Raw genomic sequence first — 55,673 nt, forward strand, 5'->3', positions numbered from 1 at the left:
GGCCGCTTGCGGGCGGCAGGTGAGCCTCCACCGCCCCCGAATTCTCAATCGCCGCGGCCACCACCCGGCGGAAGCGGGATCGTTGCTCTCCGGTTCGCCGGCCGGATCGATCGCCGTGACGTGCGAAGCCGATCGACGGCCTCGCGCCTGGTTGCGCTGGATTGCCGTGCACCGACGCGTGCGACGCCCGCCGACGCAAGCGGTGGCACGCCTACCGCATCCGATCTCCCCCGTCATGCACGCGCCTCAAGCAACATAGCGCTAGGTGAAGCGACGCGAATCAGCGTTACTTTGCAACTGATCACTTCGTGGGATTTGGCTGCATGACCCAGCCCGGCGTGGATCAGAAGGTTTTGGATCAGAACATTCGCGAGCTGCAGGAATGGCTCCGCAACGCCTGGCAGCAGCTTGCGGACCCCTCGCTCACCGCGTTCTCCCGCCGCGAACTGCGCAACCAGATGAAGCAATGCAACGCCGATCTGCGCGTGCAGCTGCAGGCCGCTTCCAAGCAAATGCTGAGTCAGCCCGCCGCATCAGGCAAGATATTCGCCAAGCCTGAGCTGCGGATCCTCGCCTAGAAGCGTTTCTCACGCGAAGTTGGCGCTTGCCGGCATTCGCGGCTGCACCCGTGTCACTACCGCCTGCGCGCCAAAATGCCGCGATCTCCTGCTGCATGCGCGCCATACGCACCCTCTGCTTGTGCCGCGACGCCCGACGAGGCACAGCAAAACCGCGCCGGTATGCCTATATTGGGCGTCGTCGAGCGGCCAACGCCGCCAAAGCTCAGGGACTCCCGTGTTATATCTGGAACTTGCGATCGTGGCGGTCTTGATCGTCGTCAACGGTCTGTTGTCGATGTCGGAGCTTGCGATCGTCTCCTCCCGTCCGGCGCGGCTCGCGGCGCTGGTCGAACGCGGCGTCAGCGGTTCGCGCCGCGCACTGGCGCTGGCCTCCGATCCCGGCAAATTCCTCTCCACCGTGCAGATCGGCATCACGCTGATCGGCGTGCTGTCGGGCGCGTTTTCGGGTGCCACGCTCGGCCAGCGGCTCTCGCAATGGCTGTTCGAGCTTGGGCTGTCGGCAAACGTCGCCGATGCGGCCGGTGTCGGCATCGTGGTCGGCGTGATCACCTATGCCTCGCTGATCGTCGGCGAGCTGGTGCCGAAGCAAATCGCTTTGCGCGACCCGGAGCAGGTCGCCGTGCGGGTCGCCCCTGCCATGACCATGATGGCGCGGCTGTCGCTGCCGCTGGTGTGGCTGCTCGACCGGTCCGGCAAGCTCTTGCTTTGGATCCTCGGTCATCGCGAGGATGCGCAGGACCGCGTCAGCGAGGACGAGATCAAGACCCTCGTGGTGGAAGCAGAGAACGCCGGCGTGCTCGAGCCCGGCGAAAAGGAGATGATCGCCGGCGTGATGCGGCTCGGCGATCTTCCGGTCGGGGCCGTGATGACGCCGCGCCACGAGGTCAGCCTGATCGACCTCGCTGCCCCCGCGCCCGAAATCCTGGCGGCGCTGCAAAAGAGCAATCACTCGCGCTGCGTGGTGTTCGACGGCAATCGCGATCATGCGCTCGGCATCGTGCAGGCCAAGGACGTGCTCGACGTCTACCTCGCCGGCCAGACGCCCGACATCCGCGCGCTGACGCGCGATGCGCCGATCATTCCCGAGACCGTCGACGCCCGCGACGTGGTCGCGATCCTGCGCGACTCCGCGGTGCATATCGGCCTCGTGCACGACGAGTACGGCACCTTCCAGGGCGTCGTCACCAGCGCCGACATCCTGGAAGCCATCGTCGGCGCCTTCCACACCGAGGAAGGCCCGGCCGAGCCCGCCTATGTCAGGCGCGACGATGACTCCTATCTGATCTCGGGCTGGATGCCGGCGCTAGAGTTCAGCGAACTGCTCGGCATCGTGCTGCCCTCGCCGCGGCCCTACCAGACCGCGGCCGGCTTCCTGCTGCATGCGTTCGGCGCGATCCCCGACACCGGCGCGAAGACCACCGCGCAGGGCTGGGACTTCGAGATCGTCGACCTCGACGGCCGCCGCATCGACAAGGTTTTGGCGAGCAAGCGGCCGGCGGTCTGACATTGCCAGTCGGCCGGCCTGTTGATAACGGGCAGGACAGCGAAACAGGCGGCCGCTGTGTGCTATCCGCATAACGGCCGCTGAAATTCCTCCGAGTAAACCCCACGGAATAGATCCCCATGCGCATTACCCTTGTCGGTTCCCGCCATTTCGGCGTGACGACCCTGAACATGCTGCGCGAGCACCACGTCACGCTGGTCAGGGTGGTCGTCCATGACGGCGAGGACCGGCTGGCGGCAGCGGCAAGGGCTGCCGGAATCGACGTCGTCGTCCAGGCCGATCCCAAGCTGGTGACCGCCGACGAGATCGCACCCGGCACCGACCTGATCGTGACCGCCCACAGCCATGCCCGCGTCAGCAAGGAGGCGCTGGCCGTGGCCAAGTTTGGCGGCATCGGCTACCACCCGTCGCTGCTGCCCCGCCATCGCGGCATCGCAGCGGTGGAATGGACCATCAAGGAAGGCGATCCGATCGCCGGCGGCAGCATCTACCACCTCGCCGACCGCATGGACGCCGGCGCCATCGCGGCGCAGGACTGGGTGTTCGTCAAGAAGGGCGAGACTGCACGCGAACTGTGGGAGCGTGCGCTCGCGCCGCTCGGCCTTCGCCTGCTCGGCGAGGTCATCGACTACGGCAAGGTCAACGGCGCGTTGCCGGCCAAGCCGCAGGACGAGCAGTTTGCGACCAAGGCGCCCAATCTGAGCCCGGGCAAACACTAATCCGGGCCTCGGTATCAAATTACCGGAACTCAACCGAGAGGGATCGGATTCTTCGTTCCCTACCCGGAACCGAATTCACCATGATGTGTTTGAGTTCACAGGAACATTTGGGGACTCTCGCGACGCAGCAAATTTTGAACACATTGTGACAGGATAAGCCGCGTCATCACACGAAATGACAGGGATTTGATTCATGCGTTCGATCCGCATTCGCGACCTGATTTTGGTCACTTCGGTCGCTTCGGCTGCCGCACTCACCGCAGCTCCCGCCTCCGCCCAGCAGCCTTATGACGGCCTTTGGAACGTCACTGTGGTCACCAAGACCGGCAGCTGCGAGCCGTCGCAGAGCTCGACCGTGACCGTTGCTGAAGGAAAGATCTCGGCGCAGGGCGCGGCGATCTCCGGCACCGTCGGCAGCGGGGGTCTTGTGCGAGTCTCGATCAATGGTGCATATGCGAACGGACAACTCAGTGGCAACTCCGGATCGGGGAAGTGGAATGGGGCATCAGCTGGCGTACCGTGCAGCGGCCGATGGGAAGCATCCCGTCAGTAAGATCACCAGCGTATCGCGTTTCTTCGCCATCGCGCGGCGGCCAGCGTTTGCAGCCGCCGCGTTTTTCGTGACCGCACTCGCGAGCACCGCGGGCCATGCCCAGTCCGGCCCATTCGCCGGCATGGCGGGCACCTGGTCGGGTGCCGGTTCGGTCACCCTGGACGACGGATCCAGCGAACGGATTCGCTGTCGTGCGACCTATCACGTCGGCGGGCCCAGGATGACCATGAACCTGACATGCGCCAGCGACGCCTACAAGTTCAACCTGGCGGCCGACGTGCAGGCTGAAGGCAGCACGGTCACCGGCAATTGGAGCGAGGCGAGCCGCAATGTCAGCGGCGACCTGCGAGGTCGCGGCGGCGGCGGCAACTTCCAGGTGGTTGCCAGCGCCCCCGGCTTCAACGCCGACATCGCGATGCGCACCGCCGGCAACAAGCAGTCCGTCACGATCAGGGCCGACAGCCAGTTCCGCGGCGCCAACATCACGCTGACGAGGTAACCGGCCTTCAGACAACAACGCCCTCGAGACCCAAATCTCGAGGGCGTTTTTTCGTTGGCCATGCGCTCGCTATGCCGTGCGTGGCTTGCCAAGATTCTCGGCGGTCTGCTGGATGGTGCGGGCGATCAACAGCGCCTGCTCCTTGGTGACCGCAAAGTCGTGCACGCCTTTGTCCGTCGTCATGGAGATCACCATGATATCCGGCTGTTGCTCCGGCCAGCCGGTCGCGAACCCCGTGAGGAGGTCAGGCGCCTTTCGCATGTTGCTCTTGTTCATCGCTGAAGGTCCTATGCTGCGGGAATGAACGCCGTGACCTCGATCTCGACCTTGGCGCGCTGATCGACCAGCCCGTCGATATAGAGCAGCGTGGACGGCGGGAAATTGCGCCCGAGCGTCTCCTTCCAGGCCGCGCCGATACCGGCGCCCGCGGCCTCGTATTCGCTGCGGCTGGTCAGGTACCAGGTCAGGCGGACGATATGCTCGGGACCGGCGCCGGCTTCGTTCAGGAGCTTGATGATGCGCTTCAGCGCGGTGCCGACCTGCGCGGCCATGTCGGGCGCATACTCGCCCTTCTCGTCGCCGCCGGTCTGCCCCGCCAGCATGATCCATTTGCCGGGAGCGTCGAACGCGACACCGTGCGAGAAGCCGCGGGGTTTCGACCATTCGGCCGGTTGCAAGACACGCATGAGCAGATCCTCCTGATGCTGATTGTCATTCCGGGGCGATGCTTAGCATCGATCGCATGTCCGGCGCATCACCGCGTCGGCAGAATTGCGCGTTGCAAATTCGTATCAGCTCGCTGATACCGGGCGTCCTTTCTCACCTTGTTCCCGTCATGGATCGCACGCCCTCAAAGACCCGCGCAGCGCTATGGATGTCCGGCTGGCTCGCGCTGATGCTGATCGTGGCGGTGGCCGGCCGCGAGGCGACGCGCGAGGTCAACGTCTTCCAGCTGATGGCCGTGCGCGGCGTGCTCGGCTTCGTGATGCTGTATCCGCTGATCCACATCAATGGCGGGCTTGCGATCGTGAAGACCGCGCGCGTCCACGTCCACATCGCGCGCAACCTGATCCATTTCTGCGCGCAGCTCGGCTGGTTCTATGCGCTGACCTTGATCCCGATCGGCCAGGTGGTCGCGATCGAATTCACGATGCCGATCTGGACCGCAATCCTTGCGGCGAGCTTCCTCGGCGAACGGATGACATCCTGGAAGATCGTCGCGATCGTGCTGGGCGTGATCGGCGTGGTCGTGATCGTCCGGCCGGCGACCGGTGCGATCAATCCGGGCCAGCTGATCGCGCTCGCCGCAGCGGTCGGCTTCGGCATCTCGGTCGCCGTGGTCAAGTCGCTGACGCGGACCGAGCAGACGCTGACGATCATGTTCTGGATGCTCGTGGTGCAGTCGCTCGCCAGCATCGGGCCGGCGCTCTATGTCTGGACCTGGCCGCCGCTTTCCACCTGGGGCTGGCTCGCCGTGATCGCATTCTGCGGCACGTTCTCGCATTACTGCATGGCGCGCGCTTTGCTCCACGCCGACGCGACCGTCGTGATCCCGATGGATTTCGTCCGCGTCCCGCTCACCGCGATCGCCGGGTGGCTGATTTATGCCGAGCGGCTCGACGCTTATACGGTCCTCGGCGCGGCCATGATCCTGGCCGGCAACCTGCTGAACCTGAAGCCGGGTGCTACAAGGCCAGCGCGCGCAAGATGACCGCCGCGTTTGCCACGTCCAACGCCGCCGCTCCACCGGAGCAAAAAGCCCAGGGATCATCCCGGGCTCCTTTGCCTGCGATGCGCGTTACTTGCCGGCGGCCTTGCGCAGCGCCGCGTTGATGCGGTCCTGCCAGCCGGGACCGCCTTGCTGGAAGTACTGCAGCACGTCCTGATCGATCCGCAGCGTGACCTGCTCCCGGACGCCGGGGACGGCCACGGTCTTTGGCACCGCGTCAGCGACCTTGGTGGTGGCGCGTTTGAACGCCGCCTCGGCTTCGCTACGGGCATCGTTGAGGGTTCGCGGGCGCCTCGGCTGATCGGCCATGTCTTGGATCCTGTGTCTCAGATTCCTTCAAACAACACTGTGGAGAGATAGCGCTCCGAGAATGACGGCACAATCGCCAGGATGGTTTTGCCCGCGGCTTCCGGCCGCTTGCCGATCTGCAAGGCGGCCGCGATGGCGGCGCCCGACGAAATACCGCCGGGGATTCCTTCGTTGCGCGCCAGCGCGCGCGCGGTCTCGATCGCAGTCGCGCTGTTGATCTTGACGATCTCGTCGATCACGGAGCGGTCGAGGATGTCGGGAATGAAGCCAGCTCCGATGCCCTGGATCTTGTGCGGCGTGTGCTGGCCGCCCGACAGCACCGGGCTCTCCTCCGGCTCCACGGCGACGATCCGCAACGAAGGCTTGCGCGGCTTCAGCACCTGCCCGACGCCGGTGATGGTGCCGCCGGTGCCGACGCCGGCGACGAAGTAATCGATGTTGCCGCCGGTGTCGTTCCAGATCTCCTCCGCGGTGGTGCGGCGATGAATTTCCGGATTGGCGAGGTTCTTGAACTGCTGCGGCATGACCGCGTTGGGTGTCGTGCGCACGAGTTCTTCGGCGGTCGCGATCGAGCCCTTCATGCCCTGCGCTGCCGGAGTCAGCACGATCTCCGCGCCGAGGAAGGCCAGCATTCGCCGCCGCTCGATCGACATCGACTCCGGCATCACGAGCTTCAGCCGATAGCCGCGCGATGCCGCGACATAGGCCAGCGCAATCCCGGTGTTGCCCGAGGTCGGCTCGATCAGCACGGTGTCGGCGTTGATGATGCCGGCCTTCTCCATCGCCACGATCATCGCCGCCCCGATGCGGTCCTTCACGCTGGCCGCCGGGTTGAAGTATTCCAGCTTGGCGAGGATCGTCGCATTGACACCGTTCGCCTGCGGCAGTCTCTGCAGCCGCACGATCGGCGTCGAGCCGATCGCATCGACGATTGAGTCAAAGACGCGGCCGCGTCCGGGTTGCACTGCACTCGTTGTCGACGGCGCGTCCATCAGGCGGCTCCTGTTGCGGGATGTACTGGAAATATGCGGTCTTCCCTCATTTGGAGCAGCGCGTCATGACGCGCAAGTGAGAAACCGCTGCGACGCACATTCGTTGCATCTTCGCTGCATCGCAAAAATCAGAACCCGCACAAATAACGTAAAAGCTACGCATTTGTGTTGCGACAAGGTCAAACAAATGGGTTTATATACTTTCGTCAGGTGCAGCTCAGAACGCAAAGGGAGGCGCACATGCCAGCACTTGCTGAAGCACTGTCGACCGTGGCGTCCAGGCCCGATCCGCGCGGCAGCGATCTGCCGACTTGTCCGGTGTGTGCTGACTCAATGGTCGCGGCCGAAGCGTCCGCGTACCTGTTCGACAATCTGATCAGCTATCTCTGGACCTGCGACAATTGCGGTTACGGATTCGTGACCAAACACTCGGTGAAACCGATCCCGATCGTCTGCAACTGATCACACACAGCTCATCTCGGAGCGATGTCACCGCGCGCCCACCCGGCGCGCGTTTTCGTTCTGAAGTCCTCGAACGTGCCGTTGGCCACCGCTGCGCGGATGCCCTGCATCAATTCCTGGTAATAGGCGACGTTGATTTCGGACAGCAGCATTGCCCCAAGGGTTTCGCCGGCTCGCACCAGATGGTGCAGGTAGGCGCGCGAATAGTCCCGTGCCGCCGGCCACGGACTCTCTTCATCGAGCGGACGCGGATCGTCGATGTGACGGGCGTTGCGCAAATTGATCTGCCCGAACCGGGTGAACGCCATGCCGTGGCGCCCGTTCCGTGTCGGCATCACACAATCGAACATGTCGACGCCACGCGCCACGGCCTCCAGAATGTCCTCCGGCGTGCCGACGCCCATCAGATAGCGCGGCCGATCGACTGGGAGCGCCGGCGCGGTCTCCTCGATCATCGACAGCATCACCGCCTGCGGCTCGCCGACGGCCAGCCCGCCGATCGCATATCCGTGAAAGCCGATGTCCGTCAGGGAGCGCGCGCTGGCGTGACGGAGATCGGGGAGATCGCCGCCCTGCACGATGCCGAACAGCATGTAGCCGCTCGGGGCGCTCTCGAAGGCGCGCTTGGAGCGTTCGGCCCAGCGCAGCGAGAGCTGCATCGCACGCTCGATGTCGGCGCGATCGGCCGGCAGCCGCACGCATTCATCCATCTGCATCGCGATGTCGGAGCCGAGCAGCCGCTGCACCTCGATCGAGCGTTCCGGCGAGAGTTCGACCTTGGCGCCGTCGATATGCGAGCGGAAAGTCACTGCCTTCTCGGTCACCTTGCGCAGCTCCGAGAGCGACATCACCTGGAAGCCGCCGGAATCCGTCAGCATCGGGCCGCCCCAGCCGGTGAAGCGCTGCAGGCCGCCAAGCCCTGCGATCCGCTCGGCGCCCGGCCGCAGCATCAGGTGATAGGTGTTGCCGAGCACGATGTCGGCGCCGGCATCGCGCACCTCGCGCCAATGCATGCCCTTCATCGCCCCGGCGGTGCCGACGGGCATGAATGCGGGCGTCCGGACGAGACCATGCGGCGTGGCCAGGCGTCCGGTGCGGGCGGCGCCGTCGGTTGCCAGCAGCTCGAAATGATTGGGAAGATTCATGCCGCTGCTTATTGCGTGTCACCGATGCCCGATCAACCCGTCCGATAACGGCCTCCGCGCGACTTCGTGAACGCCAACCGACCGACGGACGCTTGCCCCGCAACGGAACGTCCATTAAACAAAACGAAACCGTATCGTTTTTATGTCAACAATAAGGCGACGGACTTCCCCGCCGCGACTGTAATCCGCGCGAAACCCGACCGAGATGTTCTCCCTCTTCAGCGCCCGGCCTGACGGCGTCCGCCACCGGACGACAGTCGCCGATGCGATGCGGCAAGCAGCCCTGCTGTGCGGGCTCGCGTTCACACTTGCGGCCTGCAGCTCGCTGCCGCGGACGCCCTACACGGCTGCCGATGCGGTCAATTCGCGAGTGCTCGATCTGGACGGGCTGCGCCGCTATGCCGACGAGCCGGCGTCCAAATTCAAGCTCGAGAAGGACAACCTCGCCCCGATCAAGACCTATCTCGCCCTCTCCGGCGGCGGCGCCGACGGCGCCTATGGCGTGGGTGTGCTCAACGGCTGGACCGCGGCCGGCAACCGGCCGAGCTTCTCGGTCGTCTCCGGCGTCAGCACCCGCGGCCTGATTGCGCCGTTTGCGTTCCTCGGCCCGCGCTACGACGACACGCTGAAGGAGGTCTACACATCAGGCATTGCGGAGAGCCTGCTGCAGGACCCGAGCCTGATGCGGGTGCTGTTCGGCTCCGGCCTGTTCGGCAACAAGCGGCTGCGCGAGCTGGTGGCGCGTTACGTCGGCGAGGACATCCTGAGCGAGGTGGCGCGCGAGAACGCCAAGGGCCGAAAGCTCCTGATCGTCACCACCGATCTCGACACCCAGCGCACGGTGATCTGGGACATGGGACGGATCGCCGCCGTCGGCACGCCCGAGGCGCTGCAGCTGTTTCGCGACGTGATGGCCGCCTCGGCCAGCATCCCGCTGGTGTTTCCGCCGATCATGATCGACGCCGAAGGCCAGGGGCGGCGCTTCCAGGAGATGCATGTCGACGGCGGCGTGACCGCGCCCGTGCTGACGCTGCCGGACGCATTGATGTTCCGCGAGCGTGCCTGGCCCGCCAATGGCCGCATGAACATCTACATCCTCGTCAACAAGAAGCTCGAGGGCAATTTCGAGCTGGTGTCGAACTCGACGATCGACGTCGCCTCGCGCAGCATTTCCGCGATCACGCAGGCGCAAACCCGCTCCGTCATTCTCTCGACCTATGATTTCGCCCGGCGCAACCGCCTCGGCTTCCATCTGTCCTATATCGAGCGCGACTACCCGGCCCCGGAAACCCAGGGCTTCGACACCGGATACATGCGCGCGCTCTACCAGTACGGCTACGACAAGGCCGCCGCGGGGCAGGCCTGGACCGCGACGCCGCCCTGAGCGGCCCGCCCCGGGTACCGCCGAATGGACGAATCCGCACCGCGCGGGTTATAGACCGAACGAACCCGTCCGACGCACAACGAGATGAATGGGCAAATGGGATTGACGGCTACCAAGGCCAAGGCGGCCAACAAGGCAGCCAAGCGCGGCGTGATCAAGTCACGCGGCGGCCGGCCGACCCGGGATGCTGCGATCGAGCGCGACCAGCGGCTGATCGAGGTCGCCACCCGCCTGTTTCTCGAGCGCGGCTTCGATGCGACGTCGATCGACGCGGTGGCCGAGGCTGCCCGCGTCAGCAAGCCCACCGTGTACGGCCAGTACGGCGACAAGCGCGGCCTGTTCACGGCGGTGCTCCGGCGCGAAATTGCCCGCTGGCTCGCTCCGCTCGCCGCCGCCGCGGCCGAAGCGCAGGGCGACGGCAACTGCGACGGCTCGGCCGAGGAACGGCTGATCGAGCTCGGCCGCCAGCTATTGGTGCTGAATTGCAGCGCGGACTCCATCGCCTTCAGCCGGATCCTGACCGCGCAGGCGATCAACTTCCCCGAGGTCGCCAAGCTGGCCGTCGACGAGGGCTGGTCTAAGGCCGTGTCCACGACCGCTGATTTCTTCGACCATCTGGCCGACAAGGGCGTGCTCGATCTCGAGGACACCACGATCGCGGCCGAGACCTTCCTCAACATGGTGGTCGGCCACACCCACCGGATGGCGACATTCGGCATTCCGATCGACATGAAGGCGGCCGAGACGCGGATGGAGGTCTCGATCCGGCTGTTCCTGGCCGGCGCCGTCGGGCCGCGGGACCGCCTGCGCGATACGGCCAAGGAAGCCACCAAGGCGCGCCGCCGGCCGGCACGCTGACGATTCAGCAGGATCGTCCTATCGCCTCGCACGTTATCGTGAGCAATCTTTGACGGCAGGCGGCCTTGAATAAACAGAACGACACCGTATTGTTTAGTTGCAAAGAGACGCGGAACCAAGTTCAGCCCCCCAACGGTTTTGTGTCGCCTTGTAAACTTCGACCGTCACGACGGAGCAGCCGCCATCACTTCGTCTGAACGTTCGGCGGCCGACCTCTGACTAACGGAGGTCGGCCGCATCTTCTTCTCTACCGGGGCGGCGGTTCGACGCGACGGATGCGACCATGACGACGGGACGATTACACGCACTGCGGCGTTGGACATTCGCAACTGGGCTGCTTGCGACCGCACTGCTGGCCCTGCCCCTGAGCCTTCCCCTGGCGTCGCCGGCCCATGCGGTCACGGGCTCGGCGGCCGCAGCGCTCACCCCGCAGGACAGCGACAACGCGCTCGACGTGCATGCGGTTCGCCGCGAACTCGACAGCTTCCAGGCCGCCCAGATCTCGCTGCGCAAGGCGATGGCGATTGCGGAGGCGCTGCACTCCGGCGCGATCACGGCCGACGTCAGCTTCGACGGTGCGACGGAGCCCGCGATCTACCGGGTCAAGACCATGCAGCGGGACCGGATCTGGCAGCATTCGATTGACGCCTCGACCGGCCAAGTGATCGGTGGCGAGGCGCCATCGTCACTGGCATCCCTTGGTGCCGAAGACCGTGACAACCTCGCCGTGCTCAGGGCGCTCCGCCATCGCCTCGCCGATGCGGTGCGGGTTGCCGAGCGCACCACCTCGGGCAAGGCGATCAGCGGCGGCCTGATGCGCGAGCGCGGCAAGCTCAATTTCGTCATCGTGGTGCTCGCCGGCAGCGATCTGAAAGAGGTCATCCTCGAACCGCCGGGCGCGCGCCGGCGCTGACAGCCGTATGGGCGCTGCCAAGTTTTCGCCCAAAAGCCGTTGACGGACGCCGATCTGTCCCGCATAAGTCCGCACCATGATCACCGCGACCAAACGCACCACCAAAACCACCAAGCCCTCTGGGGCCTCGGGAGGCGTGCGCGCGTAGTCGGTCGTACCGCATCATCTCTACCCGAAGCCCCGCCTGATGAAGGTCCGGGGCTTTTTTGTTGCCTGCAGCACAACAGCATGATCCGGAAAAGTGGAAACCGGTTTTCCGATCAGATCATGCCCAACCGAGACTCGAACGGAGGACACAGTGAGTAACGATCCCGTCGTCGCGATTGTCGGCGTCACCGGCGCAGTCGGCGCCGAATTCATCGCCACCATGGACAAGCGCGGCTTCCGCGTCGGCAAGCTGAAGGCGCTGGCGAGCGCCCGCTCGGCCGGCAAGACCGTCAGCTTCCGCGGCCAGCCGGTCGTGATCGAGGAGCTGACCGAGCGCGCCTTCGAGGGCGTCGACATCGCACTATTCTCGGCCGGCAGCGGTATCTCCAAGAAGTTCGCGCCGGTGGCGGTGAAGTCCGGCGCCGTCGTGGTCGACAACTCCTCGGCGTTCCGGATGGATCCGAACGTGCCGCTGGTGATCCCCGAGATCAACGCCAACCGCATCCGCGACCACAAGGGCATCATCGCCAACCCGAACTGCGCCGCCATCACCGCGCTGGTGCCGCTGTGGCCGATCCACCAGAAGAACCGCATCAAGCGCGTGATCATCTCGACCTACCAGGCCGCGAGCGGCGCGGGCGCCGCCGCGATGGAGGAGCTCGTCGAATCAACCCGCGCCAATCTCAACGGACAGGTCTACACCCCGAAGGTGATGCCGCACCCCTACGCCTTCAACCTGTTCAACCACAACACGGCGGTCGATCCCGAGACCGGCTACAACGACGAAGAGACCAAGGTCATCAAGGAGACCCGCAAGATCTTCGAGGACGAGAAGATCGCGATCGGTGTCACCTGCGTGCGGGTGCCGGTGCTGCGCGCGCATTGCGAGGCGATCACCTTCGAATGCGAGAAGCCGATCACCGAGGACCAGGTCCGCGCCATCATGGCGCAGGCCCCAGGCGTCAAGATCGTCGACGATCGCGTCAAGAACTACTTCCCGATGCCGATCGACGCCTCCGGCCAGGACGACGTGCTGGTCGGCCGTATCCGCAAGGATCTCAGCGATCCCTCGGGGCACTCGATCTCGATGTTCGTCGCGGCTGATCAATTGCTCAAGGGCGCCGCGCTGAACGCGGTGCAGATCGCCGAGCTGCTGCCCGAACGCGCGATGGCGTGAATGCAAAACCCGTCATCCTGAGGAGCGCAAAGCGCGTCTCGAAGGATGCACGGCCCCAGTCGGGCCGTCGCCCTTCGAGACGGCCGCTGCGCGGCCTCCTCAGGGTGACGGTGAAATGTCTGTGCTTGCGGGCCTAACTCTTTTCGCGAAACAGCAGGCATGCATCACCATACGAATAGAACCGGTAGCCGTTGCTGATCGCATGCGCGTAGGCGCCTTGCATGGTCTCGAGGCCCGAGAAGGCCGAGACCAGCATGAACAGCGTCGAGCGCGGCAGGTGGAAATTGGTCAGCAGGATATCGACCGCACGGAAGCGGTAGCCCGGCGTGATGAAGATCGAGGTTTCCGCGGCGAACGGCTGGACCTCGCCGTCAGGTGTCGTGGCGCTTTCCAGCAGCCGCAGCGACGTGGTGCCGATCGCGATGATCCGGCCGCCCTTTGCACGCGCGGCATTCAAGGCCGCGGCGGTCTCGGCGGTGATGCAGCCCCATTCGGCGTGCATCTTGTGCTCCGAGGTCTCCTCGGTCTTGACCGGCAGGAACGTCCCTGCCCCGACATGCAGCGTCAGCCGATGCAGCGCGACGCCGCGGCTCTTCAGCGTGGCCTCCAGCGCCGGCGTGAAGTGCAGTCCCGCGGTGGGGGCTGCGACCGCGCCCTCATTGGCGGCGAACATGGTCTGATAGTCGCTGACGTCCTTATCGTCAGGCGTGCGCTTGGAAGCGATGTAGGGCGGCAGCGGCGTGGCGCCGACATCGGCGATGGCCTGGTCGAGCACCGGGCCGTGGAACGAGAATGACAGCGTCACCTCGCCTTCCTGCCCTTTGGCCTCGACCTCGGCATCGAGATTGCCGAGCAGGCAGACCTTGCCCTCATTGCCGAAGCGGATGGTGTCGCCGGGGCTAAGCTTCTTTGCCGGCTTGACCAGCGCCTGCCAACGCGAGCCGTCGAGCCGCTTGATCAAGGTCGCTCGATCTTCGGCTCGGTCTCGCGACCGATGCGGCGGCCCCTAAGCTGCGCCGCGATCACCTTGGTGTCGTTGACGACGACCTGATCGCCCGGATCCAGCCAATGCGGCAGGTCCGCAATGGAGGCGTCGCGCAGCACGCCGTCCGGATGCACCACCAGCATCCGCGCGGAATCGCGCGGGCTCGCTGGCCGGAGCGCGATGTTCTCGGGCGGCAATTCGAAGTCGAAAAGGTCGGTGCGCATGGCGCGATGATTGCTTCAACGTTGCCATTTCCGGGACACGCCAGGCGTGCCCCGGAATGACGAAGTGTTGGACCTTACGCCGCGTCGGCGGCCATGCGCGCCTTGACGATCTTGTCCGGGTTCTGCACCGGCTCGCCGCGCTTGATCTTGTCGACGTTTTCCATGCCCTCGGTGACCTTGCCCCAGACCGTGTACTGGCCGTTGAGGAAGGAGGCATCGTCGAAGCAGATGAAGAACTGGCTGTCGCCGGAATCCGGGTTGGCGGCGCGGGCCATCGAGGCGGTGCCGCGGACATGCGGCTCCTTGTTGAACTCGGCCTTCAGCTTCTTGCCGGAGCCGCCCATGCCGGTGCCCTGCGGGCAGCCGGTCTGCGCCATGAAGCCGTCGATCACACGGTGGAACACGATGCCGTCGTAGAAGCCTTCGCGCACCAGCTCCTTGATCCGTGCGACGTGGCCGGGCGCGAGATCCGGGCGCATCTCGATCGTGACCGGGCCCTGGGTGGTTTCGAGGATCAGAGTATTTTCGGTAGCAGCCATGCTCGCTTCTCCTGGCTTCGGGGTGGATATTTCTAATTCCTGAACGGGATCGCGAATGGGCGGCCAGCCACCGCGCCGCCCAGGCTCTCGGTAAATGGCATCGGCGTGCAGCGTTGCAACGCCTCCATCACCGCGACCCGGTATGCAATCCGGTCGTTGTCGGTCGCGTCCTGCGATTCATAGCTGATCCTGGGATGCCCGAGGATCGCGCCCTCACGGTTGAAGCTGACAATGACGGTAATGTCGATCGGACCTGCCTTGTCCGACGGCGGCGGCCGCCAGCAGCGATGGATGGCAAGAACAACATCCCTGATCGTATTGAGTTGCTCCGGCTCGGCTGCCGCCGGTCCGGACAGCGCGAGCCACACCGCCAGCGGCGCGGCGAACCAGGCAAGTGGTTTGCTGCGCGCCGCCATCGCGGATCACTTGATGTCGGATGCGACCTGCACCTTCACCATCTTGTCGGGATCGGTGACGGCGCCGCCGGGCGAGCCCGCCGACGCCTTCTTCAGCTTGTCGACCACGTCCATGCCCGAGACGACCTCGCCGACCACGGTGTATTGCCCGTTCAGGCTCGAGCCATCAGCGAACATGATGAAGAACTGCGAATTGGCGCTGTCGACGCTGTCGCCGCGCCGGGCCATGCCAACGATGCCGCGCTTGAACGGGACCTGCGAGAATTCCTGCTTCAGGTTCGGATATTTCGAGCCGCCGGTGCCGTTGAAGTTCTGGCCGTCGCCGGTCTGCGCCATGAAGCCGTCCATCACCCGATGGAACGGCACGTTGTTGTAGAAGCCCTCGCGCGCCAGCTGCTCGATGCGCTCGGCGTGCTTCGGCGCGATGTCGGTACGCAGCTTGATGACGATGCGGCCCTTGGTGGTGTCGATCACAATCGCATTGGCCTTGTCGAGATTGGCGGGCAGCGGCTGCGCGACCGCGGGCACGACGCAGAGCAGCGCGGCAACGAATGCAAGAATGCGGATCATGGAAACTCCGGATCTCTGTAACGTTCGGGGTGTGGCGAGCCGCCGGGATCAGCCGGCGAACTTGGCCTTCAGGCTAGCGGCGACTGATGACGGCACGAATGCAGAATAGTCGCCGCCCATCTGGGCGATTTGGCGCACCAGTGTGGCGGTGATCGGGCGGACCGCGACCGACGCCGGCACGAACACGGTGTGCACCTCGGGCGCCATGGCCTCGTTCATGCCGGCCAGTTGCATCTCGTAGTCGAGATCGGTGCCGTCGCGCAGGCCGCGAATCATCAGCGTCGCCTTGGCCGCGCGCGCGGCCGCGACCGTGAGGTTGTCGTAGGTCGCGCTTTCGAAGGCGCAGCCCGCTTTCTGGGCGATCGGACCGAACACCTCATGGACCATGGCCAGCCGTTCCTCGGTGGAGAACAGCGGCTTCTTGCCGGGATGAACGCCGATGGCGACGATCAGGCGGTCACAGAGGAAGACGGCCTGTCTCACCACGTCCAGATGGCCGTTGGTGACGGGATCGAAGGAGCCGGGATAGATCGCGATACGGGACATGGTCCCTCCTAACCCGCCCGGCTCGCCCCGGCAAGCCGCCCGGGTTCCGTCCATGGAGCGAAATAAATTTCCACTGGCCCACTGAACGAGTTCTGGGATGCCAGCGTCTACGAGGGTGAATGTTTCGTCGGCCACTGGCGGACGAAACAAAACCGGCCCGCGATGAAACCATTTTCGATCCTGGCGAAGACGCCAGGAAACGCACGGCCGGTAGACATTGGACAACGAAACGACGGGCCCGGGGGGCTCGTTCATATGGGGACCGTCATGATCAAGGCACTTTCCGCTATCGCCGTTGCCGCGTTCATTGCCGCCGCGCTCACCGTTCTGCCGGGCTTTGCGCCGCAGGTCGAAGCCTCCACCCCGCAGCCGCTGGCCAAGAGCGACCGTCTCGACGTACACCCGGTCGGCAAGGATTGCTCGCAGCAGGCCTGGCCGAATTTCGAAGCGTCCTGCCTGCGCAGCGCCGGTAACAAGACGGTGGTCCGCGAGGCCCGTCTCGTCACTGCCGACCGCACCCCGTAGAAGAAATTTCCAGACCAGATGGATACCGGTTCGCGCACAGACAGCGCGTCGAGGCAATTGTTCAGCCTGGCGTAAGGTCAGGCTGTCACGCAAATCCCATGGTAATTTGCGACGTCCCGTCGCAGACTATCGTCTAACGCGCCCGACCGGATGATCCGGCGGGCGCAAGCCATCGGGGGATTGCCGTGACCAGTACACCCGCCATCGCTTCTTCTGGCCATCCTCCAAGCAGTCCGATCCCGGTTGCCGTCACGCTGGGTGCCCTGGGTGTCGTTTATGGCGACATCGGCACCAGCCCCCTCTACGCCCTCAAGGAAGCCGCCAAAGCCGCCGCCCATGGCGGTCCACTCACCCACAGCGCAGTGCTCGGCGTGGTCTCGCTGATCCTGTGGGCGCTGATCCTCATCATATCAGTCAAATACGCCATGCTGATCCTGCGCGCGGACAACCGCGGCGAAGGCGGCATCGTCGCGCTGCTGGCGCTGCTCTCGGCGCGCAACGCGGCGCCCGGCACCTGGCGCTCCCATCTCCTGATCGTCGGCCTGATCGGCGCCGCCCTGCTCTATGGCGACGGCGCGATCACGCCGGCAATTTCAGTGTTGTCGGCGATCGAAGGCCTGAAGGTCGACGCGCCCTCGCTGACGCCGGCGGTGGTGCCGCTCACCGTCGTGATCCTGATCGGCCTGTTCTTCATGCAGAAGCAGGGCACGGGCTTCATCGGCAAGATCTTCGGGCCGGTGATGCTGTTCTGGTTCGCCGTGCTCGCGGCGCTCGGCATTCACGGCATCGTCAAGGCGCCGGGCGTACTGGTCGCGCTGAGCCCATTCTATGCCTTCGACTTCCTGATCCACCAGGATTTTCACGTCAGCTTCGCCATCCTCGGCGCCGCATTCCTCGCCGTCACGGGCGGTGAAGCGATGTATGCCGACATGGGGCATTTCGGCCGCTTCCCGATCCGCCTCGCCTGGTTCGCGGTCTGCCTGCCCGCGCTGGTGCTGAATTATTTCGGCCAGGCCGGCGAACTGATCAACGACCCGAATTCGATCGACAACCCGTTCTTCCAGCTTGCTCCGGACTGGGCGCATTACCCGCTGGTGTTGCTCGCGACCGTCGCCACCGTGATCGCCTCGCAGGCGATCATCTCCGGTGTGTTCTCGCTGACCCAGCAGTCGATCCAGCTCGGCTTCCTGCCGCGCATGCACATCCAGCACACCACGAGCGATGCGATCGGACAGATCTACGTGCCGCTGGTGAACTGGCTGCTTGCCGCGGGAACGCTCGGCGCGGTGCTGGCCTTCGGCACCTCGGACGCACTCGCCGGCGCCTACGGCATTGCGGTGTCGCTGCTGATGGCGATCACCACGCTGCTCGCGGCGCTGGTTGCCATCCAGTGGGGCTATTCGCCGATCCTCGTGATCGCGGTGAACGGCTTCTTCTTCATCATCGACGCGATCTTCTTTGCGGCAAACACCGAGAAACTGTTTGAAGGCGGCTGGTTCCCGCTGCTGCTCGCCGCTGCGGTGGCGTTCCTGATGATGACCTGGCGCGGCGGCGTGAAGCTGGTCGAGAAGGCACGCGCCAAGCTGCGCCAGCCCGAAGAGGATCTGATCGAGACCGCGGTCAACAAATGCAGCGCCCGCCTGCCCGGTACCGCCGTGTTCCTGGCCTCGGCGCCCAATGGCGTGCCGCTCGCGCTGACTCAATTCGTCAAGCACAACCACGTGCTGCACGAGCGCGTGCTGCTGGTCACCGTGCAGATCGAGGAGCGGCCGAGGATTCCCGACGAGGAACGCGCCGACGTGCACGAGATCAGCCCGGGCATCACAAGGATCCTCCTGCACTACGGCTTCATGCAGTACCCGACGATCTATGAGGGGCTGCAGCTCGCCTGCCGGCAGGGCAAGCTGCCCGGCATCGACCTCTCCGACGTGACCTATTACATCGGCCGAGAGACCATCATCCCGCGCGAGGACGTTCCGGGCATGTGGGTGTGGCGGGAATCGCTGTTCGCCTTCCTGCAGCGCAACGCCGAACGATCGGCCGCCTTCTTCGGCGTGCCGACCGGCCAGGTCGTGGAGTTCGGCACGGAGATCGAGATTTGATCTCACGTACGGCGTGACCCGGATGTCGCGGCGCTACATCCTGGTCACGGCCTGCAAAGCAAGCCGGCCTTGATTGTAGCCGGCCGCCGCCGAGCGATCATGCAAGATGCGGCGGAGCCGCGAGCACCATCGGGCTAACCGCGGGCTGATTCACCACGAGCGTACCGCCATGGCCGTCGCTGGAGGCGACGAAGGTTGACGCCATGTAGTTGCCCAGCAGCGCGATGTTCGCGGCATGGATGCCGTCGGTCAGGCTGAGCGTCCCGCCCGAGCTGTCGCCCGAATAGCCCGGCGCGACTGCCTTCGAAAATGCGATGTCCGCGAAATCGATGGCGTCCTTGCCGGTCATTCCCGCAACCGTCCCCGTGAACGTCCTGGAATTATCCAGCTTCAGCGTGCCGCTGTCCGACGCGAAGGAAAGATCGGCAGCGCTCGCGGAGGGAAGATCGAGCGTCTGTCCGGCCGCGATGATCGGCGGATCCTGAACCGTGAACGGGCTCGACCAGTTTCCCCAGACCGTGCCATCGAACGCGCGAATCCAGAGCGTGTCGCTGCTCGAACCGACCCGGTAGGTCAGCTGCGAGAGCTGGGACGCCGACACATAGTTATCCTGGTTCGGCGCCAATGCCAGCCCATTGAGGAGGAACGTGCCGCCGCCAGCTCCGGCGTTCCATACATCATACTGCGTAGCCGCGCTGCCGAACGGATCCGAATAGTTGAAGAGCACCGAGCCGGGATAGATCTGCCCCTGGACGGACGTCACCGTCGGGTTGACCGGCGTGACGACCGGTCCGGTGTCGATCGGCGCGGTGACCGTGAACGCACTGGACCATGCGCCCCAAACCGTCCCGTCATTGGCACGCACCCAAAGCGTGTCGGCTCCCGATCCCGATTGGTAGGTCAGGTACGGAAGCTGTGCAGCGGAGAAAATATTGTCGCCGTTGGGCTGCAGTGCCTGGCCATTGAAGACGAAATGACCGCCACCGCCGCCGGTGTCCCACACGTCGTATTGCGTTGCCGGGCTACCGAACGGATCGCTGTAAGTGAACAGCGACGACGCGGCATAGCTCTGCCCATGTGTCGCGATCTGATTCTGCACGATCTCGACGGGGCCGGGATCGACCGGGGCCGAGATGGTGAAGGCGTTCGACCAGGCGCCCCAGACGGTCCCATCATTTGCCCGGATCCAGAGCGTATCGGGACCTGATCCTGCCTGATAGGAGAGCGACGAGAGTTGGGCGGCCGAGATGTAGTTGTCCCGGTCAGCCTGAAGCGCGAGGCCGTTAAGCGAGAAATGGCCGCCGGGAACGCCGCTGTCCCAGACGTCGTATTGGACCGCGGCACTTCCGAACGGATCGCTGTAGGTGAACAGCGACGACGCGGCATAGCTCTGGCCATGAGCGGCCGTATGGTTGGCAACGGCTTCGACCGGACCGCTGTCGAACGGGGCGGTCACCGTGAACGCTGCCGACCAGCTACCCCACACGGTCCCATCATTGGCACGGACCCATAGCGTATCCGCGCCGGAACCTGACTGATAGACCAGCTGCGAGAGCTGTGCGGCCGTGATGATGTTGTCCGTGTTGGCGTTGAGCGTCACGCCATTCAGAACGAAATGTCCGCCACCGGTGCCGCTGTCCCAGAAATCATACTGCGTGGCGGCGATCCCGAACGGATCGCTGTAGGTGAACAGCGTGCTGGCGGCGAAGCTCTGGCCGTGCGCAGCCTGTATGGACGCGACTGCTTCCACCGGTCCGGTATCGATCGGGCCGGTCACCGTGAAGGGATTTGACCACGCGCTCCACACATAGCCGTCGAACGCGCGGACCCAGAGCGTATCGGAGCCGGAGCCGGCCTTGTAGGTCAGGCTCGCGAGCTGGCTCGCATTGATGATGATGTCTTGGCCACCTGCATAGGGCGCAAGCGAGCCCAGCTGGAAATAGCCGCCGTTGGATCCGGTATTCCAGACATCATATTCGGTGGCGGCACTGCCCAGCGAGTCGCTATAGCTGAACAATGACTGCGCGTTGAAGACTTGGTTGTGGGTAGCGGCCTGGCCGAAACCGACGACACTGGGCGTATCGACCGGAGCCGTGATCTGGATGGCCTGCCAGGAGCCCGTGACGCTTCCGTAGACGTACTGGACCCAGAACGTATCGCTACCGGATCCCGCAAAGTAAGTGGCCTGTGCCAATTGTGCAGCCGTCAGGCCGACCGTGACGCCGTTCGGCTGGACTGCCCCGTTGACGGTGACCTTCGCTCCGCCGCTCCCGGTCTCCCAGATATTGTAGAGCGTGACCGTGCCGCTCCCGGATGCGGCTCCCTCGGACACCAGGTTCGCCAGCGGCATGCTGCCGGCGTGCGCGAAACCGAACGAGGAAACGCTCAGTGATCCGTAGGTGTCGGCGTCAAGGATGTTGTAGTACCCGTGTCCGCCTGTCGAGGGATCGCCCGACCAGCGGCTGACGGCAGTAAAGCCGCTGACCGTGACGCCCCCGGACGCTCCGTTGACGGCCCAGGTCGTGCTTGCGCCGTTGATGGCGAGTTGCACGATGCCAAAATCGATCGCGCCCGCAGAAACCGGCTGGCCGTTGAGGAAATAGACCGGCGTGTCCCATTCAGTGGCAATCTGCGACAACGCCTGAACTTCGGAGCCAAGCACCGAGAAACCTGCATTCGCCAACTCGGTTGCGTCGTTGGCGAGCTGCGAGCCGATCGCGAGCGGCGACTGCCCGTTGGGTTGTAGCAGCGCATTGACCAACGGCTCGATCGCATCGAAGGTGTTCTGAACGCTGTAGCCGTTCGCGATGTAGGCGTTCAACGTCGATACGAATTGGACGTTCTCGGCGATCAAGTTGTTGTAATAGGCAAATGCGCCGACTTCGAGCGTGACCGTGATAGGGCTGCCCTGGATCGAGCCGAACGGCGTGTATTTGAGGAGCGTAAAGACCCCGTTGGCCCCGGCCTCATTGAGGTGGTCGACATATTCCGGGTCGGGGATCAGAAGCACGCCGGCGATGGCGTTTGTCGAGACCGTGTAACTCTGCACCAGCGTGGGTGAAGCCGAGATCGTCGTCTGCCAGGCAGGGCCGCCATTGGCGGCGATCAGTGTCGGACTTCCCAGAATTGAATAAGTCTGTACCGCGTTAGATAATATTATGAGTGCCATGCACCTGTACCTGCCATCTAGACCGTAGAGGCAATGACAGTGAACTATCAGATGCCGCGGCAAATTGCGAGACGCCCGATCTCGGTTCGCTTAGTCGGCGCTACCGAGCGGCTCCCGGAAGACCTAAGTCAGGCGATCCGCCTCTTCAGCTGAAGCGATCGACCGGGCGCAGGGGCTCGAAGAGCCGGGAAACACAGACCGGATCGTGCCGGCTCCGGACCAAGGTCAGGCCTGACTCTTTTCGGTGGCGTCGATCGTCTTGGCTTCACACAGACATGGAGCCAACAGATGAGCCTCGAGAAAAAAGTCGCCGTCGTTACCGGTGGGAGCCGCGGTCTTGGCCTCGGCCTGGTTGAAGCGCTGGTTGCCGAGGGAGCGAAGGTCACGGTCGTTGCGCGTGGAACGGACGCGCTCAAGACCGTCCGCGACCGGCTCGGCGTCGCGACGATCTCGGCTGACGTGACCGATCGCGCCGCCGCCAATCGTATCCTCTCCGAAATCAAGCCGGATATTCTGGCGCTCAACGCGGGCACCACGCCGCGGATGGGCCGGCTGGATCAATTGAGCTGGGAGGACTTCTCCGCCGCTTGGGAAACCGACGTCAAGGCGGGCCTGTTCTGGCTTCAGGCAGCCCTCAATCTCCCCATGAAGCCGGGCAGCACGGTTCTCGTGGGATCGAGCGGCGCCGCTGTGACCGGGTCGCAGATGTCGGGCGGTTACGGCGGCTCCAAGCGGATGCTATGGTTCATGGCCAAGTATGCCAACGGCGTTTCGCAGGAGTTGAATCTCGGTATCCGTTTTCGAGCTATCGTGCCGCGGCAGATGATCCTGGGGACCGGGATCGGAGATGCCGCTGCCGGTGCCTATGCGGGTTCGATGGGGATTAACCCCGAACAGTTTGTCGCGCGCTTTGGCGCACCCATGCCTCCCCGGAAATTCGGTGATCTGGTGATCTCGATTTTGAAGGATCCGCAATACGCCGACGGCATCGTGTTCGGACTCAACGGCGATGCCGGCGTGACCGTCATGGAGGGAGCGGCAGCTTGACCAGCGGCGAAGACCATTCGAGCACCAATCGGTGGGCCGCGCTTCTCGCACTCGCCGAGGAATTGCGGCCCGAGCTTCACCGCTATTGTTCGCGTCTGGTGGGCTCGGTGATCGAGGGCGAGGACGTCGTCCAGGACACCTTCGCCAAGGCCTTCGTCGCCCTGGAAGCAATGGCCGAATTGCCGCAACTTCGCGCGTGGCTGTTCCGCATCGCTCATAACCGTGCCCTGGATGTCTTGCGCAGCAAGGCCATCCGCGCGGCCGAACCGATCGAGGCGGCATACGACGTTGTCGACGGAGCAAGCCTGATCCTGTGGAGCAGTTGATGCATCAGGAAGCGGTGCGGACAGCGGTATCGCGCTTTGCGGAGCTGCCGAACCTGCAACGTAGCGTGATCATCCTGAAGGATGTCCTCGATGAGCCGCTCGCCGACATCGCCGCACTGCTCGGTCTCAGCGTCGATTCCGTGAAGGCGCATCTTGCGCGGGGGCGTGCGCGCCTTCGCGAGATCAACGCGGCCGCATCCCGGCCGCCGGACGTCAGATCACCCTCCGCAGCGGTCATGCGGTATGTCACCCTGTTCAACCAGAAGGATTGGGACGGGTTGCGCGCGATGCTGGCGGATGACGTGAAACTCAATCAATCGGCTCACGCCGTCCGGGCAGGACGGGCGGACGTTGGGATGTTCTTCAGCATCTACGGAAAAATGGACCAGGTACGGCTGGCGCCCGCCTGGCTGGAGGGCCGGGAAGTCATCGCGGTGTTCGAGGGCGATATGGACGCCAGGCCGAGCTACTTCATGTGGCTCGAGTGGCGCGGCGACGAAATTACGTTCATCCGCGACTACAGGTACGTCCGCTATATCATGGCGGACGCGGAGCTCATCTTCTCAACGAGCGATGGAACGCAGGCGTAGAGAACGGCGCGTCCCGGCCGACTATCGTTCACGGCGTGCCGCTGCGGACAAATCGAGACGCAATGTAACCGAGCCCACTTGCTCCGGGACGGAGCCTTGCGGCACACCCCGAAGCTCTCCCGACCAAATCCGCGCGTCGGCTAGCCGCCGTTGCCGTTCTCGCCGTTTTCCTCTTCCGGAATGTGCTCGACCGAGACCACGTGCTCGTCCTCGGCGGTGTCGAACACGATCACGCCCTGGGTCGAGCGGCCGGCGACGCGGATGTCGGCCACCGGGCAGCGGATCAGCTGGCCCTTGTCGGTGACCAGCATGATCTGGTCGGCGTCCTCGACCGGGAACGACGCCACCAGATTGCCGTTGCGGTTGTTGACGCTCATCGCGACGATGCCCTTACCGCCGCGGCCGGTGGTGCGGTACTCGTAGGACGAGGTCCGCTTGCCGTAGCCGTTGACGGAGACGGTCAGCACCACCTGCTCGGCCGCCGACAGTTCGGCATAGCGTTCCTGCGACAGCTGGATCGCATCGTTCGCCGTCTCTTCGCCCTCGGTCTCGACCGGCTCCTCGGTCGTGGCCTCGCCGGCCACCGCGCGGCGCATCTTCAGGTAGGCCGAGCGCTCGTCCGAGGTGGTGTCGACATGGCGCAGGATCGCCAGCGAGATCAGCCTGTCGGCCTCGGCCAGCGCGATGCCGCGCACGCCCATCGAGGTGCGGCCGGTGAAGACGCGGACATCGGGGACCGGGAAGCGGATGCACTGGCCGCCGGCGGCGGTCAGCAGCACGTCGTCACGTTCGGTGCAGATCTGCACGTCGACGATCGCCTCGCCCTCCCCGAGCTTCATCGCGATGATGCCGGAGCGGCGGACGTCGACGAAGTCGGACAGCTTGTTGCGGCGAACGGTGCCGCTGGTGGTCGCGAACATCACGTCGAGATTGCCCCAGGAGGATTCATCCTCCGGCAGCGGCATGATCGTTGTGATGCGCTCGCCCTGCTCCAGCGGCAGGATGTTGATCAGCGCCTTGCCGCGCGCGTTGGGTGCGGCCATCGGCAGCCGCCAGACCTTCTCCTTGTAGACCTGGCCGCGCGACGAGAAGAACAGCACCGGCGTGTGCGTGGAGGCGACGAACAGGCGCGAGACGAAATCCTCGTCGCGGGTCTGCATGCCGGCGCGGCCCTTGCCGCCGCGGCGCTGCGCCCGATAGGTCGACAGCGGCACGCGCTTGACGTAGCCCGCATGCGAGACGGTGACGACCATGTCCTCGCGCTGGATCAGGTCCTCGTCCTCGACCTCGCCTTCCTGCTCGATGATCTGGGTCTTGCGCGGCGTCGCGAACTGCTGCTTCACCTCGGCAAGCTCGGTCTTGACGATGCCCTGCACGCGCGCACGCGAGCGCAGGATGTCGAGGTAGTCGGCGATCTCGGCCGCGAGCTTGTCGAGCTCTTCGGAAATCTCGTCCCGCCCGAGCGCGGTCAAGCGCTGCAGCCGCAGATCGAGGATCGCCCTCGCCTGCTCGAGCGACAGGCGGATGGTGCCGTCGTCGTTGATCCGGTGCCGGGGATCGTCGATCAGCGTGATCATCGCCTCGACGTCCCGCGCCGGCCAGTCGCGCGACATCAGGGTGTCGCGCGCGGTGTTCGGATCGGGCGAGGTCCGGATCACCCGGATCATCTCGTCAATATTGGCAACCGCGATGGCAAGGCCGACCAGGATATGGGCGCGGTCGCGCGCCTTGCCGAGCAGGAACTTGGTCCGGCGGGTCACCACCTGTTCGCGGAATGCGACGAAGATGGTGAGCAGATCCTTCAGGGTCATCGTCTGCGGACGACCGGAATCCAGCGCCAGCATGTTGGCGGGGAAGTTGGTCTGCAACGGCGTGAACCGATAGAGCTGGTTCAGCACCACGTCAGGCACCGCCTCGCGCTTCAGCTCGATGACGACGCGATAGCCGTCGCGGTCGGACTCGTCGCGGAGGTCGCCGATGCCCTCGATCTTCTTCTCCTTCACGAGTTCGGCGATGCGCTCGACCATCGTGGCCTTGTTCACCTGATACGGAATCTCGGTGATGATGATCGCTTCGCGGTCCTTGCGGATGGTGTCGATCGTCACCTTGCCGCGCATCACGATCGAGCCGCGGCCGAGATGATAGGCGGAGCGGATGCCCTGGCGGCCGAGGATGATGCCGCCGGTCGGGAAGTCCGGGCCCGGAATGATGTCGATCAGTTCGTCGATCGTGAGCGCCGGATTGTCGATCAGCGCCACGCAGGCGTCGACCACCTCGCCGAGATTATGCGGCGGGATGTTGGTCGCCATGCCGACGGCGATGCCGCCGGCGCCATTGACCAGCAGGTTCGGGAACCGGGCCGGCAGGACCGACGGCTCCTGCTCGGAATTGTCGTAGTTCGGCTGGAAATCGACAGTTTCCATGTCGATATCCGCCAGAACGGCGAGCGCCGCCTTGGTCAGCCGTGCTTCGGTATATCGGTAGGCCGCCGGCGGATCGCCGTCGATCGAGCCGAAATTGCCCTGGCCGTCGATCAGCGGCACGCGCAGCGAGAAGTCCTGCGCCATGCGGACCATCGCGTCGTAAATCGACTGGTCGCCATGCGGATGGTATTTACCGATCACGTCACCGACGACGCGGGCGGATTTGACGTATTTCTTGTCCGGCGTGTGCCCCTGCTCATGCATCGAATACAGGATGCGCCGGTGCACCGGCTTGAGCCCGTCGCGCGCATCGGGCAGCGCACGCGACACGATCACGCTCATCGCGTAATCGAGGTAGGACTTCTTCATCTCGTCGAGAATGGAAACGGGACGAATATCTGAGGGCGCCGGCGGCTCGCCGGGCTTGTCATCTTCGTTATCGGACAAAGGGGAAATCCGGTCAGTTTTACTGGGGAATCATATAGCCCATCGGGGGCCTGATAACCACCCCTGAGCGGCTCCGGCAAGCCGTTTTTCCCTTCGTTTTTTCATACACTTACCAGCCGCATTGCGGGCTTGACGCGGTCCTGCTTTGCGCCGCGATCGCAAGCCTGCGGGGACCCGATGGAACCGGCCCCGCGACGCCCTCAATCGCCCAATTACTGGCCGAAAATCACGGCGTGCATGATCCGCCCGGGCATGAAGGTGAACAGCCCGGCAATGACCAGCGCGCCGAAGAAAATGCCGATCATCGTGAACTTGTGGCTGCGGATATTGTGGCTCCGCGCCGCCATCACGCCGAGCACCAGCATCACCAGCGATAAGATCGACAGCAGGTGGATCGGGCTCCACGGGCCGACCAGGCGGATCTGATGGATCCAGAACGAGCTCCCGGCGACGACCAGCATCAGGATCACCCAGATCCAGCCCAGCGTCCGGTGCGGCAGCGTGCCCTTGGGGGCGGCGAGCTGGATCGAGCCGAGCACGAAGGCGGCCATCCCGGCGAAGGCATGGAGCGGGATCGCAGGCGCAGCGTCGAGCAATGGCGCGAGGCTCATGGTGGCGGCCCTTGAATTGAACTGGCGGCCAGATCTCGCTCGCCGCAGGTCAATGTAAATATCATTCACATCGACCTGTGTCAAAGTCTGGGGAACCGCCCTCGCCGCCTCCAAGGATCCGTGATCCAGCAAGCAGCTAAGGAGTTATCCTCATAATTCACATGAGGAAATTGCCATCACGCATCGCAACGCCGCTCCGGGAAATGATCTTCACGGAGCGGCGGCATGAGCGCGCGCAAGCGGCGTTCGATCAGAACGGGATATCGTCGTCCATGTCGCTGTTGCGGCTGCCGCCGCCGGCGGCGACCGCACGGCGCGGTGCCGAGCTGACCGGACCGGACGAGCCGAAATCGCTGCCGCCGTCATCGGAGAAGCTGCCGCCTCCACCGCCGCGCCCGTCCAGCATCGTGAGGTTGGAGTTGAAGCCCTGCAGCACGACTTCGGTCGAGTACTTCTCGACGCCGGACTGGTCGGTCCATTTGCGGGTCTGCAGCTGACCCTCGATGTACACCTTGGCGCCCTTCTTCAGGTACTGCTCGGCGACCTTGCAGAGGCCCTCGTTGAAGATCACGACGCGGTGCCACTCGGTCTTTTCCTTGCGCTCGCCGGTGCCCTTGTCGCGCCAGGTCTCCGAGGTGGCGATGGACAGGTTTGCGATCGGACGGCCGTCCTGCGTCCGCCGGATTTCCGGATCCTTGCCGAGGTTTCCAACCAGGATCACCTTGTTCACGCTTCCTGCCATCGCATCATCTCCACTCAAAAACCGGGCGTCCGGACATCGGCCGCCGCTCTCAACCTTCGCCACTTACATTGCAGGCGTCGTGGATGACCCTATACGCCGGCGCCGGCCCGCCGCCTTTGCCCGCGCGCGGTTATCCACGATAATCGAGATATAGCACCGCAGCCGACAACGTTCCAGTTTTGTTCGCCACAACCAGCCGTAGCAGCGGCACGTGGCGGTGGAACCGCAACCGATTTCAGTCCCGGCCGCCCGCCAGCTTGATCAACCTTTGAAAATACAAGATAAATCAACCGCTTGCATCAGCCTCACTTCTTCCGCAAGTGTGGCTTTTGGGAGACGGCGTTTCCGGTTGAATCAGCGTATTGCTACCACCCATGACGCGGGCGCTCGCGTCTGAGATCGGCTTCGGGACAATATTGGAAGCCGATCGGGGAGCTGGGAGATTGATGATGAAGAAGTTTTTGCTCGGTACGGTTGCCCTGATTGCGTTCGCCGCGCCTGCTGCGGCCGCCGACCTTGCGGCGCGCCCCTACACCAAGGCGCCGCCGCCGATGATCGCTGCGGTCTATGACTGGAGCGGCTTCTACATCGGCGCCAACGGCGGCTGGGGCTCGAGCCACAATTGCTGGGACCAGGTCCCGGCTGGCGTGTTCATCGGATCGGATGGTTGCCATGACGCAACCGGCGGCGTCGCCGGCGGCCAGATCGGCTATCGCTGGCAGGCTGGCGCGTGGGTGTTCGGCCTCGAAGCGCAGGGCGACTGGGCTGACCTGAAGGGCAGCAACAACAGCGCGATCTTCCCGGGCCTGTTCACCAACCAGAGCAAGATCGACGCGTTCGGCCTGTTCACCGGCCAGGTCGGCTACGCCGTCAACAACGTGCTGCTCTACGCCAAGGGCGGTGCGGCGCTGACCGACAACCGCTTCAACACCTACTTCACGCCGACCGGCGTGCTCGCCGGCAGCGCCAGCGACACCCGCTGGGGCGGCACCATCGGCGCCGGCATCGAAGTCGGCTTCGCGCCGAACTGGACCGCTGGTGTCGAATACGACCACCTGTTCATGCAGGACAAGACCTACAACCTCACCACCCCCACCGGCGCGCTGTTCAGCAGCATCCGCGATCGCCAGGACGTCGACCTCGTCACCGTCCGCGTGAACTACAAGTGGGGTGGCCCGGTGGTCGCGCGTTACTGATCGCGCGATCCGGTTTGATCCAGACCAAAGGCCGGCCTCGCGCCGGCCTTTTTGTTTGTGGGGTCGGCCGTGAGCGGTGGTGCCGCGGTTGGCGACATCCTGCGTCGCTACAATGCCGGGCTCGTACCTTCCCCTGCCTCGGCCAGCGACACGCGCTGGGACTGCACCGTCGGCGTCGAATACATATCCGCAGCGAAATACTGAGGCGGCCTCAGCTCACGCATCACTGCCTCGCATCGAAATATCGGAGCCGGCCTCGCGCCGGCTCTTACGCTGCGCAGGCACGCAAGCGGGCCATTTTCCGTGCATTGTGGTTTCACAGATACACAACTTCCAGCATTTCTCTGTAGAAGCACGCGTACGTCACGCGACACTGCTGTGACGTTCCCTTCAGCGTCTGAAGGGACAACAAGAAAATGGGCAAGAAAACGGGATTTGGACTTTGAAAATCAGGAATGTTCTGCTGGCCTCGGCCGGCATGTTTGCACTCAGCGCAATTGCACCGGCAATGGCCGCCGATCTCGCCGCACGCGGCCCCTACGTCAAGGCTCCGCCGCCGGCCGCGATCTACAACTGGACCGGCTTCTACATCGGTGGCTTCGGCGGCTACGCCAGCGAGGATTCCGGCAATCCGAAGATGGAAGGCGGCTTCGCCGGCGGCACCGTCGGCTACAACTGGCAGGCCGGCAACATCGTGTACGGCATCGAGGCCGACGGCGGCTGGGCTGACGTCGATGCTTCGATCAACGGACTTGGCTTCACCGTGAAGAGCAAGATCGACGCGCTCGGCACCGCGCGCGGCCGCATCGGCTTCGCGGTCGACAAGGTGCTGTTCTACGGCACCGGCGGCTACGCCTGGGTCGACAACAAGCTCAGCATCACCACGCTCGGCGTCACCGCCTCGCAGAGCAACTTCCACTCCGGCTGGACCGTCGGCGCCGGCATCGAAGCGTTCATCGCGCCGCAGTGGTCGATCAAGGGTGAGTACCTGTATCGCAGCCTCGGCGGCGAGACCTATTTCGGCGTGCCGTCGGCCGACATCAACCTGCACAGCGTCCAGTTCGGCGTGAACTATCACTTCGGCGGCCCGATCGTCGCGAAGTACTAAGCGAAAGACAGACCTCAAGGTCTCGGAAAGGCCGGCCTCGCGCCGGCCTTTTTTGCGTCAACGCGTTTTCGAGCGAAGCCTGTCCCGGACTTGATCCGGGATGGATCCCGGTTCGCGCCAGGAAAACGCGTCAAAACAGAAATCTGGAACCTGCCCTGCTGACGGCTGCTGCCATCTGGCAAACTATCCGTTGATGGCAGCTATTCAGCACTGGAAATTGTCGGCCGTTCTTCCTACGTTCCAGTCCTCACACCCCATCGGCGCAAGCTCCCGGCATCACCGGCGATGCGCGCCCAAAAGGCGCCCAAGCATGCGCCCGGAACTGTCGCAATGGATGAAGTGCTCAAGGCGAAGCGCCAACAGAACGCCGGCTCCTCATCGCGCGCAATCACGATCCGTGGCGCGCGCGAACACAATCTGAAGAACATCGACGTCGAGATTCCGCGCGACAAGCTCGTGGTGTTCACCGGGCTGTCCGGCTCCGGCAAGTCGTCGCTCGCATTCGACACCATCTACGCCGAGGGCCAGCGCCGCTACGTCGAGTCGCTGTCGGCCTATGCGCGGCAATTTTTGGAGATGATGCAGAAGCCCGACGTCGACCAGATCGACGGCCTGTCGCCGGCGATCTCGATCGAGCAGAAGACCACCTCGAAGAATCCGCGCTCCACCGTCGGCACCGTCACCGAGATCTACGACTACATGCGCCTCCTGTGGGCGCGCGTCGGCGTACCCTATTCGCCGGCGACCGGCCTGCCGATCGAGAGCCAGATCGTCTCGCAGATGGTCGACCGCGTGCTTGCGCTGCCCGAAGGCACCCGCCTCTATCTGCTGGCGCCGGTCGTGCGCGGCCGCAAGGGCGAGTACAAGAAGGAGCTCGCCGAATATCTCAAGAAGGGCTTTCAGCGCGTCAAGATCGACGGCACCTTCTATGAGCTGTCTGAGGCGCCGTCGCTCGACAAGAAATTCCCGCACGACATCGACGTCGTGGTCGACCGCATCGTGGTGCGCCCCGACCTCGCCCAGCGCCTCGCTGAAAGCTTCGAGACCGCGCTGAAGCTCGCCGAGGGCCTTGCGGTGATCGAGTATGCGGACGCGCCCGCCGCGGCCGCTACCGAGGACAAGAAGAAGACCGCGAAGATCCACGACAAGAGCGGCCCCGAGCGCATCCTGTTCTCGGAGAAGTTCGCCTGCCCGGTGTCCGGCTTCACGATCCCCGAGATCGAGCCGCGCCTGTTCTCGTTCAACAACCCCTATGGCGCCTGTCCGGCCTGCGGCGGTCTCGGCGTCGAGCAGCATATCGACGAGGACCTCGTCATCCCGGACAAGGAGCTGACCCTGCGCAAGGGCGCGATCGCGCCCTGGGCGAAGTCGTCCTCGCCCTATTACATCCAGACCCTGACCGCGCTCGGCAAGCACTACAAGTTCACGCTCGACACCAAGTGGAAGGACCTGCCGAAGAAGGTGCAGGCCGCGCTGCTGCACGGCTCCGGCGACGACGAGATCAAGTTCTCCTATGAGGACGGCGTCCGCTCCTACGACACCAAGAAGCCGTTCGAGGGCGTCGTCACCAACATCAACCGCCGCTACCGCGAGACCGAGAGCGAGTGGGCACGCGAGGAGCTCGGCAAGTATTTCTCCGACGTGCCCTGCGCCGGCTGCCACGGCTACCGGCTGAAGCCGGAGGCGCTGTGCGTCAAGATCGGCGGCAAGCATATCGGCGAGATCTCGGAGCTCTCGGTCAAGCGCGCCGGCGAATGGTTCGAGACGGTGCCGGAGGCGCTGAATGCGCAGCAGAACGAGATCGCGACGCGCATCCTCAAGGAGATCCGCGAGCGCCTGACCTTCCTGCTCGATGTCGGCCTGAATTACCTGACGCTGTCGCGCTCCTCCGGCACGCTGTCCGGTGGCGAGAGCCAGCGCATCCGCCTGGCCTCGCAGATCGGCTCGGGGCTCACCGGCGTGCTCTACGTGTTGGACGAGCCGTCGATCGGCCTGCACCAGCGCGACAACGCCCGCCTGCTCGACACCCTGAAGCGGCTCCGCGACCTCGGCAATACCGTGGTCGTGGTCGAGCATGACGAGGACGCGATCCGCCTCGCCGACTATGTGCTCGATATCGGCCCGGGCGCCGGCATGCATGGCGGCCACATCGTTGCCGAAGGCACGCCCGACCAGATCATGCGCAACCCGAAATCGCTGACCGGCAAGTACCTCACCGGCGAGCTTGCGGTCCCCGTGCCCGACCGGCGGCCGCCGAACCATCGCCGCACCATCAAGGTGATCACGCCCGCGGCAACAATCTGAAGAGCGTCTCGGCCGAGATTCCGCTCGGTCTGTTCACCTGCGTCACCGGCGTCTCCGGCGGCGGCAAGTCGACCTTGTTGATCGACACGCTCTACAAGTCGATCGCGCGCAAGCTGAACAACGCCAGCGAAGGCGCCGCGCTGCACGACCGCATCGAGGGCCTAGAACACATCGACAAGATCATCGACATCGACCAGTCGCCGATCGGCCGCACGCCGCGCTCCAACCCCGCGACCTATACCGGCGCCTTCACGCCGATCCGCGAATGGTTCGCCGGCCTGCCCGAGGCGAAGGCGCGCGGTTACGAGCCCGGGCGCTTCTCCTTCAACGTCAAGGGCGGCCGCTGCGAGGCCTGCCAGGGCGACGGCGTCATCAAGATCGAGATGCACTTCCTGCCCGACGTCTACGTCACCTGCGACACCTGCAAGGGCAAGCGCTACAACCGCGAGACGCTGGAGGTGCTGTTCAAGGGCAAGAGCATCGCCGACGTGCTCGACATGACCGTCGAGGAAGCCGCCGAATTCTTCAAGGCGGTGCCCCGCGTGCGCGAGACCTTCCAGACCCTGCACCGCGTCGGCCTCGACTACATCCATGTCGGCCAGCAGGCCACCACGCTGTCCGGCGGCGAAGCCCAGCGCGTCAAGCTCGCCAAGGAGCTGTCCAAGCGCGCCACCGGCCGCACGCTCTACATCCTGGACGAACCGACCACCGGCCTGCACTTCCACGACGTCGCAAAGCTGCTCGAGGTGCTGCACGAGCTGGTCGCGCAGGGCAACACGGTTGTGGTGATCGAGCACAACCTCGAAGTCATCAAGACCGCCGACTGGGTGATCGACCTCGGCCCCGAAGGCGGCGACGGCGGCGGCGAGATCGTCGCCTGGGGCCCACCGGAGGACATCGTGAAAGCGCCGCGCAGCTATACCGGCAAGTTCCTGGCGCCGGTGCTGAAGAAGGCGAACAGCAAGCCGCGGAAGAGCAGCGCGAGCGAGGCGGCGGAGTAGCTCCGTTGACCCTTTGCGACAGACACGACGGGTTAGGCCAACAACTAACCCACCCTCGCGAAGCTAATCGAGCAGTGCAGCTGACTTCAATTGCTGCACGGGGTCCCAATTGCGCGGAGGCTTGTTGGCTTGGCTGAACCAGAGCATTCCGCCGTCGATCCAACGACGCCGCAACTCCTCAAACGAGGCTCCGCTATTGTCGTATCCGAACTCTACTCCGCATGATGGGCATATGTTGAAGCTTGCGCATCCCTGGCTGTCATAAGGCAGCTCGTCGAGGTCAGGGAAGCCGCAGACGGGACACATGCATCGTTCGTTGGGCATCAAAGCAGTCCAGTATTACTTCGCTCGTGCAGGGCTGCGAGCACTACGCGAGAAACTCCGGCGGCACGTGATCGGTCAGCCATACGCCGTTGTCCGCCCGGAAGAACTTAAATCCCTTGCCGTGCATGCCGCCGGCATCGACCGTAAAGATATGCGGCTTGCCATGCCGCTTACCGACCCGCAGCGCGGTTGCTTCATCGAGCGACAGATGCACCTGCTGGCGCGATTGCGGCTTCAGACCTTCCACGAGGATCGCGTCGACAAACCGCGTCGCGGTCCCGTGATACAGGATTGACGGCGGCTCCTGCGGCGGCAAGCCAAGCTCCACCGTGACCGAATGCCCCTGCGCAGCACGGATACTGAGGCCGTCGGCCGAGATCGAAAACCGCTTCTTGTCGCTAGTCGCGACGACATCGAGCAGATCGGCCCGGCCAAACTTCGTCCCCGCCGCATTGGCCTTCTCGATCAGCACGTCGATATTGGCCCAGCCTTCGGACGTGAGCGTCAAGCCGATTTCACCAGGCTTGTGCCGGAGCACGAAGCTCAAGAACTTGCTGAGCTGGATTGGATCGACCGGCATTGCTGGATTTCCTGTCCTGCCGGCTTATACCCAAGGCCAATCGTGACGAGCAAGAGCTAGCGCGTAGGATGGGTAGAGCGAAGCGAGACCCATCAACTCACCCCGCGGCCCGAATGATGGGTATCGCTTCGCTCCACCCATCCTACGGAGTGCCGCGGTACGTGGCGATCTGCCAGACGTTCGCCCAGGCATCCCGGACCATCGCTCGTCTGTCGCCGTAGGGCGTATCCGCGGGGGTTTCGATCGATTCTGCCCCTGCCGCAATCGCGCGCCGATAGGTCTCGTCGGCGTTCTCAACATAGACGTAGAGAAAGGCCGGCATCACCTCGCGTATACCTCCGCCGTCGCTGATCAGGATGATCGAATCTCCAATGCGAATTTCCGTTGGCGCGCCGGAACGGACTTCGCCTTCCGCGGCGAACACGTCTCGCAGGAATCCGGCGAGCCCGATGAGGTCGCGCGTGACAATTCTCGGAATGACGGAAGGCCAGCCGACGGGCTTGTGTTGGGTCATGTGCCTGACTTTGACTCAGTAGGTAGCCCGCATGAGCGAAGCGATATGCGGGTTTATCGGCCGGACAGCTTCACTGCTCCCGCATGTCGCTTCGCTCATGCGGGCTACGACAACCGCGACGACACCGCGCTCACCTCCGCGCTACACCGCCCAATAATTCGGGTGCGTGTATGATTGCGAGCGGTCGCCCCAGTCGAATTCGTCGCCGTCGAATTCGGACGGCCCGGCGCGCAGATCCTCCAGCGTCACCTCGGCCTCGAAGGCCTGCCGCGCGGGATCGAAGTGCAGTGCGGTCCATCTGACGGGATAGTGGTGGTGGGTGCTCAGCACGCCGCCGGTCTTGATGATGGCGTAGGCCACCGTGCCGCTCACCTTGTCGAGCATCAGCCGCTCGACCGACCCGAGCTTTGCACCGTCGCGCCCGAAGACGCAGACGTGCTCGACCCGGTCACTGGGCACCAAGGTATGATGCATCGCATCCTCCCTGTGTTTCCTTATGTTTGCCAGATAATATATGTCTGCCGCGCTGGTGAGCCAATGGGTCGCAGCTCGGCGACAGGCCGTAGGAGCGATTGGCTATCGCGCGGCGGCGGACGTCTGCACAATTTCGGAATAATAGAAACGTATAGCTGATTTGCCCGACGTGTCAAGTCGCGTTTCCGGGTGTGGCGGCAGCCTGCTCCTTTGCATGGGGTTGTTTTCGATATTTGGGACACCCCACGCGCCTTCCGCCTACTCGGTCCTTCTCAGGAACGCCCCGAACGCGCGCGGGCCGTCGCCGACCTTGACCTCGCCAATCACCTTCAGCTCGGCGGCGTCGATCACACTGAGCGTGTTGCTCTCCCAGTTCGCGACCACGATGCGCCTGCCGTCGGCCGTCGCCTCAATGCCCTCGGGATAGTCGCCCACAGTGATCCGCTTCACGGGTTCCAGTGTCGCGAGGTCGAACACGCTGACCTTGCCGTCATACTGGTCGGTGACGAAACCCCGGCCCTGCGCCAGCGCCACGGCATAAGGGCGCAGGCCGACATGGACACGGCCGACCTCTCGGGCGGTCGCGATGTCGATCACCGAGACGTCGTTGGAGCCGACATTGGCAGTGTAGGCGCGCTTGCCCTCGGCATCGATGGTGACGCCGAACGGACGCGTCCCGACCTTCACGATCCCTCGCCGCTCATGTGCGGCTATATCTGTGATCGAGACGCTGTCGTCGTCGCGGTCCGCCGAGAGCAGCAGCCGCCCGTCCGGCGTCACCGCAAGCCCGGATGGCGATGCGCCGACCGCAAGACTGGCGACGACCCGCAGCTCTTTCGCATCGATCACCCGCACCGCGGCGGCGTACCAGTCGGCGACGTAGACCGACGCGCCGTCGGGGGCCACCGCGATGCCGAGCGGCCCGCCGCCGACATCGACCCGGCCGACCACCTTGCGCGCCGACGCATCGACACCGTGACCGCCTTGGCATCCGGGCTCGTCACATAGGCGAAGCGGCCGTCATGGCTGACCGCGACGCCCGCGGGCTTGCCGCCGATCGCGATCGTCGCGACCGGCTTTGCGGTCGCGAGATCCACCACCGTGAGATCGTCACTGAGCTGGTTGGTGACGAAGGCCTCCTCGGCCCGCGCACCGCCGAGGCCGGCGAGCAGCGCCAGCAGCGCGATCGCGCACTGCATGTTCAGCTTCCGCTCTCGATCTTCTTCTTCAGTGCTTCGAGCCCGGCCTTGTAGAGCCCGCTCACCGCCTTGAGCGCGGCCTCGTCGTTCAGCTCCGGCGGCGGGTCGTTGTTCGGAAAGCCGCGGTAGAAGGCGCCGGCCCATTCCAGCTTCGCCTTGCCGCCGGGCGCCGGCGACACCGACAGCGTCGAGGAATAATTGGTCACCGGCAGCACCTTCACGTCGACCGTAGTGATCCGGTACGAATAGCTCATCATCTCGGGCTCGTATTTGTAGAGCTCCTCGTCGATGGTGACGCCGGGCGCCAGCGTCAGCCGCCGCGTCGCGCCGATCTCGTTGCCCTTCTCGCCCTCGGTCTTGCTGACGCCGGCGAGCCAGCTCATGTCCTGGAAATTGCCGATCACCGCCCACACCTTGGCCTGCGGCGCGTCGATCTCGATGGATTCCCGCACCTTCTGGCGGGTCGGCCCATGCGCCCACGCGGCCCCCAACACAGCCAGCGCCGCCACCACGACGCCAGCCCTCGCGATCATCAGCCTCATCCTTGTCTCCTCGCTTTTCGGTCACCACGTCAGGCGCGTGCCGAAGCTTATGTTTCGGTATTCTGGACCAGATGGAAAGCGGCTTCTTGCACCAGAGCGAAGTCAGAACTTCCCCGTGGGACAAGCCTCTCCGGCGCCCTTACTCCTCGATCACCGCCTCGACGAACCCCTTCGGGTCGTCGCAGAACTCCCGCATGACCTTGAAGTGATCCGTGTCCTTCAGGCTCACCGGTTCGAGGCCATACTTCGTCAGCCGCAGCAGTGTCGCGTCCGGATAGGCCATCAGGACAGGCGAATGCGTGGCCATGATCACCTGGCAGTGGCCCGTCCCGTTCATCCGGTGCAGCAGCTTGAGGAATTCGATCTGCCGCGAGGGCGACAGCGCGGATTCCGGCTCGTCAAAGATGAAGATGCCCTGCCGCTGGCAGCGCTCCTCGAAGAAGCGCAGGAAGCCCTCGCCGTGGGAATGCGACAGGAAGTCCGGCGGCGTGTCTCCGACGTCCAGCGCCGCCGCGTCGACATAGCGCGCCACCGAGAAGAAGCTCTCGGCGCGGAAGAACCAGCCATTGGTGATTTTGGGCAGCCAGCTCGCACGAAGCGCCGCCGCAAGCGAGCCGCCCATCTTTTCCACTGCGCCACCGTGGTCGACCGGCCGATACCCCTTGCCGCCGCCGGCATCGTCATAGCCGGCCATCACGGCGATACCTTCCAGCAGCGTCGACTTGCCGGTGCCGTTCTCGCCGACGATGATGGTGATCGCCTTGTCGAAGCCGAGCTCGAAATCGTCGCGCAGCAATGGCAGCACGAACGGATAGGCCTTGCGGTTAGGGATTCGCGCAGGATCGAGCCAGACCTGCCGAAGATACGGCGCGGGCATGTTGATCGGGCGGTTTCGTTTGGCCATGTGCGCGGATCCGGGGAAACAACGGCGGGGCGCCCAGTTTAGGAGCCCACGGCAATCCTAGATGGTTCGATGTCTCAATGCCCAGCAAGGCCTACACCCTCCTCCGCAAGGCAATCCTCACCGAGCAACAGGTGGTCTGTGTCTATGACGGCCGGCCGCGCGAGCTGTGCCCGCACATCATCGGCCACAACAAGAGCGATGAAGAGGTCGTGCTGGCCTGGCAATTCGCCGGCAAGAGCTCCGGCAGGCTGCCGCAATGGCGCTGCCTGCGGCTTGCTGAGGTCAGCGACATCAGCCTGCGCAGGGGCCGCTGGCACGAAGGTGGCTCGCACAAGTCCGAGCAGCGCTGCGTCAGTGCGATCGACCTCGACATCAACGTCCATGTGCGCAAGCGGCGGTGATGCCCCCTGCCACTATGACGCGAAAATGCGGACGTTTGTCTCACAAGCGGCGCCACACTCGCCGTCGTCCCGGCGAAGGCCGGGACCCATAACCACAGGGTCGAGTTGTCGAAAACAGCTGGTGCCCCAGCGTCGCGCAACCACGACCATTTGGGGTAATGGGTCCCGGCCTTCGCCGGGACGACAGTGGGGGCGATATCGGCCCAGCGCACGTCAGGACGACGCGTGGAGAGGACGTAGGCTACGGCCGCTCCGCCTCCTCCAGCACCTCCAGCACCAGCTCCATCGTCATCAGCACCGGATTGTCGCCGCGCACCAATCGTCCCTCGGCGATGCCGCCGAGATAGTCGACCAGCGCGATGTCGAGCTCAGCGTGCAGCAGGCCATCTTCGTCCGCCGCGATCTGCCCGGCGGTCACCGCAAGTTCGGTCGCGAACGGCACCACGCTGTGGCCATCGCTGAAGACGGCGCCGATGGTCGAACCGACGCCGCCGTGCAGCCGCGCCCGCAGGATGCCATGGTGGCGGCAGAAGCCTTCCAGCGCGCAGGCGAAATCCTGGTTCGGGCGCAGCCGCAATGCGAAGGCATGGCTGGTGGTCTTCGCTCCCGCCGGCGCGCGGGCGACGGGACCGAACAGCTTGAAATTGGTCTCGCTGTCGGGCTCTGCCAGGAACGTCGCGCCGTCGATCCCGAACGCGCTCACCTCGAACGGCTCGGCGACGATGGTCTCATCGGGCAGCATGTGTCCGCCGTTGAAGCGGCCGTCGGCCTCGGTCCACAAGCCGTGGCAATGAAAGAACGGCGCGCCGTCGCGCTCGCCGAAGGTCAGCGCCGCGAGCTTGAGCCGCGTCACGCCGTCGGGACGAAACGTGTCGCTGTAGAACGCCGCGTTGACGCCGTCCTTCGACAGCGCCGGCATCACATAGGCGAACGGCCCGAGCGCGCCACCCGTCGCGCTCAGCACGCCGCCGGAAAAGCCTTGCGCCGCAAAGCCGCGGCGCACGGCCTCGAGCAGGGGAATGCCGGCCTCGAGCATGAATGAAAAGGCGCGGCCGCGCGCGGCGACCCATTGGATGCGCTCGGGAAGCGGAGCGCCAGGCTGGGCGATGCTGCGCATCGCCCTACGCGTCCGTCGATTTGGCGATCACCTCGAGCAGCCCGCGCGTCTCGAGCTCGTCGCGGATCAGCCGCTTCGGCACCTTGCCGTAGCCGGACTTCGGCAGCGCCTCCCAGAAGAAGAAGCGCTTCGGCATCTTGTAGCGCGGCACCTTTGGCGCGAGATACGCCGCAAGCTCCGCTTCGGCGACCGCCTCGGTGCCCTCGCGCGCGACGCAGACGGCGACGCCGACCTCGCCCCAGAACGGATCGGGCACCCCGAGCACCGCGACCTCGCCGACCGCGGGATGGGTCAGCAGCTTCTCCTCGATCTCGCGCGGATAGATGTTGGAGCCGCCGGAGATGTACATGTCGGAGGCGCGGCCGGTGATATAGACAAACCCCTCCTCGTCCATATGGCCGAGGTCGCCGGTGCGGAACCAGCCGTCGCGGAACGCCTTCGCGTTGGCTTCGGGATTGTCGTAATAGCCCGCAAACACGCCCGGCCCGATCACGCAGATCTCGCCGGTCTCGTGCGCCTTCAACTCGCGGCCATCGTCGCCCTGGATCGAGACCTGCATGCCGGTGCGTTCGAAGCCGCAGGTGCCGATCCGCGCATGCGGGCCATCCTCGGGATCGTGCAGGCCGGGCGGCAGCACCGTGATGTTGCCGGTCACCTCGCCGAGGCCGAAATATTGCACGAGCACGCCGCCGAGCTTGTTCAGCGCCGCCTTCTGGTCCTCGCGATACATCGGTGCGCCGGCATAGATGATGTAGCGCAGCGAGGAATGGTCGTGCTGGTCTGCGGCGGGATGCTCGACCATCATCTTCAAAATGGTCGGCACCGTGAACATGTTGCTGACGCGGTGCTTGGCGATCAGCCGGAAGGCTTCGGCGATGTCGAACTTCTCCGACGGCAGCAGGATGGTCGGCACGCCGCGCGCGGTCTGCACCAGTTGATGCACGCCGGCGCCATGCGACAGCGGCGCCACCACCAGCGAGGCGTCGTCCTCGGTGGTGCCGGGCATCAGGTCGGCGAGATGGTTGGTGATCACGAAGGCCATCTGGCCGTGGGTCAGGACCGCGGCCTTGGAGCGGCCTGTGGTGCCGGAGGTGAAGAAGAACCAGCAGGGATCGTCGTAGTCGACCGCAACGTTCTCCACCGTGGCGCTCGCGTGCCTGGCGATGACGTCACCGACGGTCGCCTCGCCGAACGTGCCTTGCTCGCCGAAGCTGTTTTGCTCGCCGATCCGCCAGACGAATTCGAGCGCGGGATTGGCGGCTGCCCTGGCGTGCTCGGGGAAGTCGGCATGGCAGAGAAATGCCTTGGCGCCGGAGGCCGCCGCCAGATGGGCGACCTCGTCCGGCATCAGGCGGAAATTGGTCGGCACCCAGACCGCGCCGAGCCGGAACGCCGCGAACATCGACCAGAACATCTCGTCGCAGTTCTTGGAATGCACCAGGATGCGGTCGCCCTTGCCGATACCGCGCGCGGCAAGCGCCGCCGCCAGCGCCGAGACGTTCTGGTCGATATGGCGCCACGACCAGGCCTTCTCGCTCCAGATGAACCCGGGACGATCGCCGTGGCGGCGGGCGTTCTGGGTCAGGATGTAGGCGAGGTTCATCACCCGGCGCGACACCCGCGCGATCCCGCCGCGCGGGGCGGTCCCAGCCGTCCCGCTCATTGCCGCCCCGCCGATACGCACAACAGACAGGGCATGGTCAGGACGGACATCGGGTGTTTCCTTGGTCAGAACCGGGCGTCTTCAAGCGCCGCAAGGGGTTGGTGCCACCCGGTTTATCGCCAAGCAGCGCGCCTCGGCAAGGGCCCGCCGGGCGCGGCGCGATGATGCCGCGCCGGCGGCCACCAATCCGATCTGCCAGGCTCCGACCGCTACTGCGGATACTTGGCCAGGTCCTGCTCGCTCAGGTTCCAGTCCTGCCAGAGCTGCAGTGCGCCGATCAGCGCGACCAGCCCGCCGAGCAGGATGTGCCAGAGCTGCAGCGTCTGGTCTTCCGAATAGCCGAAGATGTTGGGCGACGCCATCAGCCAGAGGCCGAGCAGAATGCTCGCCACCTCCTCCCAGCGATGCAGCGCGACATATTCGAGCTGCGCGAGGCCCAGCACCAGCATGCCGACCACGAAGCTGTTGAGCACCAGATGGCTGCGCTCGACATCGACGACGTCGCTGACCTGCATCGGAAACCAGGGCGAGACCATGATCAGCACGCCAAGCAGCATGCCGAGCCAGTCCTCCCAGGGGCGGTGTGAGCCGAAGAAACGATTGTCCGACATGACAAACCTCCTCGAAGGGGCATACGTCGGCGGCCGGCCTCACCACTCCGTACCAGACGACCATCGGGCCGCATCACGGGCGTATGTCTCGGCTCAAGCCTAATCGAATTGCACCGGCCCGCAAGGCCCGATCGGCATGTGTGCAACGCGGCAGGATCGTTGGCCGCGGGCGCCGTGCGTCACCGCGCCCCGTCGAGCCGCGCGAGCGCTTCCCTGGCGGTCTTCAGGTCGGGTTGCAGCTCGAGCGCCTTGCGGAAATCGGCCGCCGCACCCTTCCTGTCGCCGAGCCGCAGCTTGGCCTGGCCGCGGTTGTTCCAGGAATAGACGTCCGCGGGATCGTATTGCAGCGCCTTGTCGTAGTCGGCGAGCCCGCCCTTGTTGTCGCCCTGAAACAGCCGGATCATGCCGCGGTTGCGCCAGCCGCGCGCGTCGGTCGGCGCGAGCTTCGTCGCCTCGCCGTAGTCGGCGGCGGCGCGGTCGAGCTGTTCGGCCTCGCGGTAGACATTGCCGCGGTTGATATAGGCGAGCACGTTGGGATCGAGCTTGATCTCGGTGGTGAAGTCGGCGATCGCATGCGCCGCGTCGTGCTTGCGGTAGTAGACGAAGCCGCGATTGCCATAGGCCGTGGAGAGCTGCGGACTGTACTTGATGGCAAGGTCGAGATCGGCCAGCGCGCGGTCGAGATCGCCCTTGTTGAGCCAGGCATCGCCGCGATTGTTGTAGGCCATCGCAAAACCCGGATCGATCCGGATCGCCTCATCGTAGTCGGCGATGGCATGATCGAGGTCCTGCTTGAAGGCGTAGACGCGGCCACGGTTGGTGTAGGCGCAGGCAAATGCAGGATCGAGCTTGATCGCCTCGTTGAGGTCGGCGAGCGCGGCATCGAACTCGCGCTTCTCGGTCAATCCATGGCCGCGGTTGCAATAGGCCCCGGCCAGATGCCTGCCGGTCTGGGTCTTGCCGTCGATGACAGCCGTGCAGGCAGTCACGCGATCGCCCGGGGCCGTCGTGGAGCCGATGCAGGTCTGCCAACTCGGATCATCGGCGGCAGCCGCTTGCGGGGGCTTTGGCAGCGTCAGGACGGCGCCGAGCAATGCGGCGGTCAGGCAGGCCGAAATGCGCATATCGTCAATCCACAAATGCCAATATGCGGGTTGGTCGCGGCTTTGCACCGGCGGGTTCACGCGCTTAGATCAAGGTCAGTGAATCAAATCAGGATTTTGCGATGGCTGCCGTCCGCGACAACAGGGACCAAAACCGCTTCGAGCTCGACACCGAGGGCGGTCTCGCTTTTGCGAATTACCGGCGGACGCCGGCGGCCGTGATCATCACCCATACCGAGACACCGCGCGCCCTGCGCGGCCGCGGCATCGCATCGGAGTTGGTCAAGGGCGCGCTGGAGCTGATCCGGGCCGACGGTCGCAAGGTGATCGCCGGCTGCGGCTTCGTGGTGGACTACCTCAACAAGCATCCGGAATATGCGGATCTCGCCGGCTAACGCCGTTCTGGTCAGACGATCTTGATCGACATGTCGGGCAAGCCCTCGAGCTTGCAGAGCAGCACGTCACCCTTCATGACCGGGCCGACATTCTCCGGCGTGCCGGAATAGATGATGTCGCCGGCCTTCAGCTCGAAGGCCTCGGAGAGCTTTGCGATCTGCTCGGCGACGCTCCAGATCATGTTCTTCAGATCCGAGCTCTGCCGCACCGTGCCGTTGACCGCGAGCGAGATCGCGCCTTGCGTGAAATGGCCGGTCTTGTCGGCCGGATGGATCGGCCCGAGCACCGCCGCATGGTCAAAGCTCTTGCCGATCTCCCACGGCTTCTTCTCCGCGGCCATGCCGTTCTGCAGATCGCGCCGCGTCATGTCGAGGCCGAGCGCGTAGCCGTAGACGTGATCGAGCGCCTTGTCGGCGGGAATGTTGCTGCCGCCGGACTTGAGCGCCGCGACCAGTTCGACCTCGTGGTGATAGTTCTTGGTCAGCGACGGATAAGGATGGTCGGCGACGGTGCCGACCGCGACATTCTGGATCGCATCGGTCGGCTTCTGGAAGAAGAACGGCGGCTCGCGCGTCGGATCGGAGCCACGCTCGATCGCGTGCGCGGCGTAGTTGCGGCCGATGCAGTAGATGCGGCGGACCTGGAATACCTCGGCGGCGCCGACGATCGGGATCGTCACAGCCGGCACGGGAAACAGCGCCTTCGGCGCGGCCTCGGCATGTGCCGGCGCGGATTGCGTCGCGGCGCCGGCCAGTGCGAGGGCGCCGGTCGCAAGCATCGTCCGGCGATCAAGATCAGTCATGCGCGTTCTCCTTCTTGTTTGCCGATCTATAGATGCTCGCCGATCCATAAAAAAGGGCCCGCGCTGGCGCGGGCCCTGGTGGTGTGCGGCATGATGATCCCGTCAGTGCTTGATGTCCGCCGGCAGCACGCCGCCATTGGCCGCGAGCTTGGTCATCACCTGCTTGTGCAGCCAGATGTTCATGCTGGCGGAATCGTTGGTGTCGCCGCTGTAGCCAAGCTCCTTGGCAAGCTCCTTGCGGGCCGACAGGCTGGAGTCGATGTCGAGCGCCTTCATCAGGTCGACGATCGAGGTGCGCCACTCGAGCTTCTCGCCCTTTGCGGCAACCGCCTTGTCGAGGATGGGGGCGACGTCAACGGACTGCGCGGGCGCAGCACCGGCGGGCACTGCGGCAGGAGACGGCGACGCGCTGCCGGATCCACCGGCGGGAGCTGCGCTTGTGGCCGTTCCGCCGGCGGGCGCCGCACTGGCGCTGCTGCCGAAGATCGCGCCCATGATTTTTCCGAAAATGCTCATCGTTCGCTCCCAAGAGAGTTGAGATGTGAAGGTCACACGGCAGCGCGCCGGCTGACCGCGGTCGCAGTTCAAGTGTATCGCCCCCTCAATACCTTGCCAATGCGACATTCACTTAAGCGTGAGTGCTTTTGACGCGGTTTGGGAGTACCCTCACTCAACAGTTCGCGACACGGCCAGTTCCCTGCTCTGTCTTTCGCGTCTGGCTTGCTCGTGATCGCTTCGAGAGACGGTACGTTTGTGCCCGCGCGCCGGGCGCAGAATGCGCCCGCCCAGAGGGAGACAACGACCATGGCCACACCATACCAAGGCAATGTCACATCGATGACGCAGAGCGGCGAAGGTGCCGCGTCTGCGCCCGTCATCCGCACCATCGGCCTGTTCGATTTGCACCAAGCGCTGCGTCTCGGCTGGGAGGACTTCAAGGCGGTGCCAAGCCACGCCATCATTCTGTGCCTGATCTATCCGGTGCTCGGCATCGTGCTCGCGCGCACCGTGCACGGCTATTCCGTGCTGCCCCTGCTGTTTCCGTTGGCCGCGGGCTTTGCCCTGCTCGGCCCGTTTGCCGCGATCGGCCTCTACGAGATGAGCCGCCGCCGCGAGGACGGCGGTGAAGCATCTGCGTGGGACGCCATTCAGGTATTCCGCTCGCCGTCATTCGGCGCAATGCTCGGGGTCGGAACGATCTTGTTCGCACTGTTCGTGACTTGGATTGCGACCGCGCAGGCGATCTACACGGCGGTGTTCGGATATGCGATTGCGGCTGACATTCCCGATTTCGCCGGGCGCGTGCTCACCACCCCGCAAGGCTGGTGGCTGATCGTGGTCGGCTGCAGCGTCGGCTTCCTGTTCGCGCTCGTGGCGCTTTGCATCAGCGTGGTCGCCTTCCCCATGATGCTCGACCGCCAGGCCAGCGCCGGCGAAGCCATGGTGACGTCGATGCGCGCCGTCGCGCAGAACCCTGTGCCGATGGCGGCCTGGGGCCTGATCGTCGCGGTGCTGCTGCTGCTCGGCACGATCCCGTTCTTCCTCGGGCTTGCCGTCGTGATCCCCCTGCTCGGTCACGCCACCTGGCATCTCTATCGCGAGGTCATCGTCAAGGATCCGAACGCACGGCCGGTATTCCCCGAGCCGCGCGAGCGCAAGCCGGCCGCCGACTTCCCGGCCAACCTGTTCCCGTGGCGGCGCAGCGATCGCGGATAAGCGCCGGTCAACCTGAGCTCGTAAACCTCACAGCAACCGCCGGCCGATACATTCGGCCGGCGGTTTGTCGTCCCGGACCGTCAAATGGATGTGAAGTTGGCGTGGCATTTGCAGCGCGACCCGAGAAAAACAGCCCGATCACGAGCCTTGTTTTGGCCGCTGTTGCCGCGAACATACCCGCCGCGTTGCGCGACCAATCGATGACATCGCAGACTCCGGAGTGAAATTGCCTATGACCTCTCGCTTGTCCTTTCACACGCTCGCCGTTGGGGCGTGGCTCTTGACCTCGACCGCGTCTGCGCTCGCCGCCCAATGCGGCACGGGCACGTTCGAGTCCTGGCTCGACGATTTCAAGAAAGAGGCCGTGGCAAAGGGCATCTCACAGAACGCGATCCAGGCCGGGCTGAATGGCGTCACGCAGGACAAGGCGATCCTGGCGCGCGATCATTCGCAGCAGGTGTTCAGCCAGACCTTCGAGCAGTTCTCGGGCCGCATGGTGCCGCCGCGGCTCAATCGCGGCTCCGACATGATGAAGCGCTACGGCTCGGTGCTGTCGCGTATCGAGGAAGCCTACGGCGTGCCCGGCGAAATCCTGGTCGCGATCTGGGGCCTGGAAACCGATTTCGGCGTCAACACCGGCAAGTTTCCGACCCTGCGTTCGCTGGCGACACTGGCCTATGATTGCCGCCGCTCCGACATGTTCAAGGCCGAGTTGATGGATGCGTTGCGCATTGTCGAGCGCGGCGATCTCGCACCGCAGGAGATGCGCGGTGCCTGGGCCGGCGAGATCGGCCAGACCCAGTTCATGCCGTCGTCCTACATCAAGTTCGCGGTCGACTTTGACGGCAACGGCAAGCGCGACCTCCTGCACAACGTGCCGGACGTGCTGGCGTCGACGGCGAATTTCCTGAAGAGCTACGGCTGGAAGAAGGGCAAAGGCTGGGAGCCCGGCAGCGAGAATTTCGCGGTCATCCAGCAGTGGAATAAGAGCGAGGTGTACGCCAAGACGATCGGCTACTTCGCCACCCAGCTGGCCAAGGCGCCATAGGGCATCTCGCCATGAGGTGCATCAAGGGGCTGACCGCCCCAGGCGATCGGCCCCGATATCCGTCGTCCAATTTCGGAAGGTAAAGCGCGAGCAACCGCAATGGTTCCGTGGTCGACGGCAAGCCACGCATGAGCAGGTCGTCGGGATTGGAGACCAGCGGCGCCAACGCCTCGCGGGGCAGTTCGTTTGCTGCTGCAAGCTGGGCTCAAGATTCTTGCCATCCGGCCAGCGACTGACGTCGCGCGCGCGATGGGGATGAATATTGCGGTTACGGCGAGTGGTCAGAACGATGCGCAAGTGGTCGAGAGCGTGAGGCCAACCGATTGTTGATGAAAGCGCTGCCTGTATGCGGTGCTAATCTCCGTCAAGCGTGCCAAGGTCTCCGGGATCTCGGCAGCGATGATGCGCACGACAAAGGACTGCTCGCGTGTGATCCGGCCCGTGTCCGGGTCGCGCCACTGGCCAGAAGCACTGAGCAGGGTCAATCCATCTGGAAAGCGCGGTGTCACCTCCCTCAGAAGGAAGTCCGACCACTGGGCGTCCGATACGCGGCCATGTCCGGCGATACGCCGTCCAAACAACAGTTCGGCCTGCATCATCGACTTGCCATTGATCAGCTGGCAGGAAGTTGCTGCGCCTTCGGCTGCGGATGTGTCGCTTCCCGCAACGAGGACAAGCCACGCCGCGGCGTGGATCAGCGTGCGCATGAAGTTCGAACTGTGAGCTTTGCCACTTCGGCCACCGACGTCTTGGGTTTTGCGATCCGGTACACGATCCAGGCAAACAGCAACATTCCGAGGAACACGCCCAGTACGCCGATGATGCCCGTAGCAAGCCTGACGTCGCCGGGCGCGCTATGGACACGCAAAAATAGTGATAAAATCACCCGTTATCCTTCTGCGAGCAGACCAATTTTGCGCTATGGGTTTTAGTGACTTGTCCGCCCACCGGCTTGGACAGGCGCGACAACGCCTTGGATCAAAACGACTTGGCGGGTCGGTATTTCAATCTGGATACGTTCCGGCCAATGGGACGTGCGTTTCACCCCGGACTGCACCTGCCCCCCTGAGGGAACCGTGGATGGAGCATGCGCAGGGCGCTTTGACAGCGCCGGGTCATTGGCTAGAAGCCCTGCGTTGCGTTCGTTTGTTGCCGCCGAACCGGGTCGCCTTGGTGAACCAGACGCGGCAGTCCGGCGACATCTGTTGCGACAGCTTGAGTTTCCCGATGACCTCGACGGCCAACGACGTTGCACTCTCCCGGTTTTCCCTGGAAGATTTTGCCGAGAAGGACCGGATGGCCGCATGGCGTGATCTGTACGGCCGGCTGGTGCTGAAGGCCGACCTCGCGCCACTGCCGGATCATTCCTTGCATGCGGACGTGACCGTGCGGATGCTGCCCGGGCTGTCCATCACGTCGGCCGGCATGTCGGCATTTCGCTACGAGCGGGGTGCCGAGCAGTTGGCGGATGGCAACGACGGGCTTGTCCTGGTGATGGGCTCGCACGATGCCATGATGGTGCAGCGTGGACGCGAGGTCACATGGAGCGCCGGCGACGGGTTGCTGGTCAGCTCGGCGGATCCGGTCGCGATGGTGTGCCCTGCCCCGGCGAAGATTCTGTGCCTTCACGTTCCACGGCCGGCGCTGGCGCCGCTGGTGAGCAGCGTCGATTCCTCCGTGATGCAGCCTATTGCGCGCTCCACCGAAGCGCTGAAATTGTTGGTGAGCTATGTTGGAGCGCTGCAGGAGGATGACGCGCTTGCCACGCCTCAGCTACAGCACCACGTGGCCTCGCATGTGCACGACCTGATCGCTGTGGCGCTCGGCGCAACGAGAGATGCCGCGGCTCTTGCCGATGGGCGGGGCGTCAGCGCAGCGCGGCTGCGTGCCATCAAGGCCGATATCATCGACCATCTCAATCATGGTAATCTCACGGTTGCGGCTGTCGCGCGGCGGAACGGCGTCACCCCGCGCCAAGTGCAACGGATGTTCGAAGGCGACGGGACCACATTTTCACAATTCGTGCTTGGGCGCCGTCTCGCGCGAGCGCATCGATTGCTCGTCAATCCGCGCTACGCCGATCGGCCTGTGAGCGCGGTCGCCTTTGAAGTTGGTTTCGGCGACGTGTCCTATTTCAACCGCACCTTTCGCCGGCAATACGGAGCGCCCCCCTCGGACGTGCGTGAATCGGTGCGAAGAGGGTTGATCGCGAACAGTGGCTCCTGATTCAATCCGGACCGATCGTGCTCCAGCCAAATAAAAAGGGCCGATTGCCCCAGGCAATCGGCCCTTGTCGTCATGATCAAAACTTACTTCGCCATGCTGGCTTCAGCAGCCTTGCCGAGGTGCGCGCCGCATTCGCCCCACTTGTTGTTCAGCATCGCGTCCTGGGCGAGCGAGACTTCCTTCTCCGCCGCGAATTTGACCTCATTGTCAGCCATAGCTTCGACGGCCGCTTCAGTCTTGCCGAAATTGGCGCCGCTGCAGCCGACGCCCATGTGATGGCGATGAGCGGCCTGAGCCGGGGCGACGGCGTAGACGACGGCAGCCATGGTGGTCGCTGCGATCAATGTCTTGATCATGGGATGTTCCATCTTTTGTTCTTGAACAGAATCCTGCGTGATTGCGGAATCTGCGGAATGATTATTCGCTGTTCCCGGCACCGTTCAGAATGAACTTCGCGCGATACGAATGTGATGAGCGCTGCGCGCGGATCGCGCATGCGTTGCATAGTGTCTTGATTACAAGCCGGTAAGGAAGCGGCGCCGCATTAGCGATGCTGGAGGCGTTCACTTCAATCGACGCATTTCCGATAAGCAGCAAGCGGTCCCTGCGACATCCTGCACCCGGCCGAAATCCGCGCGGCGCCGCCGTGCCCCAGTACCTCACGAGTCAATGCGGCCGATTGACGCTACGTCCGTCGAGCGGACACGCCACCATATAATGAACATATAATCACTTCTAATGGCAAGATGTTGCATGCGAATCACGCATGGAACACATCGACGTGATCATCCACTCACAATGCCATTTCAGCTTGATCACGCGGTCTGTAATTACCACATGCCTAACGCGGCAGAGGCCAGTGAAATCCAGCCAACCCACTGATCTTTAGAAGATTTTATCTAGAGCGGCGATGCCGACGAAACGTCCGCCTCCGGCCCCGCCCTCGATGCCACAAACGGTTAACCGGAACTTACCTCCGCCATGCGTTTTGAGCCTAGCTGCATCGCAACATTGGAACTACCGCACTGCACTATATCATCTATATTCACTTCAACGATGAGGCTTTGGAAAAGCTGAATCTGAACTACTAGGAGACTACCATGTTGCTCTCGCTCATCCGCATGATCCAGGCTTTCCGGGATTATCAGCGCAATGTCAGCGAACTGTCCCAGCTCAGCGATCGTGAACTGGCCGATATCGGCCTCGACCGCTCGGACATTCCGCGCGTTGCCGCCGGTACCTACAACGGCTAATCGGCCGCAAGCCATCTGATGAACGGCTAACGCCCGCTTCCACAGCGGGCGTTGTCGTTTGTAGCGCAGTTTCAGATGCATACGGTCACGAAACGCGCTAACGCTGCGCGATGACATCGCATCAATCCTCTTCCCAATCCGTGCACATCGTGGGCGCGGGGCTCGCCGGCTCGGAAGCCGCCTGGCAGGTCGCCAATTCCGGCGTCCGCGCCGTCCTGCACGAAATGCGCCCGCAGCGGATGACCGAGGCGCACCGCACCGACGGCTGCGCCGAACTGGTCTGCTCGAACTCGTTCCGCTCGGACGACGCGGCCAACAACGCAGTCGGGCTGCTGCACGCCGAGATGCGGCGGCTGGGCTCCCTCATCATGCGCTCGGCCGATGCCAATCAGGTGCCCGCCGGCGGCGCGCTCGCCGTCGACCGCGACGGCTTTTCCGCCGCCGTCACCAAGGCGCTCAGCGAGCATCCGCTGATCGAGATCAGCCGCGAGGAAGTCGCAGGCCTGCCGCCGGCGGACTGGAGCAACGTCATCGTCGCGACCGGTCCCCTCACCTCGGCACCGCTCGCCGACGCCATCAGGCAGCTGACCGACGAGAACGCGCTGGCATTCTTCGATGCGATCGCGCCGATCGTGCACAAGGATTCCATCGACATGTCGGTGGCCTGGTTTCAGTCGCGCTACGACAAGGTCGGCCCCGGCGGCACCGGCGCCGACTACATCAACTGCCCGATGACCAGGGAACAGTATGACGCCTTCGTCACGGCGCTGCTCGACGGCGAGAAGGTCGACTTCAAGGATTGGGAGACCAACACGCCCTATTTCGACGGCTGCCTGCCGGTCGAGGTGATGGCCGAGCGCGGTCACGAGACGCTGCGCCACGGACCGATGAAGCCGGTCGGATTGACCAATCCGCACGATCCGACGGTGAAGCCCTATGCGATCGTCCAGCTGCGGCAGGACAACAAGCTCGGCACGCTCTACAACATCGTCGGCTTCCAGACCAAGCTGAAGCACGGCGCGCAGCAGCGCGTGTTCCGCACCATCCCGGGCCTCGAGAACGCGGAGTTCGCCCGCCTCGGCGGCCTGCATCGCAACACCTTCCTGAATTCCCCGAAGCTGCTCGATGGTCAGCTTCGCCTGCGCGCGCAGCCGCGGTTGCGTTTCGCCGGGCAGATGACGGGCTGCGAGGGTTATGTCGAGTCCGCCAGCGTCGGCCTGATCGCCGGCCTGTGCGCCGCCGCCGACATGCGCGGCGCCGCGCTGACGCCACCGCCCGCCACCACCGCGCTCGGTGCGCTGCTCGGCCACATTACCGGCGGCCATATCGAAACCATCGACGCCGGGTCGCGCTCGTTCCAGCCGATGAACATCAATTTCGGTCTATTCCCGCCGCTAGCCAGTGCGCCGACCAAGAAGCCGGACGGCTCGCGGCTGCGCGGCAACGAGAAGACCGTCGCCAAGAAGCAGGCGATCAGCGCGCGGGCGCTCGCCGACCTCGATCACTGGATCGCAGAGCACCTGCGCGTTGCGGCAGCGGCCTGACAGTCATGAGCTTGCCGAAAGACGACGACGCCACCCTGTCGGCGCGATGGAGCCAGGGCGTGCTGCTCAAGCGCGACGTGTTCTCCACCGTCGAGCGCGGCCGTTTCCGCGCCGATGACGGCGAGGTCGAGGGCGTGCTGCGCCGGCTCGATCAGGTGCCGTTCTGGTCGTTCGCCGTGGCGCTGCATCTGTTCTCGCGCGAACGCCGCGCGCTGACCCTGGCGCGCGACCTCGACGTCGGGCCCAAGCTGTTGTGGGCCGGCCGGCGCGCGCTGGTGCGCGGCTTCATCGATGGCGCGGCGCTGCATCTGGCGAAGCCGCATGGCGACGTCGCCTACTTCCGTTCCGCCAAGGCCGCATTGCGCAAGCTGCATCGCGCCGGCATCTGTCACAACGACCTCGCCAAGGAGCAGAACTGGCTGGTCGGCCGCGACGGCCGCGCCTATCTCACCGACTTCCAGCTCGCCGCCTGCTTCAGGACCCGGAGCCGGCTGTTCCGTATCGCGGCCTATGAGGATCTGCGGCACCTCTTGAAGCACAAGCGCAGCTACGCGCCGGAGGCGTTGACGCCGATGGAGCGCAAGGTACTCGCGAAGAAGTCCGCGGTTGCCAGCGTCTGGCTCAAGACCGGCAAGAAGGTCTATCAGGCGATCACGCGCGGCATCTTCAATTTCACCGACCGCGAAGGCGGTGGCCGGCGGCTGGTCAACGATGCCCCGGTGCTGGTCGATTTGATCCGCAGGAATCCTGACGTGCGCGATACCGCGATCGTCGCCTTTGCCGACCGCCGCGTCGGCGTCGGGCTCTACGCCTTCGTCGAGGCGGATCAGTCGGCGCTGGAAAAGACGCTGCGCAGCGAGCTCACCGCAGCCAAGGGCGTCAAGCCGCCCGAGCACATCCAGATCGTGCATGCGCTGCCGCGTGATGCGGCCGGCAAGCCGCGCACCGAAATCCTGCAGCTCGTCGCGATGAATCAGATCGACCTGATCGAGCCGATGATGCGCAGCGACGCCGATCGCGAGTTCCTCAAGGACATCCTCGAGCAACGCAAGAATCTGCGCGACCGCTTCAATTTCGAAGTCGCCGAGATGGATCGGCCCGTCGGCTAATTCGCGCGCATCTTGCCATGCGCGTAGCCCTCGACAAACGCGGCGCGAAGCCCCACTCTTTGCGTGGGCTAGCGCGCTCAAGGGACAAGTTTAATGCCACTCACCCGTGGCCGTATCGGGGGATATGATTCCGAACGCTTGGCGTTCGGTTTCACCATGATGCACGGCGACCAGGAAGTTGAATGCCAGATCAGCGACGCCGCAATGGACGAGCTGGCCGGCACGCGTGGAACTGCGAGCATGGCGCGTCAGGCGCAATTCGTCGCGTTGCGCGACGTGGTCGAACAAATTGCATCCGACATTTATGACAGCGGCCCGATGGTCAGGGGCATAACGGTCCGGATCTTCACCAAGCACATCTCGAAGGAGCCGAGCTAGCGGCCGAACTCTTCGGTGCGCGCGGCTCGCCACAAGATCCACAGCGCGCGCAGGCGCGAGACCGGCTTCGGCAGGAACGGATCGTTATCGGCTCTCCTCGCCCGGCTCAGCTCGCGCCTGACGTGAGCGAGCGGCAGGAAGATCGGCCGCACACCGGATGGCACATCGGCGAGCAGCCCGAATGCGGTCTTGAGATGGCCTTGCGCCTCGTCCGCAAGCTGATCGATCGCAGCGCGCATATTCGGCGTCGGCTTGCCGGTAAACACCTCCTCCTTGCTGCTGCCGTGCTGCTGCAGCAGCTGCAACGGCAGAAACAGCTGCTGCCGCGATGCGTCGCGGCCCAGCGCCGCAATGACGTGCGCCATGCCCTGGGCAAGGCCGGCATGGCGAGCCAGGTGATCGATCGCCTCCGATGGCCGCGCCACCACGCGCGTGGCCTGCGAGAACAGCGCTGACGCCGTGGCATCGAGATAGCCTTCGAGCGCGGCCAGCGACGGCATCGGGTCGTTGTAGAGATCGAACTGATGCTCCTCGACCAGCCGTGAGAACGGCGAGACCGGCAGGCGGTGATTGCGGATCGCGTAGAGCAGCTCGGCCGCGACCGGATTGCCCTCGACGCCGCCGTGCCCGGCGCCTGCCAGCATGTCGGTCCACCATTGCAGCCGCATCTCGCCGGGCAGCGGCTGGCTGACCTGCTCGTGCACGCGCGAGACCTCGATGTTGAAGGCATAGATCGCAAGCAGCGCCCGGCGCTCCGGACCCGGCAGGAACAAGGTCGACGCGTAGCGCACGAAGTCATGGGTCCGCACCAGATCGGCGCAGAAGGCTGCGCCGTCCCTCGGCGCCTCCACCGCGCTCATGGCACCGCAATCAGCGCCGCCGCGACCCGGCGCCGCTCACCCAGCATGATGTTGTAGGTGCGGATCGCAGGGCCCGTCTGCATCGGGTCGAGCACCACGCGGACCACACGCAGGGCCTCGCGCAGGCCCTTTGGCGGCACCCAGACCTCGGTGCCGGTGCCGACGATCAGCGTGTCGATCGCATTGGCTGCCGAGAACACCTTCTGCAGCGAATATTCGTCGATCTCCTGCGGCTTCGTGACCGGCCAGGCCCAGATCGAGTCCGGCAGGCACAACAGCGAGCCTCGGTGCGACATATCGGCAAACGCGAAGCCGCCCTTGCCGTAGGCCTCGATCGGCGCCGACCTCGGAAGATGGGGAGCGTCCGAGGGGTTACTCATGACCGGTTACTTCTTGGCTGCCGCCGTGTCCGGCTTCTTGGCCGGCGCATCCTGCGCCTCACCTCGCGTGGTGTGAACGCCGAGATAGATCAGGATCGGCGCCGCGATGAAGATCGAGGTGTAGGTGCCGACCAGCACCACGCCGAACATCATCACGGCGGTGAAGCTGTGGATCGCCTGGCCGCCGAACAGCAGCAGCGCGAGCAGCGCCAACGTCACCGTGACGTGGGTGATGATCGAACGCGACAGCGTCGAGTTGATCGATTCGTTCAGCAGCTGCGGCATCGGCATCTTCTTGTAGCGCCGCAGCATCTCGCGGATACGGTCGTAGATAACGACGGTATCGTTGAGCGAGTAGCCGAGGATCGTCAGCAGCGCCGCGATGCTGGTGAGGTCGAAGTCGACCTGGGTGATCGACATGAAGCCGATCGTCAGCACGATGTCGTGGACGTTGGCGATCATGGCGCCGAGCGCGAACTGCCACTCGAACCGGAACCAGAGATAGATCAGGATGCCGATAATCGCGAACATCAGGCCGATCATGCCGTAGGCAAGCAGCTCGCCGGAGACGCGCGGGCCCACCACCTCGACGCGGCGGTAATCGACGCTATCGCCGAGCGCGCCGCGCACTTTCGTCACCGCATCCTGCTGTGCCTTGTCGCCGCCCGGCTGCTCGGCGACGCGGA

At 64.5% G+C, this 55,673-nt stretch carries 54 protein-coding genes and 4 pseudogenes (1 of these 58 running past the window's edge); 27 read left to right on the plus strand and 31 right to left on the minus strand.

Annotation, left to right across the window (positions count from 1 at the left end):
- Positions 1–323: 323 nt before the first annotated feature.
- From AKN84_RS32105 to AKN84_RS32120, 5 genes are all read left to right on the plus strand, one after another.
- The gene (locus tag AKN84_RS32105) at positions 324–578 is read left to right on the plus strand and encodes a hypothetical protein (protein WP_050424488.1); all 255 of its coding nucleotides are present in this window, start codon (positions 324–326) and stop codon (positions 576–578) included.
- 217 nt (positions 579–795) lie between these two features.
- Entirely contained in the window at positions 796–2,085 is a 1,290-nt protein-coding gene (locus tag AKN84_RS32110; RefSeq protein ID WP_050424489.1) for a hemolysin family protein, read from the plus strand.
- Between the two features lie 119 nt (positions 2,086–2,204).
- The gene (locus tag AKN84_RS32115) at positions 2,205–2,804 is read left to right on the plus strand and encodes a formyltransferase family protein (RefSeq protein ID WP_050424490.1); all 600 of its coding nucleotides are present in this window, start codon (positions 2,205–2,207) and stop codon (positions 2,802–2,804) included.
- Positions 2,805–2,997: 193 nt separating this feature from the next.
- Positions 2,998–3,357 carry a hypothetical protein gene (locus tag AKN84_RS46230; RefSeq protein ID WP_016846110.1) on the plus strand — a complete coding sequence of 120 codons (360 nt, stop codon included), beginning with the start codon at positions 2,998–3,000 and terminating at the stop codon, positions 3,355–3,357.
- Between the two features lie 67 nt (positions 3,358–3,424).
- Positions 3,425–3,856 (plus strand): hypothetical protein, encoded by a 432-nt coding sequence (locus AKN84_RS32120; protein ID WP_244485626.1) that lies wholly within the window; start codon positions 3,425–3,427, stop codon positions 3,854–3,856.
- 69 nt (positions 3,857–3,925) lie between these two features.
- Here the strand turns inward: AKN84_RS32120 and AKN84_RS32125 are convergent, their stop codons facing one another.
- Together AKN84_RS32125 and AKN84_RS32130 are read right to left on the minus strand one after the other, a co-directional pair.
- Positions 3,926–4,132: a hypothetical protein gene (locus AKN84_RS32125; RefSeq protein WP_050424492.1), complete on the minus strand. Its 207-nt coding sequence runs from the start codon at positions 4,130–4,132 to the stop codon at positions 3,926–3,928.
- 11 nt (positions 4,133–4,143) lie between these two features.
- On the minus strand, positions 4,144–4,542 hold the full coding sequence (locus AKN84_RS32130; RefSeq protein WP_050424493.1) for a RidA family protein: 399 nt from the start codon (positions 4,540–4,542) through the stop codon (positions 4,144–4,146).
- Positions 4,543–4,691: 149 nt separating this feature from the next.
- Between AKN84_RS32130 and AKN84_RS32135 the strand changes: the two genes are divergently transcribed.
- Positions 4,692–5,567 (plus strand): DMT family transporter, encoded by an 876-nt coding sequence (locus AKN84_RS32135; protein ID WP_050424494.1) that lies wholly within the window; start codon positions 4,692–4,694, stop codon positions 5,565–5,567.
- An 87-nt stretch (positions 5,568–5,654) separates the two neighbouring features.
- Here AKN84_RS32135 and AKN84_RS32140 read toward each other — a convergent pair whose 3' ends face one another.
- Together AKN84_RS32140 and cysK are read right to left on the minus strand one after the other, a co-directional pair.
- A complete protein-coding gene (locus AKN84_RS32140) occupies positions 5,655–5,894 on the minus strand; it encodes a BrnA antitoxin family protein (RefSeq protein ID WP_050424495.1) in 240 nt (79 codons plus the stop codon).
- A 17-nt stretch (positions 5,895–5,911) separates the two neighbouring features.
- Positions 5,912–6,886 carry a cysteine synthase A gene (gene cysK, locus AKN84_RS32145; protein WP_050424496.1) on the minus strand — a complete coding sequence of 325 codons (975 nt, stop codon included), beginning with the start codon at positions 6,884–6,886 and terminating at the stop codon, positions 5,912–5,914.
- Between the two features lie 240 nt (positions 6,887–7,126).
- Here cysK and AKN84_RS32150 point away from each other — a divergent pair, with 240 nt between their 5' ends.
- Positions 7,127–7,348: a hypothetical protein gene (locus tag AKN84_RS32150; RefSeq protein ID WP_050424497.1), complete on the plus strand. Its 222-nt coding sequence runs from the start codon at positions 7,127–7,129 to the stop codon at positions 7,346–7,348.
- 11 nt (positions 7,349–7,359) lie between these two features.
- Here AKN84_RS32150 and tgt read toward each other — a convergent pair whose 3' ends face one another.
- Positions 7,360–8,493 (minus strand): tRNA guanosine(34) transglycosylase Tgt, encoded by a 1,134-nt coding sequence (tgt, locus tag AKN84_RS32155; protein ID WP_050424498.1) that lies wholly within the window; start codon positions 8,491–8,493, stop codon positions 7,360–7,362.
- Positions 8,494–8,761: 268 nt separating this feature from the next.
- On the opposite strand from tgt, the gene AKN84_RS32160 reads away from it, so the two are divergent.
- The 4 genes from AKN84_RS32160 (at position 8,762) to AKN84_RS32175 (ending at position 12,972) form a co-directional block, all read left to right on the plus strand.
- Positions 8,762–9,877 (plus strand): patatin-like phospholipase family protein, encoded by a 1,116-nt coding sequence (locus tag AKN84_RS32160; RefSeq protein ID WP_050424538.1) that lies wholly within the window; start codon positions 8,762–8,764, stop codon positions 9,875–9,877.
- A 96-nt stretch (positions 9,878–9,973) separates the two neighbouring features.
- Complete coding sequence (locus AKN84_RS32165; RefSeq protein ID WP_050424499.1) at positions 9,974–10,735, plus strand: TetR/AcrR family transcriptional regulator; 762 nt, start codon at positions 9,974–9,976, stop codon at positions 10,733–10,735.
- Positions 10,736–11,018: 283 nt separating this feature from the next.
- Positions 11,019–11,648, plus strand: coding sequence for a PepSY domain-containing protein (locus AKN84_RS32170; protein ID WP_050424500.1), 630 nt, complete (start codon positions 11,019–11,021; stop codon positions 11,646–11,648).
- A 298-nt stretch (positions 11,649–11,946) separates the two neighbouring features.
- Positions 11,947–12,972, plus strand: coding sequence for an aspartate-semialdehyde dehydrogenase (locus AKN84_RS32175; RefSeq protein WP_050424501.1), 1,026 nt, complete (start codon positions 11,947–11,949; stop codon positions 12,970–12,972).
- 133 nt (positions 12,973–13,105) lie between these two features.
- On the opposite strand, the pseudogene queA reads toward AKN84_RS32175, so the two are convergent.
- The 5 genes and pseudogenes from queA to coaD all read right to left on the minus strand — a co-directional run bounded on the left by queA (position 13,106) and on the right by coaD (position 16,252).
- Positions 13,106–14,181 (minus strand): annotated as a pseudogene (gene queA / locus AKN84_RS32180) (tRNA preQ1(34) S-adenosylmethionine ribosyltransferase-isomerase QueA).
- A 74-nt stretch (positions 14,182–14,255) separates the two neighbouring features.
- Positions 14,256–14,720: a peptidylprolyl isomerase gene (locus AKN84_RS32185; RefSeq protein ID WP_021081268.1), complete on the minus strand. Its 465-nt coding sequence runs from the start codon at positions 14,718–14,720 to the stop codon at positions 14,256–14,258.
- Between the two features lie 32 nt (positions 14,721–14,752).
- Entirely contained in the window at positions 14,753–15,136 is a 384-nt protein-coding gene (locus AKN84_RS32190) for a hypothetical protein (RefSeq protein ID WP_050424502.1), read from the minus strand.
- Between the two features lie 6 nt (positions 15,137–15,142).
- On the minus strand, positions 15,143–15,706 hold the full coding sequence (locus AKN84_RS32195; protein ID WP_050424503.1) for a peptidylprolyl isomerase: 564 nt from the start codon (positions 15,704–15,706) through the stop codon (positions 15,143–15,145).
- 48 nt (positions 15,707–15,754) lie between these two features.
- Complete coding sequence (coaD, locus tag AKN84_RS32200; RefSeq protein ID WP_050424504.1) at positions 15,755–16,252, minus strand: pantetheine-phosphate adenylyltransferase; 498 nt, start codon at positions 16,250–16,252, stop codon at positions 15,755–15,757.
- Between the two features lie 267 nt (positions 16,253–16,519).
- Here coaD and AKN84_RS32205 point away from each other — a divergent pair, with 267 nt between their 5' ends.
- Together AKN84_RS32205 and AKN84_RS32210 are read left to right on the plus strand one after the other, a co-directional pair.
- Positions 16,520–16,777, plus strand: a complete 258-nt coding sequence (locus AKN84_RS32205; RefSeq protein WP_028340746.1) for a hypothetical protein — start codon at positions 16,520–16,522, stop codon at positions 16,775–16,777.
- Positions 16,778–16,980: 203 nt separating this feature from the next.
- Positions 16,981–18,879 (plus strand): potassium transporter Kup, encoded by a 1,899-nt coding sequence (locus tag AKN84_RS32210; RefSeq protein ID WP_050424539.1) that lies wholly within the window; start codon positions 16,981–16,983, stop codon positions 18,877–18,879.
- Between the two features lie 97 nt (positions 18,880–18,976).
- On the opposite strand, the gene AKN84_RS32215 is transcribed toward AKN84_RS32210, so the two are convergent.
- The gene (locus tag AKN84_RS32215) at positions 18,977–22,048 is read right to left on the minus strand and encodes a hypothetical protein (protein WP_128971322.1); all 3,072 of its coding nucleotides are present in this window, start codon (positions 22,046–22,048) and stop codon (positions 18,977–18,979) included.
- A 288-nt stretch (positions 22,049–22,336) separates the two neighbouring features.
- On the opposite strand from AKN84_RS32215, the gene AKN84_RS32220 reads away from it, so the two are divergent.
- Both AKN84_RS32220 and AKN84_RS32225 read left to right on the plus strand, forming a co-directional pair.
- Positions 22,337–23,095 (plus strand): SDR family oxidoreductase, encoded by a 759-nt coding sequence (locus tag AKN84_RS32220; RefSeq protein WP_050424506.1) that lies wholly within the window; start codon positions 22,337–22,339, stop codon positions 23,093–23,095.
- Positions 23,092–24,011 (plus strand): annotated as a pseudogene (locus AKN84_RS32225) (sigma-70 family RNA polymerase sigma factor). The gene AKN84_RS32220 and the pseudogene AKN84_RS32225 overlap by 4 nt, the downstream one beginning before the upstream one ends.
- A gap of 140 nt (positions 24,012–24,151) precedes the next feature.
- Here AKN84_RS32225 and gyrA read toward each other — a convergent pair.
- The 3 genes from gyrA to AKN84_RS32240 form a co-directional block, all read right to left on the minus strand.
- Entirely contained in the window at positions 24,152–26,881 is a 2,730-nt protein-coding gene (gene gyrA, locus AKN84_RS32230) for a DNA gyrase subunit A (protein WP_050424507.1), read from the minus strand.
- Between the two features lie 212 nt (positions 26,882–27,093).
- Entirely contained in the window at positions 27,094–27,492 is a 399-nt protein-coding gene (locus AKN84_RS32235; protein ID WP_050424508.1) for a DUF2306 domain-containing protein, read from the minus strand.
- Between the two features lie 250 nt (positions 27,493–27,742).
- On the minus strand, positions 27,743–28,234 hold the full coding sequence (locus AKN84_RS32240; RefSeq protein ID WP_021081257.1) for a single-stranded DNA-binding protein: 492 nt from the start codon (positions 28,232–28,234) through the stop codon (positions 27,743–27,745).
- 449 nt (positions 28,235–28,683) lie between these two features.
- On the opposite strand from AKN84_RS32240, the gene AKN84_RS32245 reads away from it, so the two are divergent.
- The 3 genes and pseudogenes from AKN84_RS32245 to uvrA all read left to right on the plus strand — a co-directional run bounded on the left by AKN84_RS32245 (position 28,684) and on the right by uvrA (position 33,843).
- Entirely contained in the window at positions 28,684–29,430 is a 747-nt protein-coding gene (locus tag AKN84_RS32245) for an outer membrane protein (protein ID WP_050424509.1), read from the plus strand.
- Positions 29,431–29,878: 448 nt separating this feature from the next.
- Complete coding sequence (locus tag AKN84_RS32250) at positions 29,879–30,538, plus strand: outer membrane protein (RefSeq protein ID WP_050424540.1); 660 nt, start codon at positions 29,879–29,881, stop codon at positions 30,536–30,538.
- A gap of 330 nt (positions 30,539–30,868) precedes the next feature.
- Positions 30,869–33,843, plus strand: a pseudogene (gene uvrA, locus AKN84_RS32255) (excinuclease ABC subunit UvrA).
- Between the two features lie 367 nt (positions 33,844–34,210).
- On the opposite strand, the gene AKN84_RS32260 reads toward uvrA, so the two are convergent.
- From AKN84_RS32260 to AKN84_RS32285, 6 genes and pseudogenes are all read right to left on the minus strand, one after another.
- Positions 34,211–34,747, minus strand: a complete 537-nt coding sequence (locus tag AKN84_RS32260; protein ID WP_050424510.1) for an RNA 2'-phosphotransferase — start codon at positions 34,745–34,747, stop codon at positions 34,211–34,213.
- A 142-nt stretch (positions 34,748–34,889) separates the two neighbouring features.
- Complete coding sequence (locus AKN84_RS32265) at positions 34,890–35,261, minus strand: VOC family protein (RefSeq protein ID WP_050424511.1); 372 nt, start codon at positions 35,259–35,261, stop codon at positions 34,890–34,892.
- Between the two features lie 141 nt (positions 35,262–35,402).
- Entirely contained in the window at positions 35,403–35,735 is a 333-nt protein-coding gene (locus AKN84_RS32270; RefSeq protein ID WP_050424512.1) for a PRC-barrel domain-containing protein, read from the minus strand.
- Positions 35,736–35,993: 258 nt separating this feature from the next.
- A pseudogene (locus AKN84_RS32275) lies at positions 35,994–36,934 on the minus strand (YVTN family beta-propeller repeat protein).
- Positions 36,935–36,936: 2 nt separating this feature from the next.
- The gene (locus AKN84_RS32280) at positions 36,937–37,476 is read right to left on the minus strand and encodes an SRPBCC family protein (RefSeq protein ID WP_050424513.1); all 540 of its coding nucleotides are present in this window, start codon (positions 37,474–37,476) and stop codon (positions 36,937–36,939) included.
- A 139-nt stretch (positions 37,477–37,615) separates the two neighbouring features.
- Positions 37,616–38,380, minus strand: a complete 765-nt coding sequence (locus AKN84_RS32285; RefSeq protein WP_050424514.1) for an AAA family ATPase — start codon at positions 38,378–38,380, stop codon at positions 37,616–37,618.
- 77 nt (positions 38,381–38,457) lie between these two features.
- Between AKN84_RS32285 and AKN84_RS32290 the strand changes: the two genes are divergently transcribed.
- The gene (locus tag AKN84_RS32290; RefSeq protein ID WP_050424515.1) at positions 38,458–38,781 is read left to right on the plus strand and encodes a hypothetical protein; all 324 of its coding nucleotides are present in this window, start codon (positions 38,458–38,460) and stop codon (positions 38,779–38,781) included.
- Positions 38,782–39,022: 241 nt separating this feature from the next.
- Here AKN84_RS32290 and AKN84_RS32295 read toward each other — a convergent pair whose 3' ends face one another.
- From AKN84_RS32295 to AKN84_RS32310, 4 genes are all read right to left on the minus strand, one after another.
- A complete protein-coding gene (locus tag AKN84_RS32295; RefSeq protein WP_050424516.1) occupies positions 39,023–39,898 on the minus strand; it encodes a PCC domain-containing protein in 876 nt (291 codons plus the stop codon).
- 4 nt (positions 39,899–39,902) lie between these two features.
- Positions 39,903–41,561, minus strand: coding sequence for an acyl-CoA synthetase (locus tag AKN84_RS32300; protein ID WP_050424517.1), 1,659 nt, complete (start codon positions 41,559–41,561; stop codon positions 39,903–39,905).
- Positions 41,562–41,770: 209 nt separating this feature from the next.
- On the minus strand, positions 41,771–42,172 hold the full coding sequence (locus tag AKN84_RS32305) for an SPW repeat protein (protein ID WP_050424518.1): 402 nt from the start codon (positions 42,170–42,172) through the stop codon (positions 41,771–41,773).
- A 179-nt stretch (positions 42,173–42,351) separates the two neighbouring features.
- Entirely contained in the window at positions 42,352–43,296 is a 945-nt protein-coding gene (locus AKN84_RS32310; protein WP_050424519.1) for a tetratricopeptide repeat protein, read from the minus strand.
- Between the two features lie 101 nt (positions 43,297–43,397).
- Between AKN84_RS32310 and AKN84_RS32315 the strand changes: the two genes are divergently transcribed.
- Complete coding sequence (locus tag AKN84_RS32315) at positions 43,398–43,670, plus strand: GNAT family N-acetyltransferase (RefSeq protein ID WP_050424520.1); 273 nt, start codon at positions 43,398–43,400, stop codon at positions 43,668–43,670.
- Positions 43,671–43,681: 11 nt separating this feature from the next.
- Here AKN84_RS32315 and AKN84_RS32320 read toward each other — a convergent pair whose 3' ends face one another.
- Entirely contained in the window at positions 43,682–44,473 is a 792-nt protein-coding gene (locus AKN84_RS32320) for a fumarylacetoacetate hydrolase family protein (RefSeq protein WP_050424521.1), read from the minus strand.
- Between the two features lie 102 nt (positions 44,474–44,575).
- The gene (locus tag AKN84_RS32325; protein ID WP_050424522.1) at positions 44,576–44,989 is read right to left on the minus strand and encodes a DUF3597 domain-containing protein; all 414 of its coding nucleotides are present in this window, start codon (positions 44,987–44,989) and stop codon (positions 44,576–44,578) included.
- Between the two features lie 288 nt (positions 44,990–45,277).
- On the opposite strand from AKN84_RS32325, the gene AKN84_RS32330 reads away from it, so the two are divergent.
- Positions 45,278–46,189: a DUF2189 domain-containing protein gene (locus AKN84_RS32330; RefSeq protein WP_050424523.1), complete on the plus strand. Its 912-nt coding sequence runs from the start codon at positions 45,278–45,280 to the stop codon at positions 46,187–46,189.
- Between the two features lie 232 nt (positions 46,190–46,421).
- On the plus strand, positions 46,422–47,237 hold the full coding sequence (locus AKN84_RS32335; RefSeq protein WP_050424524.1) for a lytic murein transglycosylase: 816 nt from the start codon (positions 46,422–46,424) through the stop codon (positions 47,235–47,237).
- A gap of 281 nt (positions 47,238–47,518) precedes the next feature.
- Here AKN84_RS32335 and AKN84_RS32340 read toward each other — a convergent pair whose 3' ends face one another.
- Complete coding sequence (locus tag AKN84_RS32340) at positions 47,519–47,944, minus strand: DUF3574 domain-containing protein (RefSeq protein ID WP_050424525.1); 426 nt, start codon at positions 47,942–47,944, stop codon at positions 47,519–47,521.
- A gap of 373 nt (positions 47,945–48,317) precedes the next feature.
- On the opposite strand from AKN84_RS32340, the gene AKN84_RS32345 reads away from it, so the two are divergent.
- Positions 48,318–49,463 (plus strand): AraC family transcriptional regulator, encoded by a 1,146-nt coding sequence (locus AKN84_RS32345; RefSeq protein ID WP_162240918.1) that lies wholly within the window; start codon positions 48,318–48,320, stop codon positions 49,461–49,463.
- A gap of 83 nt (positions 49,464–49,546) precedes the next feature.
- Here the strand turns inward: AKN84_RS32345 and AKN84_RS32350 are convergent, their stop codons facing one another.
- Positions 49,547–49,831, minus strand: a complete 285-nt coding sequence (locus AKN84_RS32350) for a hypothetical protein (protein ID WP_050424527.1) — start codon at positions 49,829–49,831, stop codon at positions 49,547–49,549.
- A 732-nt stretch (positions 49,832–50,563) separates the two neighbouring features.
- Between AKN84_RS32350 and AKN84_RS46240 the strand changes: the two genes are divergently transcribed.
- From AKN84_RS46240 to AKN84_RS32365, 4 genes are all read left to right on the plus strand, one after another.
- Complete coding sequence (locus AKN84_RS46240; RefSeq protein WP_016846063.1) at positions 50,564–50,716, plus strand: DUF1127 domain-containing protein; 153 nt, start codon at positions 50,564–50,566, stop codon at positions 50,714–50,716.
- A gap of 110 nt (positions 50,717–50,826) precedes the next feature.
- Positions 50,827–52,260, plus strand: a complete 1,434-nt coding sequence (gene trmFO / locus AKN84_RS32355) for a methylenetetrahydrofolate--tRNA-(uracil(54)-C(5))-methyltransferase (FADH(2)-oxidizing) TrmFO (protein WP_050424528.1) — start codon at positions 50,827–50,829, stop codon at positions 52,258–52,260.
- Positions 52,261–52,265: 5 nt separating this feature from the next.
- On the plus strand, positions 52,266–53,369 hold the full coding sequence (locus AKN84_RS32360) for a serine/threonine protein kinase (RefSeq protein WP_050424529.1): 1,104 nt from the start codon (positions 52,266–52,268) through the stop codon (positions 53,367–53,369).
- A gap of 93 nt (positions 53,370–53,462) precedes the next feature.
- Entirely contained in the window at positions 53,463–53,747 is a 285-nt protein-coding gene (locus tag AKN84_RS32365) for a DUF1488 family protein (protein ID WP_050424530.1), read from the plus strand.
- Here the strand turns inward: AKN84_RS32365 and AKN84_RS32370 are convergent.
- The 3 genes in view from AKN84_RS32370 to secF are tightly spaced (at most 6 nt apart) and all read right to left on the minus strand, a layout consistent with a single transcriptional unit that may run on beyond the window.
- Positions 53,744–54,607, minus strand: coding sequence for a phytoene/squalene synthase family protein (locus AKN84_RS32370; RefSeq protein ID WP_050424531.1), 864 nt, complete (start codon positions 54,605–54,607; stop codon positions 53,744–53,746). The two genes, AKN84_RS32365 and AKN84_RS32370, sit on opposite strands and share 4 nt — an antisense overlap.
- Entirely contained in the window at positions 54,604–54,987 is a 384-nt protein-coding gene (locus AKN84_RS32375; RefSeq protein WP_050424532.1) for an Mth938-like domain-containing protein, read from the minus strand. Before AKN84_RS32375 ends, AKN84_RS32370 begins: the two co-directional genes overlap by 4 nt.
- Before the next feature lie 6 nt (positions 54,988–54,993).
- Positions 54,994–55,673, minus strand: partial view of a protein translocase subunit SecF gene (secF, locus tag AKN84_RS32380; RefSeq protein WP_050424533.1) — the 3' portion only. The gene runs 349 nt beyond the window's last position; only the last 680 of its 1,029 coding nucleotides appear in the window; its start codon lies off the right edge, out of view; it ends in the stop codon at positions 54,994–54,996.

The organism is Bradyrhizobium tropiciagri, assembly GCF_001189845.1.
GTDB classification, from domain to species: Bacteria; Pseudomonadota; Alphaproteobacteria; order Rhizobiales; family Xanthobacteraceae; genus Bradyrhizobium; species Bradyrhizobium tropiciagri.

Coding starts and splice junctions, on each gene's coding strand:
- AKN84_RS32325 (WP_050424522.1), bottom strand. CDS start 44,989: ATGAGCATTTTCGGAAAAATCATGGGCGCGATCTTCGGCAGCAGCGCC.
- AKN84_RS32245 (WP_050424509.1), top strand. CDS start 28,684: ATGAAGAAGTTTTTGCTCGGTACGGTTGCCCTGATTGCGTTCGCCGCG.
- AKN84_RS46240 (WP_016846063.1), top strand. CDS start 50,564: ATGTTGCTCTCGCTCATCCGCATGATCCAGGCTTTCCGGGATTATCAG.
- AKN84_RS32265 (WP_050424511.1), bottom strand. CDS start 35,261: ATGACCCAACACAAGCCCGTCGGCTGGCCTTCCGTCATTCCGAGAATT.
- AKN84_RS32320 (WP_050424521.1), bottom strand. CDS start 44,473: ATGACTGATCTTGATCGCCGGACGATGCTTGCGACCGGCGCCCTCGCA.
- AKN84_RS32150 (WP_050424497.1), top strand. CDS start 7,127: ATGCCAGCACTTGCTGAAGCACTGTCGACCGTGGCGTCCAGGCCCGAT.
- AKN84_RS32350 (WP_050424527.1), bottom strand. CDS start 49,831: ATGGAACATCCCATGATCAAGACATTGATCGCAGCGACCACCATGGCT.
- AKN84_RS32215 (WP_128971322.1), bottom strand. CDS start 22,048: ATGGCACTCATAATATTATCTAACGCGGTACAGACTTATTCAATTCTG.
- AKN84_RS32315 (WP_050424520.1), top strand. CDS start 43,398: ATGGCTGCCGTCCGCGACAACAGGGACCAAAACCGCTTCGAGCTCGAC.
- AKN84_RS32305 (WP_050424518.1), bottom strand. CDS start 42,172: ATGTCGGACAATCGTTTCTTCGGCTCACACCGCCCCTGGGAGGACTGG.
- AKN84_RS32240 (WP_021081257.1), bottom strand. CDS start 28,234: ATGGCAGGAAGCGTGAACAAGGTGATCCTGGTTGGAAACCTCGGCAAG.
- AKN84_RS32335 (WP_050424524.1), top strand. CDS start 46,422: ATGACCTCTCGCTTGTCCTTTCACACGCTCGCCGTTGGGGCGTGGCTC.
- AKN84_RS32330 (WP_050424523.1), top strand. CDS start 45,278: ATGGCCACACCATACCAAGGCAATGTCACATCGATGACGCAGAGCGGC.
- AKN84_RS32205 (WP_028340746.1), top strand. CDS start 16,520: ATGATCAAGGCACTTTCCGCTATCGCCGTTGCCGCGTTCATTGCCGCC.
- AKN84_RS32130 (WP_050424493.1), bottom strand. CDS start 4,542: ATGCGTGTCTTGCAACCGGCCGAATGGTCGAAACCCCGCGGCTTCTCG.
- AKN84_RS32260 (WP_050424510.1), bottom strand. CDS start 34,747: ATGCCGGTCGATCCAATCCAGCTCAGCAAGTTCTTGAGCTTCGTGCTC.
- AKN84_RS32300 (WP_050424517.1), bottom strand. CDS start 41,561: ATGAGCGGGACGGCTGGGACCGCCCCGCGCGGCGGGATCGCGCGGGTG.
- AKN84_RS32280 (WP_050424513.1), bottom strand. CDS start 37,476: ATGAGGCTGATGATCGCGAGGGCTGGCGTCGTGGTGGCGGCGCTGGCT.
- AKN84_RS32170 (WP_050424500.1), top strand. CDS start 11,019: ATGACGACGGGACGATTACACGCACTGCGGCGTTGGACATTCGCAACT.
- AKN84_RS32340 (WP_050424525.1), bottom strand. CDS start 47,944: ATGCGCACGCTGATCCACGCCGCGGCGTGGCTTGTCCTCGTTGCGGGA.
- AKN84_RS32220 (WP_050424506.1), top strand. CDS start 22,337: ATGAGCCTCGAGAAAAAAGTCGCCGTCGTTACCGGTGGGAGCCGCGGT.
- AKN84_RS32270 (WP_050424512.1), bottom strand. CDS start 35,735: ATGCATCATACCTTGGTGCCCAGTGACCGGGTCGAGCACGTCTGCGTC.
- AKN84_RS32375 (WP_050424532.1), bottom strand. CDS start 54,987: ATGAGTAACCCCTCGGACGCTCCCCATCTTCCGAGGTCGGCGCCGATC.
- AKN84_RS32105 (WP_050424488.1), top strand. CDS start 324: ATGACCCAGCCCGGCGTGGATCAGAAGGTTTTGGATCAGAACATTCGC.
- AKN84_RS46230 (WP_016846110.1), top strand. CDS start 2,998: ATGCGTTCGATCCGCATTCGCGACCTGATTTTGGTCACTTCGGTCGCT.
- AKN84_RS32345 (WP_162240918.1), top strand. CDS start 48,318: ATGGAGCATGCGCAGGGCGCTTTGACAGCGCCGGGTCATTGGCTAGAA.
- tgt (WP_050424498.1), bottom strand. CDS start 8,493: ATGAATCTTCCCAATCATTTCGAGCTGCTGGCAACCGACGGCGCCGCC.
- AKN84_RS32165 (WP_050424499.1), top strand. CDS start 9,974: ATGGGATTGACGGCTACCAAGGCCAAGGCGGCCAACAAGGCAGCCAAG.
- AKN84_RS32115 (WP_050424490.1), top strand. CDS start 2,205: ATGCGCATTACCCTTGTCGGTTCCCGCCATTTCGGCGTGACGACCCTG.
- AKN84_RS32365 (WP_050424530.1), top strand. CDS start 53,463: ATGCCACTCACCCGTGGCCGTATCGGGGGATATGATTCCGAACGCTTG.
- AKN84_RS32195 (WP_050424503.1), bottom strand. CDS start 15,706: ATGATCCGCATTCTTGCATTCGTTGCCGCGCTGCTCTGCGTCGTGCCC.
- coaD (WP_050424504.1), bottom strand. CDS start 16,252: ATGTCCCGTATCGCGATCTATCCCGGCTCCTTCGATCCCGTCACCAAC.
- AKN84_RS32360 (WP_050424529.1), top strand. CDS start 52,266: ATGAGCTTGCCGAAAGACGACGACGCCACCCTGTCGGCGCGATGGAGC.
- trmFO (WP_050424528.1), top strand. CDS start 50,827: ATGACATCGCATCAATCCTCTTCCCAATCCGTGCACATCGTGGGCGCG.
- AKN84_RS32290 (WP_050424515.1), top strand. CDS start 38,458: ATGCCCAGCAAGGCCTACACCCTCCTCCGCAAGGCAATCCTCACCGAG.
- AKN84_RS32160 (WP_050424538.1), top strand. CDS start 8,762: ATGCGGCAAGCAGCCCTGCTGTGCGGGCTCGCGTTCACACTTGCGGCC.
- AKN84_RS32185 (WP_021081268.1), bottom strand. CDS start 14,720: ATGGCTGCTACCGAAAATACTCTGATCCTCGAAACCACCCAGGGCCCG.
- AKN84_RS32140 (WP_050424495.1), bottom strand. CDS start 5,894: ATGGCCGATCAGCCGAGGCGCCCGCGAACCCTCAACGATGCCCGTAGC.
- AKN84_RS32190 (WP_050424502.1), bottom strand. CDS start 15,136: ATGGCGGCGCGCAGCAAACCACTTGCCTGGTTCGCCGCGCCGCTGGCG.
- AKN84_RS32125 (WP_050424492.1), bottom strand. CDS start 4,132: ATGAACAAGAGCAACATGCGAAAGGCGCCTGACCTCCTCACGGGGTTC.
- AKN84_RS32135 (WP_050424494.1), top strand. CDS start 4,692: ATGGATCGCACGCCCTCAAAGACCCGCGCAGCGCTATGGATGTCCGGC.
- AKN84_RS32235 (WP_050424508.1), bottom strand. CDS start 27,492: ATGAGCCTCGCGCCATTGCTCGACGCTGCGCCTGCGATCCCGCTCCAT.
- AKN84_RS32310 (WP_050424519.1), bottom strand. CDS start 43,296: ATGCGCATTTCGGCCTGCCTGACCGCCGCATTGCTCGGCGCCGTCCTG.
- AKN84_RS32295 (WP_050424516.1), bottom strand. CDS start 39,898: ATGCGCAGCATCGCCCAGCCTGGCGCTCCGCTTCCCGAGCGCATCCAA.
- AKN84_RS32285 (WP_050424514.1), bottom strand. CDS start 38,380: ATGGCCAAACGAAACCGCCCGATCAACATGCCCGCGCCGTATCTTCGG.
- AKN84_RS32370 (WP_050424531.1), bottom strand. CDS start 54,607: ATGAGCGCGGTGGAGGCGCCGAGGGACGGCGCAGCCTTCTGCGCCGAT.
- cysK (WP_050424496.1), bottom strand. CDS start 6,886: ATGGACGCGCCGTCGACAACGAGTGCAGTGCAACCCGGACGCGGCCGC.